The 54,773-nt window shown below is 63.1% G+C and carries 57 protein-coding genes and 1 pseudogene (1 of these 58 running past the window's edge); 19 read left to right on the top strand and 39 right to left on the bottom strand.

Annotation, left to right across the window (positions count from 1 at the left end; all coding sequences use genetic code 11):
* Both APH28_RS14425 and hrpA read right to left on the bottom strand, forming a co-directional pair.
* Nucleotides 1-526, bottom strand: partial view of a beta-ketoacyl-ACP synthase III gene (locus APH28_RS14425; RefSeq protein WP_060510414.1) — the 5' end (the start) only. Its footprint begins 596 nt before the window's first position; the window shows 526 of its 1,122 coding nt (coding positions 1-526); its start codon is at nt 524-526; its stop codon lies beyond the left edge, outside the window.
* A gap of 176 nt (nt 527-702) precedes the next feature.
* Entirely contained in the window at nt 703-4,608 is a 3,906-nt protein-coding gene (gene hrpA, locus APH28_RS14420) for an ATP-dependent RNA helicase HrpA (protein WP_060510412.1), read from the bottom strand.
* Between the two features lie 433 nt (nt 4,609-5,041).
* On the opposite strand from hrpA, the gene APH28_RS14415 reads away from it, so the two are divergent.
* Nucleotides 5,042-6,406, top strand: a complete 1,365-nt coding sequence (locus tag APH28_RS14415) for a glutamine synthetase family protein (RefSeq protein WP_060510410.1) — start codon at nt 5,042-5,044, stop codon at nt 6,404-6,406.
* A gap of 30 nt (nt 6,407-6,436) precedes the next feature.
* Entirely contained in the window at nt 6,437-7,744 is a 1,308-nt protein-coding gene (locus APH28_RS14410) for an FAD-binding oxidoreductase (RefSeq protein ID WP_060510408.1), read from the top strand.
* A gap of 51 nt (nt 7,745-7,795) precedes the next feature.
* On the opposite strand, the gene fadD1 is transcribed toward APH28_RS14410, so the two are convergent.
* Complete coding sequence (fadD1, locus tag APH28_RS14405; protein WP_060510407.1) at nt 7,796-9,493, bottom strand: long-chain-fatty-acid--CoA ligase FadD1; 1,698 nt, start codon at nt 9,491-9,493, stop codon at nt 7,796-7,798.
* Nucleotides 9,494-9,762: 269 nt separating this feature from the next.
* Complete coding sequence (gene fadD2, locus APH28_RS14400) at nt 9,763-11,451, bottom strand: long-chain-fatty-acid--CoA ligase FadD2 (RefSeq protein ID WP_060510405.1); 1,689 nt, start codon at nt 11,449-11,451, stop codon at nt 9,763-9,765.
* A 210-nt stretch (nt 11,452-11,661) separates the two neighbouring features.
* Here fadD2 and APH28_RS14395 point away from each other — a divergent pair, with 210 nt between their 5' ends.
* Together APH28_RS14395 and APH28_RS14390 are read left to right on the top strand one after the other, a co-directional pair.
* The gene (locus APH28_RS14395; RefSeq protein WP_060510403.1) at nt 11,662-12,606 is read left to right on the top strand and encodes an alpha/beta hydrolase; all 945 of its coding nucleotides are present in this window, start codon (nt 11,662-11,664) and stop codon (nt 12,604-12,606) included.
* 33 nt (nt 12,607-12,639) lie between these two features.
* The gene (locus tag APH28_RS14390; protein ID WP_060510401.1) at nt 12,640-13,110 is read left to right on the top strand and encodes a MaoC family dehydratase; all 471 of its coding nucleotides are present in this window, start codon (nt 12,640-12,642) and stop codon (nt 13,108-13,110) included.
* A gap of 115 nt (nt 13,111-13,225) precedes the next feature.
* Here the strand turns inward: APH28_RS14390 and APH28_RS14385 are convergent, their stop codons facing one another.
* From APH28_RS14385 to APH28_RS14340, 10 genes are all read right to left on the bottom strand, one after another.
* A complete protein-coding gene (locus tag APH28_RS14385; RefSeq protein WP_060510399.1) occupies nt 13,226-14,464 on the bottom strand; it encodes an RNA polymerase sigma factor in 1,239 nt (412 codons plus the stop codon).
* Entirely contained in the window at nt 14,464-14,949 is a 486-nt protein-coding gene (locus tag APH28_RS14380; protein ID WP_060510397.1) for an SRPBCC family protein, read from the bottom strand. The genes APH28_RS14385 and APH28_RS14380 overlap by 1 nt, the downstream gene beginning before the upstream one ends.
* Nucleotides 14,950-14,969: 20 nt before the next feature.
* Nucleotides 14,970-15,314: a YciI family protein gene (locus APH28_RS14375; RefSeq protein WP_060510395.1), complete on the bottom strand. Its 345-nt coding sequence runs from the start codon at nt 15,312-15,314 to the stop codon at nt 14,970-14,972.
* Between the two features lie 43 nt (nt 15,315-15,357).
* Nucleotides 15,358-15,783: a nuclear transport factor 2 family protein gene (locus tag APH28_RS14370; RefSeq protein WP_060510393.1), complete on the bottom strand. Its 426-nt coding sequence runs from the start codon at nt 15,781-15,783 to the stop codon at nt 15,358-15,360.
* A 102-nt stretch (nt 15,784-15,885) separates the two neighbouring features.
* On the bottom strand, nt 15,886-16,362 hold the full coding sequence (locus tag APH28_RS14365; RefSeq protein WP_082432302.1) for a GyrI-like domain-containing protein: 477 nt from the start codon (nt 16,360-16,362) through the stop codon (nt 15,886-15,888).
* A gap of 10 nt (nt 16,363-16,372) precedes the next feature.
* Complete coding sequence (locus APH28_RS14360; RefSeq protein WP_060510389.1) at nt 16,373-17,020, bottom strand: LysE family translocator; 648 nt, start codon at nt 17,018-17,020, stop codon at nt 16,373-16,375.
* Nucleotides 17,021-17,094: 74 nt separating this feature from the next.
* Nucleotides 17,095-17,427 carry a type II toxin-antitoxin system HicB family antitoxin gene (locus APH28_RS14355; protein WP_060510387.1) on the bottom strand — a complete coding sequence of 111 codons (333 nt, stop codon included), beginning with the start codon at nt 17,425-17,427 and terminating at the stop codon, nt 17,095-17,097.
* Nucleotides 17,424-17,678 (bottom strand): type II toxin-antitoxin system HicA family toxin, encoded by a 255-nt coding sequence (locus tag APH28_RS14350; protein ID WP_060510385.1) that lies wholly within the window; start codon nt 17,676-17,678, stop codon nt 17,424-17,426. Before APH28_RS14350 ends, APH28_RS14355 begins: the two co-directional genes overlap by 4 nt.
* A gap of 47 nt (nt 17,679-17,725) precedes the next feature.
* On the bottom strand, nt 17,726-18,691 hold the full coding sequence (locus APH28_RS14345; RefSeq protein ID WP_060510383.1) for a threonine dehydratase: 966 nt from the start codon (nt 18,689-18,691) through the stop codon (nt 17,726-17,728).
* Nucleotides 18,692-18,803: 112 nt separating this feature from the next.
* Nucleotides 18,804-19,061: a DUF2790 domain-containing protein gene (locus tag APH28_RS14340; protein WP_054885703.1), complete on the bottom strand. Its 258-nt coding sequence runs from the start codon at nt 19,059-19,061 to the stop codon at nt 18,804-18,806.
* Between the two features lie 273 nt (nt 19,062-19,334).
* On the opposite strand from APH28_RS14340, the gene APH28_RS14335 reads away from it, so the two are divergent.
* Nucleotides 19,335-19,784: a GNAT family N-acetyltransferase gene (locus APH28_RS14335; protein WP_177334268.1), complete on the top strand. Its 450-nt coding sequence runs from the start codon at nt 19,335-19,337 to the stop codon at nt 19,782-19,784.
* Here APH28_RS14335 and def read toward each other — a convergent pair.
* The 3 genes from def to APH28_RS14320 all read right to left on the bottom strand — a co-directional run bounded on the left by def (nt 19,739) and on the right by APH28_RS14320 (nt 21,540).
* Nucleotides 19,739-20,275 (bottom strand): peptide deformylase, encoded by a 537-nt coding sequence (def, locus tag APH28_RS14330; protein WP_060510381.1) that lies wholly within the window; start codon nt 20,273-20,275, stop codon nt 19,739-19,741. The two genes, APH28_RS14335 and def, sit on opposite strands and share 46 nt — an antisense overlap.
* On the bottom strand, nt 20,272-21,222 hold the full coding sequence (locus APH28_RS14325) for a YihY/virulence factor BrkB family protein (protein ID WP_060510379.1): 951 nt from the start codon (nt 21,220-21,222) through the stop codon (nt 20,272-20,274). The genes def and APH28_RS14325 overlap by 4 nt, the downstream gene beginning before the upstream one ends.
* A gap of 138 nt (nt 21,223-21,360) precedes the next feature.
* Nucleotides 21,361-21,540 (bottom strand): CsbD family protein, encoded by a 180-nt coding sequence (locus APH28_RS14320; RefSeq protein ID WP_060510377.1) that lies wholly within the window; start codon nt 21,538-21,540, stop codon nt 21,361-21,363.
* A gap of 274 nt (nt 21,541-21,814) precedes the next feature.
* On the opposite strand from APH28_RS14320, the gene APH28_RS14315 reads away from it, so the two are divergent.
* A complete protein-coding gene (locus tag APH28_RS14315) occupies nt 21,815-22,195 on the top strand; it encodes a hypothetical protein (RefSeq protein ID WP_060510375.1) in 381 nt (126 codons plus the stop codon).
* Here APH28_RS14315 and APH28_RS14310 read toward each other — a convergent pair whose 3' ends face one another.
* Nucleotides 22,196-23,032 (bottom strand): S1 RNA-binding domain-containing protein, encoded by an 837-nt coding sequence (locus APH28_RS14310; RefSeq protein WP_060510372.1) that lies wholly within the window; start codon nt 23,030-23,032, stop codon nt 22,196-22,198.
* A 131-nt stretch (nt 23,033-23,163) separates the two neighbouring features.
* Between APH28_RS14310 and APH28_RS14305 the strand changes: the two genes are divergently transcribed.
* Nucleotides 23,164-24,024, top strand: a complete 861-nt coding sequence (locus APH28_RS14305; RefSeq protein WP_060510370.1) for a DUF6279 family lipoprotein — start codon at nt 23,164-23,166, stop codon at nt 24,022-24,024.
* Between the two features lies 1 nt (nt 24,025).
* Here the strand turns inward: APH28_RS14305 and aceK are convergent, their stop codons facing one another.
* Nucleotides 24,026-25,741, bottom strand: a complete 1,716-nt coding sequence (gene aceK / locus APH28_RS14300) for a bifunctional isocitrate dehydrogenase kinase/phosphatase (RefSeq protein ID WP_060510368.1) — start codon at nt 25,739-25,741, stop codon at nt 24,026-24,028.
* Nucleotides 25,742-25,888: 147 nt separating this feature from the next.
* On the opposite strand from aceK, the gene APH28_RS14295 reads away from it, so the two are divergent.
* Nucleotides 25,889-26,764: a DMT family transporter gene (locus APH28_RS14295; RefSeq protein WP_060510366.1), complete on the top strand. Its 876-nt coding sequence runs from the start codon at nt 25,889-25,891 to the stop codon at nt 26,762-26,764.
* Nucleotides 26,765-26,777: 13 nt separating this feature from the next.
* Nucleotides 26,778-27,236, top strand: a complete 459-nt coding sequence (locus APH28_RS14290; RefSeq protein WP_060510364.1) for a DUF4265 domain-containing protein — start codon at nt 26,778-26,780, stop codon at nt 27,234-27,236.
* 3 nt (nt 27,237-27,239) lie between these two features.
* On the opposite strand, the gene APH28_RS14285 is transcribed toward APH28_RS14290, so the two are convergent.
* From APH28_RS14285 to cysK, 4 genes are all read right to left on the bottom strand, one after another.
* A complete protein-coding gene (locus tag APH28_RS14285) occupies nt 27,240-28,121 on the bottom strand; it encodes a DMT family transporter (protein WP_060510362.1) in 882 nt (293 codons plus the stop codon).
* 116 nt (nt 28,122-28,237) lie between these two features.
* Nucleotides 28,238-28,399, bottom strand: coding sequence for a hypothetical protein (locus APH28_RS28625; RefSeq protein WP_156340890.1), 162 nt, complete (start codon nt 28,397-28,399; stop codon nt 28,238-28,240).
* A gap of 160 nt (nt 28,400-28,559) precedes the next feature.
* Entirely contained in the window at nt 28,560-29,495 is a 936-nt protein-coding gene (locus tag APH28_RS14280) for an aspartyl/asparaginyl beta-hydroxylase domain-containing protein (RefSeq protein ID WP_060510360.1), read from the bottom strand.
* A gap of 172 nt (nt 29,496-29,667) precedes the next feature.
* Nucleotides 29,668-30,642, bottom strand: a complete 975-nt coding sequence (cysK, locus tag APH28_RS14275; RefSeq protein WP_060510358.1) for a cysteine synthase A — start codon at nt 30,640-30,642, stop codon at nt 29,668-29,670.
* Nucleotides 30,643-30,775: 133 nt separating this feature from the next.
* On the opposite strand from cysK, the gene APH28_RS14270 reads away from it, so the two are divergent.
* From APH28_RS14270 to APH28_RS14260, 3 genes are all read left to right on the top strand, one after another.
* On the top strand, nt 30,776-31,849 hold the full coding sequence (locus APH28_RS14270) for a DUF748 domain-containing protein (protein ID WP_060510356.1): 1,074 nt from the start codon (nt 30,776-30,778) through the stop codon (nt 31,847-31,849).
* Nucleotides 31,850-31,958: 109 nt separating this feature from the next.
* Nucleotides 31,959-32,804: a MoxR family ATPase gene (locus APH28_RS14265; protein ID WP_060510353.1), complete on the top strand. Its 846-nt coding sequence runs from the start codon at nt 31,959-31,961 to the stop codon at nt 32,802-32,804.
* Between the two features lie 13 nt (nt 32,805-32,817).
* The gene (locus APH28_RS14260) at nt 32,818-33,996 is read left to right on the top strand and encodes a VWA domain-containing protein (protein ID WP_060510351.1); all 1,179 of its coding nucleotides are present in this window, start codon (nt 32,818-32,820) and stop codon (nt 33,994-33,996) included.
* A 122-nt stretch (nt 33,997-34,118) separates the two neighbouring features.
* Here APH28_RS14260 and APH28_RS14255 read toward each other — a convergent pair whose 3' ends face one another.
* The 4 genes from APH28_RS14255 to APH28_RS14240 are packed head-to-tail and all read right to left on the bottom strand — an operon-like array spanning nt 34,119 to nt 37,791.
* The gene (locus tag APH28_RS14255) at nt 34,119-35,036 is read right to left on the bottom strand and encodes a biotin-dependent carboxyltransferase family protein (RefSeq protein ID WP_060510349.1); all 918 of its coding nucleotides are present in this window, start codon (nt 35,034-35,036) and stop codon (nt 34,119-34,121) included.
* Nucleotides 35,033-35,719, bottom strand: coding sequence for a 5-oxoprolinase subunit PxpB (pxpB, locus tag APH28_RS14250; RefSeq protein ID WP_060510347.1), 687 nt, complete (start codon nt 35,717-35,719; stop codon nt 35,033-35,035). The genes APH28_RS14255 and pxpB overlap by 4 nt, the downstream gene beginning before the upstream one ends.
* A complete protein-coding gene (locus APH28_RS14245; protein ID WP_060510345.1) occupies nt 35,716-36,495 on the bottom strand; it encodes a 5-oxoprolinase subunit PxpA in 780 nt (259 codons plus the stop codon). The genes pxpB and APH28_RS14245 overlap by 4 nt, the downstream gene beginning before the upstream one ends.
* Before the next feature lie 9 nt (nt 36,496-36,504).
* Nucleotides 36,505-37,791 carry an MFS transporter gene (locus APH28_RS14240; RefSeq protein WP_060510343.1) on the bottom strand — a complete coding sequence of 429 codons (1,287 nt, stop codon included), beginning with the start codon at nt 37,789-37,791 and terminating at the stop codon, nt 36,505-36,507.
* 129 nt (nt 37,792-37,920) lie between these two features.
* On the opposite strand from APH28_RS14240, the gene APH28_RS14235 reads away from it, so the two are divergent.
* On the top strand, nt 37,921-38,832 hold the full coding sequence (locus APH28_RS14235) for a LysR family transcriptional regulator (protein ID WP_060510341.1): 912 nt from the start codon (nt 37,921-37,923) through the stop codon (nt 38,830-38,832).
* A gap of 134 nt (nt 38,833-38,966) precedes the next feature.
* On the opposite strand, the gene APH28_RS14230 is transcribed toward APH28_RS14235, so the two are convergent.
* Genes APH28_RS14230 through APH28_RS14220 form a run of 3 tightly spaced genes read right to left on the bottom strand, consistent with a single transcriptional unit; the run spans nt 38,967 to nt 40,786 of the window.
* Nucleotides 38,967-39,488 (bottom strand): DUF2937 family protein, encoded by a 522-nt coding sequence (locus tag APH28_RS14230; RefSeq protein ID WP_060510339.1) that lies wholly within the window; start codon nt 39,486-39,488, stop codon nt 38,967-38,969.
* A 9-nt stretch (nt 39,489-39,497) separates the two neighbouring features.
* Nucleotides 39,498-40,271, bottom strand: a complete 774-nt coding sequence (locus APH28_RS14225; protein ID WP_060510337.1) for a class II glutamine amidotransferase — start codon at nt 40,269-40,271, stop codon at nt 39,498-39,500.
* A 14-nt stretch (nt 40,272-40,285) separates the two neighbouring features.
* Complete coding sequence (locus tag APH28_RS14220; protein ID WP_060510335.1) at nt 40,286-40,786, bottom strand: hypothetical protein; 501 nt, start codon at nt 40,784-40,786, stop codon at nt 40,286-40,288.
* Nucleotides 40,787-40,877: 91 nt separating this feature from the next.
* Between APH28_RS14220 and APH28_RS14215 the strand changes: the two genes are divergently transcribed.
* Nucleotides 40,878-42,920 (top strand): S9 family peptidase, encoded by a 2,043-nt coding sequence (locus tag APH28_RS14215; protein ID WP_060510333.1) that lies wholly within the window; start codon nt 40,878-40,880, stop codon nt 42,918-42,920.
* A gap of 86 nt (nt 42,921-43,006) precedes the next feature.
* Nucleotides 43,007-43,474, top strand: coding sequence for a cyclic nucleotide-binding domain-containing protein (locus APH28_RS14210; RefSeq protein WP_060510331.1), 468 nt, complete (start codon nt 43,007-43,009; stop codon nt 43,472-43,474).
* On the opposite strand, the gene APH28_RS14205 is transcribed toward APH28_RS14210, so the two are convergent.
* On the bottom strand, nt 43,471-43,749 hold the full coding sequence (locus APH28_RS14205; RefSeq protein ID WP_060510329.1) for a hypothetical protein: 279 nt from the start codon (nt 43,747-43,749) through the stop codon (nt 43,471-43,473). The genes APH28_RS14210 and APH28_RS14205 overlap by 4 nt on opposite strands.
* A 132-nt stretch (nt 43,750-43,881) precedes the next feature.
* Here APH28_RS14205 and APH28_RS14200 point away from each other — a divergent pair, with 132 nt between their 5' ends.
* On the top strand, nt 43,882-44,253 hold the full coding sequence (locus APH28_RS14200; RefSeq protein WP_060510327.1) for a YajD family HNH nuclease: 372 nt from the start codon (nt 43,882-43,884) through the stop codon (nt 44,251-44,253).
* Nucleotides 44,254-44,327: 74 nt separating this feature from the next.
* Nucleotides 44,328-44,798, top strand: coding sequence for an RNA methyltransferase (locus tag APH28_RS14195; RefSeq protein ID WP_060510325.1), 471 nt, complete (start codon nt 44,328-44,330; stop codon nt 44,796-44,798).
* A 75-nt stretch (nt 44,799-44,873) separates the two neighbouring features.
* Here the strand turns inward: APH28_RS14195 and APH28_RS14190 are convergent, their stop codons facing one another.
* The 5 genes from APH28_RS14190 to APH28_RS14170 all read right to left on the bottom strand — a co-directional run bounded on the left by APH28_RS14190 (nt 44,874) and on the right by APH28_RS14170 (nt 50,951).
* Nucleotides 44,874-46,364, bottom strand: a complete 1,491-nt coding sequence (locus APH28_RS14190) for an aldehyde dehydrogenase (protein WP_060510323.1) — start codon at nt 46,362-46,364, stop codon at nt 44,874-44,876.
* Between the two features lie 12 nt (nt 46,365-46,376).
* Nucleotides 46,377-47,270, bottom strand: coding sequence for a dihydrodipicolinate synthase family protein (locus APH28_RS14185; protein WP_060510321.1), 894 nt, complete (start codon nt 47,268-47,270; stop codon nt 46,377-46,379).
* Nucleotides 47,271-47,344: 74 nt separating this feature from the next.
* Nucleotides 47,345-48,670, bottom strand: a complete 1,326-nt coding sequence (locus APH28_RS14180) for an MFS transporter (protein ID WP_060510319.1) — start codon at nt 48,668-48,670, stop codon at nt 47,345-47,347.
* A gap of 183 nt (nt 48,671-48,853) precedes the next feature.
* Nucleotides 48,854-50,173: an FAD-binding oxidoreductase gene (locus APH28_RS14175; RefSeq protein ID WP_060510317.1), complete on the bottom strand. Its 1,320-nt coding sequence runs from the start codon at nt 50,171-50,173 to the stop codon at nt 48,854-48,856.
* Nucleotides 50,174-50,234: 61 nt separating this feature from the next.
* Nucleotides 50,235-50,951: a GntR family transcriptional regulator gene (locus APH28_RS14170; protein WP_060510315.1), complete on the bottom strand. Its 717-nt coding sequence runs from the start codon at nt 50,949-50,951 to the stop codon at nt 50,235-50,237.
* A 310-nt stretch (nt 50,952-51,261) separates the two neighbouring features.
* On the opposite strand from APH28_RS14170, the gene APH28_RS14165 reads away from it, so the two are divergent.
* Nucleotides 51,262-51,603 (top strand): DUF2892 domain-containing protein, encoded by a 342-nt coding sequence (locus APH28_RS14165; protein ID WP_060510313.1) that lies wholly within the window; start codon nt 51,262-51,264, stop codon nt 51,601-51,603.
* A gap of 109 nt (nt 51,604-51,712) precedes the next feature.
* On the opposite strand, the gene APH28_RS14160 is transcribed toward APH28_RS14165, so the two are convergent.
* Both APH28_RS14160 and APH28_RS14155 read right to left on the bottom strand, forming a co-directional pair.
* A complete protein-coding gene (locus APH28_RS14160; protein ID WP_060510311.1) occupies nt 51,713-52,921 on the bottom strand; it encodes a hypothetical protein in 1,209 nt (402 codons plus the stop codon).
* 41 nt (nt 52,922-52,962) lie between these two features.
* The gene (locus APH28_RS14155; protein WP_060510309.1) at nt 52,963-53,412 is read right to left on the bottom strand and encodes a YcgN family cysteine cluster protein; all 450 of its coding nucleotides are present in this window, start codon (nt 53,410-53,412) and stop codon (nt 52,963-52,965) included.
* A 145-nt stretch (nt 53,413-53,557) separates the two neighbouring features.
* On the opposite strand from APH28_RS14155, the gene APH28_RS14150 reads away from it, so the two are divergent.
* Nucleotides 53,558-54,151 carry a nitroreductase family protein gene (locus APH28_RS14150; RefSeq protein ID WP_060510306.1) on the top strand — a complete coding sequence of 198 codons (594 nt, stop codon included), beginning with the start codon at nt 53,558-53,560 and terminating at the stop codon, nt 54,149-54,151.
* A gap of 98 nt (nt 54,152-54,249) precedes the next feature.
* Here the strand turns inward: APH28_RS14150 and APH28_RS14145 are convergent.
* Nucleotides 54,250-54,699 (bottom strand): annotated as a pseudogene (locus APH28_RS14145) (IS3 family transposase); the annotation flags it as partial.
* Nucleotides 54,700-54,773: the final 74 nt, after the last annotated feature.

Genomic DNA, 54,773 nt, shown 5'->3' with positions numbered 1-54,773 from the left:
GGGCCTGGCCAAGTTGCACGCTGTTGGCAGCGGTCTGGATACCGAAGGTGGCCGACGAGCAGGCCACGTTCATGTCGAAGGCGAAGCCCTCGATACCCAGCGCCTGCTGCACTTCAATGGCGATGGCCGGGTACGGGCGCTGCAGGTTGGAGCAGGCGACGATCACCCCGTCGACATCCGCCGGAGTACGCCCTGCGCGTTCCAGCGCCTGGCGCGCAGCGGCCACGCCCATTTCGCAGAGGATCGACTGCTCGTCGTTGGAACGCTCGGGCAGGCGCGGCTTCATGCGTTGCGGGTCGAGGATGCCGGCCTTGTCCATGACGAAACGGCTCTTGATGCCCGAGGCCTTTTCGATGAAGGCGGCGTCGGACACCGGCGCTGCTTCGATTTCGCCACGCTCGATGGCGGCGGCGTTGTCCTGGTTGTATTGCTGCGACCAGGCATTGAAGGAGGCCACCAGTTCTTCGTTGGAAATGCTCTGGGCCGGGGTGTACAGGCCGGTGCCGCTGATCACGACGTTATGCACGATCGATCCTCTGCTCAAAGGCCATCGCCACGGGGCGCTGGCTGGGAATATGGCAACTTAATGGCACTTTCGTGCCAATTAAAAGACGTACGCTGACACTGTGGGAGCGGGCGTGCCCGCGAAAGGGCCGCAAAGCGGCCCTCAAATTCCCTGAAGTGTGCCACAAATCAAGGCAGTTAGCCTTCCACCTGGCTCCACTGCTTGCTCAATCTCTTGTCGGAAATGGGCAGTTTGGTACCCAACTGCTGGGCAAACAGCGACACCCGATACTCCTCCAGCAGCCAGCGGTACAAAGTCAGCTGCTCATCGCGCTTACCTTCCTGGGCATGCTTGTCGGCCCGTGCCTTGTACTGCGCCCACAGGTTGCTCAGCTCGCCGCTCCAGACCCGGTCCTTCTGCACTTGGGCGCCGAGCTTCTCGAGGCGCAACTCCACCGCCTTGAGGTAGCGCGGCAACTCCTTGAACCAGACTGCCGGGGTCTCGCGCACGAAACCCGGATAGACCAGGTTGGCCAGCTGCTGCTTGATGTCGTTCAGCGCCACCGCCTGGCTCAGGTCGATCTTGCCCTTGAAGCGCTTCTGCAAGCCATGCCACAACTTGAGTACTTCCAGGGTCAGGCGGGCCAGGCGCTCGGCGTGCTCGGCCCAGCTGCCGCGCTTGCGCTCGGCCAGCGCGGCCAGGGCTGCGCCGTCACGCGGCAAAGTGGCTTCTCCCTCGAGGATGCAGCTGTCCAGGCTGGCCAGCAGAATGTCCTCGACCAGCGCCTCGACGCGGCCCAGTTCGCGGTACAGCAGGCCCAGCTCGGTCAGCCCCGGCAGCTTGCCGCGCAGAAACTTGGCAGGCTCCGCCAGCTGCTGCAGCAACAGGCGCTGCAAGGCGCGACGGTGCTGGAACTCGGCTTCAGCCTGGGTTGAGAAACGCCCCTCTCGCACCGTGCCGTTTTCTTCCACCAGGGCCGGGTACACGGTCATCGAAAGGCCGGCGATCTTCTGCTGGGCGGTCTGTTTGACTTCGCTGAAGGCCTTGGCCTGCACCGGTTGCTCGCTCTTCTCGGTACGCGGCACGGCCAGTGCCGCCTGGCTGGCGGCAGCAAAGCGCGCGGTCAGCTCAGCCAGGTCGCGACCTTCGCCAAGGAACTTGCCCTCGCCATCGACCACTTCGATGTTCATGCGCAGGTGGCCTTCGACCAGGTTGACCGATTCGGCCCAGGCTTCATCGGAAACCCGCGCACCGGTCATGCGCAACAGCTCTTGGCCCAACGCCTGGGGCAGCGCGCCCTGGCCGAAGGTCATGCGCGCCAGCGATGCCTTGACGAAGTCGGGCACCGGCACGAAGTTCTTGCGCAGGGCCTTGGGCAGGTTGCGCACCAGCGCCACGCACTTGGCTTCGAGCAGGCCTGGCACCAGCCACTCCAGGCGCTCGCCCGGCAGGCTTGGCAGCAGCGGTGCCGGCACCCGCACGGTTACGCCGTCACGCGGGTGGCCCGGCTCGAAGTGGTAGGTCAGCGGCAGGCGCAGTTCGCCCACCTGCAGGCTGTCAGGGTACTGCGCGGCGGTGACTTCGCTGGCTTCGCGGGCCAGCACGTCTTCCTCGCGCATGATCAGCAGGTTCGGGTCCTTCTGGCTGGTCATGCGGTACCAGGCATCAAAGGTCGCGGTCTGATGGATCTCCGCCGGCAAGCGTGCTTCGTAGAAGGCGTAGAGGGTTTCTTCATCGGCCAGAATGTCGCGCCGACGGGCTTTGGCCTCCAGTTCGTCGAGCGCTTCGAGCAGGCGCTTGTTCGCCGCCAGGCATTTGGCCTTCGACTGGATTTCACCGCCGACCAAACCCTCGCGAATGAACAGTTCACGCGAGGTGACCGGGTCGATCGGGCCAAAATGCACCGGGCGACGGCCGACCAGGATCAAGCCGTACAAGGTGATCTGCTCATAAGCCACCACTTGCCCGCGCTTCTTTTCCCAGTGCGGCTCGAAGTGGTTCTTCTTGATCAGGTGGGTCGCCAGCGGCTCGATCCAGTCCGGCTCGATCTTGGCAACCATGCGCGCATACAGCTTGGTGGTTTCCACCAGTTCGGCGGCCATCACCCACTGCGGGCGCTTACGACCGATGCCCGATGACGGATGCACCCAGAAGCGCCGCTGGCGGGCCCCCTGGTAATCGCCTTCCTCGGTCTTCTGGCCGATCTGGCTGAGCAGGCCGCTGAGGATTGCCTTGTGCACCTTCTGATAATCAGACGGTTCCTTGTTGACTGCCAACTGCAGCTCGCGGCAGATCAGCGACAACTGGCGATGAGCATCTCGCCATTCACGCAGGCGCAGGTAATTCAGGAAGTTCTTGCGGCACCAGTTACGCAGCGGGCTGGCCGTCAGCGCCTGGCGTTGCTCTTCGAAACCTCGCCACAAGTTGACCAGCGCGGCGAAGTCGGTATCGGCGTCCTTCCACTGCGCATGGGCCTGGTCGGCCGCCTGCTGGCGCTCCGGCGGGCGCTCGCGCGGGTCTTGCACCGACAGCGCACTGGTGACGATCAACACCTCCTGCAGGCTGCCCTGACGCGCGCCTTCAAGCAGCATGCGGCCCAACCGTGGGTCGATCGGCAGGCGCGCCAGCTGGCGGCCAATCGGCGTCAGCTGGTTCTCGCGGTTGACCGCCGACAGCTCCTGCAGCAGGTTGAAGCCGTCGCTGATGGCCTTGCCATCCGGCGGCTCGATGAACGGGAAGGCGTCAATCGCGCCCAGGCGCAAGTGCAGCATCTGCAGGATCACCGCCGCCAGGTTGGTGCGCAGGATTTCGGGATCGGTGAAGGCCGGCCGGCCGTTGAAGTCTTCTTCGCTATACAGCCGAATGCAGATGCCCGGCTCGACCCGGCCGCAACGGCCCTTGCGTTGGTTGGCACTGGCCTGGGAAACCGCCTCGATCGGCAGGCGCTGGACCTTGGCGCGGTAGCTGTAGCGGCTGATGCGCGCGGTGCCGGTGTCGATCACGTAACGGATGCCGGGCACGGTCAGCGAGGTTTCCGCGACGTTGGTGGCGAGCACCACACGGCGCCCGGTGTGCGACTGGAAAATGCGCTGCTGCTCGGCCGGCGACAGGCGCGCATACAGCGGCAGGATCTCGGTGTGGCGCAACTGCGCCTTGCGCAGGATCTCTGCGGCGTCGCGGATTTCCCGCTCGCCCGGGAGGAACACCAGTACATCGCCGGGGCCTTTGCCCACGCTGCGCTCATGCTGGGCGATCTCGTCGAGGGTGGCGAGAATCGCCTGGTCGACGGTGAGGTCGTCCTCGACCTGGTTGCCCTCCTCGTCCTGCTCGCTGGTCAGCGGGCGATACCAGGTTTCTACCGGGAAGGTTCGGCCGGACACCTCGATGATCGGCGCATCGTCGAAGTGCTTGGAGAAGCGCTCCAGGTCGATGGTTGCCGAAGTGATGATCAGCTTCAGGTCCGGGCGGCGGTGCAGCAGGGTTTTCAGGTAGCCGAGCAGGAAGTCGATGTTGAGGCTGCGCTCGTGGGCTTCGTCGACGATGATCGTGTCGTAGCGCTCGAGAAAACGGTCGTGCTGGGTTTCGGCCAGGAGAATGCCGTCGGTCATCAGCTTGACCAGGGTGTTTGCATCGCTCTGGTCTTCGAAACGCACCTGGTAACCGACCAGCCCGCCCAGCGGCGTGCCCAGCTCTTCGGCCACCCGGGCGGCGACGCTGCGCGCGGCGATTCGCCGTGGCTGGGTATGGGCGATCAGGCCATGGCTGCCGCGGCCCAGTTCCAGGCAGATCTTTGGCAGCTGGGTGGTCTTGCCCGAACCGGTTTCACCGGCGATCACCAGTACCTGGTTTTCCGCCAGGGCTTTTTTGATCTCGTCGCGCTTGGCGGCGATCGGCAGGCTGTCGTCGTAGCGGATCTGCGGCACGCTGTTCTGGCGAGCGGTGACCTGGGCGCAGGATGCCTGGACCTTTTCCACCCACTGCGCCAGCTTTGCCTCATCCGGGCGCTTGCGCAGTTCATGCAGCTGCCGGCGCAGGCGATGGCGCTCGGCGATCATGGCGTGGTCGAGGTTTTGCAGCAGTTTGTCGATGGCGTGGTCAGTCATGGGGCTTTTTAATGATGCAGGTGAGCCTGCTTTTTCATGATCGGCATTCGAAGGATGCGCGATTGTCGCAGATTTGCCGTTTCTCTGCTGCCTGTACCGGCAATGGCAATGTTTAGCCAAGTCCAATGTGAACGTTGCCATTCACTGCTTTAATCAACCTTACGCCGCATGTGAGTATCAAAGGCATGACTCCCGTCCAGACCATCGCCCCACCGTCGTCCCGCCCTTCGCTCCCGAAGGCCCGGTCCCGCGCCGGTGAAAATCCGCTGGTCCACATCATTCTCGCCTTCTGGGCCCTGTGGCACTGCCGCCACGCACGCCCACCAGATTTCTCGCTCACGCCATTGTGACCCGACTCGGCCGCAACCCGGCCGTCTGACTCAAGTGGACCGCGCCTGCGCGCCGGTCCCGTGCGCCTGTGAGCGAATCCATCATGCACTTTGCACCTGTAGAGCACGCCGCCCGTTTCCTGGCAGAAAACCCCGATATCGAACTGTTCGAACTGTTCATCCTCGACGCCAACGGCGTGCCCCGCGGCAAGCTGCTGCACCGCGAAGAACTGCTGGCGGTGTACCAGAGCGGCCGCCCGCTCCCCAGCACCATCCTCGGCCTGACCCTCAATGGCGACGACGTGGAAAACTCCGGCCTGGTCTGGGATGTCGGCGACATCGACTGCCGCGCCTACCCACTGGAGGGCAGCCTGGTACGCCTGCCCTGGCGCCGAGTGCCGACGGCGGCGGTGCAGGTCAGCATGCACCCGAGCGAAGGCCTGCCAGCCAGCGTCGCCGACCCACGCCATGTGCTGCTGCGTACCATCGACGCGCTCAAGGCTGACGGTTACCACCCGATAATGGCCTGCGAGCTGGAGTTCTACCTGCTCGACCAGAAGCGCGACGCCCAGGGCCGCCCGCAGCCGGCGCTGGACACCGACGGCGGGCGCCCACGCAGCACCCAGGTCTATGGCCTGCGCGAGCTGGAGCAGATCGAGCCGTTCCTTGCCGACCTCTACGCTGCCTGCAAGGCCGAGGGCATCCCTGCCCGCACGGCGATCTCCGAGTACGCTCCGGGCCAGGTGGAAATTACCCTCGAACATGGCGATGCCCTGGAGGCAATGGACCAGGCCGTGCGCTACAAACGCCTGGTCAAGGGCGTGGCCCATGCCCATGGCATGCAGGCCTGCTTCATGGCCAAGCCGTTCGCGCAGCTGGCCGGCACCGGCATGCACATGCACCTGAGCCTGGCCGACAGCACCGGCAACAACCTGTTCGCCAGCGAAGACAAAGCCGGCACCCCGCTGCTGCGCCAGGCGGTGGCTGGCATGCTCCGCCACCTACGTGACTCGCTGCTGCTGTTCTGCCCCAACGCCAACTCGTTCCGCCGCTTCCAGGCCAACAGCTATGCGCCACTGGCGCCGACCTGGGGCGTGGACAACCGCACCGTCAGCCTGCGCGTACCCGGCGGCCCGGCCAACAGCCGGCATGTCGAACACCGCATCTGTGGCGCCGATGCCAACCCGTACCTGGCTGCCGCCGCCATCCTGGCCGCCAGCCATCGCGGCATCCGCGAGCAGCTGGACCCAGGCGCTCCAGTCGAAGGTAACGGCTATGCCCAGGCTACCGAACACCTGCCCACCGACTGGCTGACCGCTCTGGATGCACTGGAGCGCTCGCACTGGGCGCGAGAAGCGCTCGGCGAGGCGTTTCTAAGCGTCTACCTGAAGGTCAAGCGCGCCGAGTACCGCCAGTTCATGGCCGAAGTCAGCGAACAGGACTGGCGCTGGTACCTGCACCAGGCCTGAGCCTTACCCAATCAAGAACAAGGAACACCCATGAACGCAGCATTGAACAACGGCCCGGCCCAGCGCGCGCCGTCCTATTACAGCGCCTCGCTGAACGACCACACCGAGTACCCGCAGCTCAGGGGCACGGTACAGGTCGACGTCGCCATTATCGGCGGCGGCTTTACCGGTGTGGCCACTGCAGTGGAACTGGCCGAACGCGGCCTGAAGGTGGCGATCGTCGAGACCCACCGGATTGGCTGGGGTGCCAGCGGGCGCAACGGCGGCCAGGTCACCGGCAGCCTGTCGGGTGACGAGGCCATGCGTACGCAGATGCGCAACCACCTGGGCGCCGAGGTCGATGATTTCATCTGGCACCTGCGCTGGCGCGGGCACCAGATTATCGAGCAGCGGGTCGAGCGCTATGGCATCGACTGCGACCTCAAGCGTGGCCACCTGCATGCCGCGATGAAACCTTCGCACATGGAGGAGCTGCGCAGCTTCCAGGCCGAGGCCGAACGCCGCGGCATGGGCGACCAGGTGCAACTGCTCGACCGCAACGGCGTCGCCGGGCACCTGCAGAGCCCGCTGTACCTGGGCGCACTGAAAAACCTGCGCAACCTGCACCTACACCCGCTCAACCTGTGCCTGGGCGAAGCCCGCGCGGCCCACAGCCTGGGTGCGCTGATCTTCGAGAACTCCGAAGTGCTGGACATCGTCCACGGCCCGCGCCCGGCGGTTGTCACCGCCCACGGCCGGGTCGAGGCGCGCCAGGTGATGCTGGCCGGTGACGTCTACCACAAACTGGAAAAACGCCAGCTCAAGGGCAAGATCTTCCCAGCCATGGGTGGCATCGTCACCACCGCCCCGCTGGGTGAACTGGCGCAGCAGATCAACCCGCAGGACCTGGCGGTGTACGACTGCCGCTTCGTCCTCGACTACTACCGCCTGACAGCCGACAAGCGCTTGCTGTTCGGCGGCGGCGCCAACTATTCGGGCAAGGACTCGCGCGACATCGAAGGCGAGCTGCGCCCGTGCATCGAGCGCACCTTCCCGGCGCTCAAGGGCGTGCCAATCGAGTTCCAGTGGAGCTGCGCGATGGGCATCGTGGTCAACCGCATTCCGCAGCTGGGCAAGCTGTCGGACAACGTCTGGTACTGCCAGGGCTATTCCGGGCACGGCATCGCCACCAGCCATATCATGGGCGAGATCATGGCCGAGGCACTGACGGGAACACTGGAGAAGTTCGACACCTTCGCGCAGTGCAAGCACGTGCGGGTACCGATGGGGGACTTGCTGGGCAATCCGTTGCTGGCGGCGGGGATGTGGTACTACCAGATGCTGGAAAAACTGCGCTGATCTCATTGGCTGCTTCGCGGGACAAGCCCGCGAAGCAGCCAATGAGAGGGATCAGGCGATCTTCTTCAAGCCTTGCTTCTTCAGCTCTTCATCGCGCAGCTCGCGACGCAGGATCTTGCCAACGTTGGTAGTCGGCAGCGCATCGCGGAACTCGATGTGACGCGGCACCTTGTAGCCGGTGACGTTGGCACGCATGTGTTCCATCACCTGCTCCTTGGTCACGGTCATGCCCGGCTTGACCACGATGAACACCTTGATCACTTCACCCGACTTCTCGTCCGGCACACCAATGGCTGCGCACTGCAGCACGCCCGGCAAGGCGGCGAGGACGTCTTCGAGTTCGTTGGGGTACACGTTGAAGCCCGAGACCAGGATCATGTCCTTCTTGCGGTCGACGATGCGCATGTAGCCATCGGGCTGGATCAGCGCAATGTCGCCGGTCTTCAGCCAGCCGTCGCTGTCGAGGATCTCGGTGGTGGCATCTTCACGCTGCCAGTAACCCTTCATCACCTGCGGGCCCTTGACGCACAGCTCGCCGGTTGCACCCAGCGGCAGCTCGTTGCCGGCGTCGTCGATGACCTTGCACAGTGTCGAGGGCACCGGGATGCCGATGGTACCCACCTGGTTGGCCTCGGCAGGGTTCACCGCCGCCACCGGGCTGGTCTCGGTCATGCCGTAACCTTCGCAGATCGCGCAGCCGGTAACGCTCTTCCAGCGCTCGGCGACACTCAACTGCAGGGCCATGCCCCCGGAAAGGGTGATTTTCAGCGCCGAGAAGTCCAAGGCGCGGAATGCCTCGTTGTTGCACAGCGCAACGAACAGCGTGTTAAGGCCGACAAAACCACTGAACTTCCATTTGCCCAGTTCCTTGACCATGGCCGACAGGTCGCGTGGGTTGCTGATCAGCACGTTGTGGTTGCCGATCAGCATCATCGCCATGCAATGGAAGGTAAAGGCATAGATGTGGTACAGCGGCAGCGGGGTAATGAGGATCTCGCAGCCTTCCTGCAGGTTGGCGCCCATCAGCGCCCGGCACTGCAGCATGTTGGCCACCAGGTTGCGGTGGGTCAGCATCGCGCCCTTGGCCACGCCGGTGGTACCGCCGGTGTACTGCAGCACCGCCACGTCGTTGGCTTGCGGGTTGGCTTCGGTGACCGGCTGGCCCTTGCCCAGCGCCAGGGTATCGTTGAAGCGCACGGCGTTCGGCAGGTTGTAGGCCGGCACCATCTTCTTCACGTACTTGATCACGCTGTTGATCAGCAGGCGCTTGAGCGGTGGCAGGAGGTCGGCCACTTCGGTGACGATGACGTGCTTGACCTGGGTCTTGGGCACTACCTTTTCGGCCAGGTGCGCCATATTGGCCAGGCACACCAGGGCCTTTGCGCCGGAGTCGTTGAACTGGTGTTCCATTTCCCGCACGGTGTACAGCGGGTTGGTGTTGACTACAATCAGGCCGGCGCGCATGGCACCGAATACGGCTACCGGGTATTGCAGGACATTGGGCAGCTGGACGGCAATGCGGTCACCCGGCTTGAGGTCGGTGTGCTGCTGCAGCCACGCTGCAAAAGCGCCTGACAGCGTGTAGAGCTCGCCGTAGGTGATGGTCTTGCCCAGGTTGCTAAAGGCCGGTTTATTGGCAAAGCGTTGGCAGGATTGCTTGAGTACCGCCTGGATATTGGGGAATTCGTCAGGATTGATTTCCGCCGTAATCCCGGCTGGGTACTTATCCTTCCAAAAATTTTCGATCATGGAAGCCCACTCCTTCAGCAACAGCGAAGTTCGATTCACGCGTCTATGCGTTTATTATTGATATGAGATGGCGGTTCGTTGCAAACCGAATCATCTGAAAGCGCGCCGAGAGTAACAGCTTTGATAGGGGTCGCCTAGGGGCCAAGACCGGCCTTACAGTCACGAAAATGACTCAACGAACGATACAGGTCATTTTTAGAGTAATTAACCAAAATGTCGCAAATCGGGCTGTAAGCTGCCAGTTAGAGCAGCTTGCAGCCTTCTCGGTATCACGCGATGTCGCGCAACTCCCGCCGCAGGATCTTGCCCACCGGCGTCATCGGCAGCGACTCGCGCACCACGATGTGCTTGGGCACCTTGTAGCCGGTGAAGTTGGCCTTGCAATAGGCCTTGAGGTCATCGACGCTCACACCGCCCTCACGCGCCACCACGAACAGCTTCACCGCCTCCCCCGAACGTTCGTCCGGCACGCCGATGGCCGCGCAGCTGGCGACCTGCGGATGGCCCATCACCACGTCCTCGATTTCGTTGGGGTACACATTGAAACCGGAGACGATGATCATGTCCTTCTTGCGGTCGACGATGCGGGTGAAACCGTCCGGGTCGATCACTGCGATATCGCCCGTCTTGAACCAGCCCTCGGCATCCAGGGCCTGCGCCGTGGCCTCAGGTTGCTGCCAGTAGCCTTTCATCACCTGCGGGCCCTTGATGCACAACTCGCCGCGCTCACCCAACGACTGTTCGTTGCCATCATCGTCGATGACCTTGAATGCCGTGCCCGGCACCGGAATGCCCACGGTCCCCAGCCGCGCCAGCTGGCCATAGGGGTTGGTGCTGGCGACCGGTGAAGTCTCGGTCAGGCCATAGCCCTCGACGATGCGACAGCCGGTGAGCGCTTCCCAGCGTTCGGCAGTGGCCTTGACCAGCGCGGTGCCGCCGGAGTTGGTGACTTTCAGTGCAGAGAAATCCAGCTGGCGGAACCCGGGATGGTCCATCAGCGCGACGAACAGGGTGTTCAACCCCAGCAGCGCCGAGAAACGCCACTTGCCCAGCTCCTTGATGAAGCCCGGAATGTCGCGCGGGTTGGTGATCAACACGTTGTGGTTGCCGGTGACCATCATGCACATGCAGTTCGCGGTGAAGGCATAGATGTGGTACAGCGGCAGCGGCGCAATCATCACCTCCTGGCCTTCCTTGATCAGCTGCTGCCCGTCCGGGCCGTGCTGGGAGAAGCAGGCCAGCACTTGCAGCATGTTGGCCACCAGGTTGCCGTGGGTGAGCATGGCCCCCTTGGCCAGGCCCGTGGTGCCGCCGGTGTACTGCAGCACGGCAATGTCGTCGAGGCGCAGTGGCACCGGCGTGTGCGACAGGCTGCGGCCTTCGCGCAAGACCTGCTTGAACGGGATGGCCTGGGGCAGATGATAGGCCGGGACCATCTTCTTGACCTTGTCGACCACGGTATTGACCAGCCAGCCCTTGGCGGCAGGCAGCAGGTCGCCCATCTTTGCCTCGATCAGGTACTCGATGCCGGTATCGGGCAGCACCTCCTGCACGCGCTTGCCGAACATGTTCAAGTACACTAGGGCGCGGGCACCGGCATCCTTGAACTGATGACGCATCTCGCGCTCGGTGTACAGCGGGTTGGTGTTGACCACGATCAGCCCGGCGCGCAGGGCGCCGAACACTGCAATCGGGTACTGCAGGACGTTGGGCATCTGCACCGCGATGCGGTCACCCGGCTTGAGGTTGGTGTGCTGCTGCAGCCAGGCCGCGAAGGCTGCCGAATGGCGCTCGAGCTCGGCGTAGCTCAGGGTCACGCCGAGGTTGCTGAACGCCGGGCGCTCGGCGAAGCGTTTGCAGGAGCGCTCGAACACCTCGACGACCGATGCGTACGCGTGGATGTCGATGGTGGAAGGCACGCCCTCGGGGCGTTTGTCATTCCAGAAGTCGGCTTGCATTTATTATTGTTCCTCTGCCTGAGCTCGCGCGGATTCCCTGCCCCGTTTGCCTGGTGGCAAAAAGGCGTTGGACCGACGTTAGCAGGTAAGCCCGAGGCGGCATATACGCCAAGTGCCGCCATTAACATTGTGAATCTTATTTGTGCCCTTCCTGCAATTCGGCCGGTTGTGCATACACTGTGCGGGTAACCTCCGCGCAAAGGATTCGCCATGCCCCATGATGCATTCTGGCTGCCTGCCAGCGAGCACTGTCAGCTCTACGTGCACCAATGGCTGCCGGCTACACCGGTCAAGGCCGTGGTGCTGCTGGCGCATGGCATGGCCGAGCATGCCGGCCGCTACCAGCGCCTGGGCCAGGCCCTCTGCGATGCCGGCTACGCCCTTGTGGCGCCAGACCTGCGCGGCCACGGGCGCACTGCCGAACAGGGCAGCCTCGGCCTGTTCGCCCGGCAACATGGCTGGAATGCCGTGGTCAACGACCTGGGCCTGCTGGCCCAGCACATCGGCCAGCAGTTCCCTTGTACTCCGCTGTTTCTGTTCGGCCACAGCATGGGCAGCTACATCGCCCAGGCCTATCTCACGCACCACAGTGGCAGCCTGCACGGGGCGATTCTCAGTGGTTCCAACTTCCAGCCCGCTGCGCTGTATCGGGCAGCACGCCTGATTGCACGCCTGGAAGCCTGGCGCCAGGGGCCACTAGGCAAGAGCGCATTGATCGAGTGGCTGTCGTTCGGCTCGTTCAACAACGCTTTCAAGCCCACCCGCACGGCGTTCGACTGGCTCAGCCGTGACCCGGCGCAAGTGGACAAGTACGTCAACGATCCGCTGTGCGGCTTTCGCTGCAGCAACCAGCTGTGGCTCGACCTGCTGCACGGGCTGGCGCAGATCAGCCAGGCGCACAACCTTGCGCAGATCGACCCGAACCTGCCCATGCTGGTGATTGGCGGCGAATGTGATCCGGTGAGCGCCGGCAGGCGTCTCACCCTTCTGGCCGACGCGCTGCGTGCGACCGGCAATAGACATGTACAGCTGCGCGTCTATCCTGAGGCGCGGCATGAAGTACTCAACGAACTCAACCGCGACGAGGTCACCGCTGATATCCTCGCTTGGTTGGAGCAGGCGATGGCCCTAGGCCGCCCTGCTCGCAGTGAATGACAGGCGCCCTCGCCCGCCCCTTAAGGAAACCCAATGACCCAGGTCACCAACACGCCTTACGAAGCCCTTGAAGTCGGCCAGACGGCCACCTACGAGAAATCCGTCGAAGAACGCGACATCCAGCTGTTCGCCGCCATGTCCGGTGACCACAACCCGGTGCACCTGGATGCGGAATTCGCCGCCAAGAGCATGTTCAAGGAACGCATCGCCCACGGCATGTTCAGCGGCGCCCTGATCAGCGCCGCAGTGGCCTGCACCCTGCCTGGCCCTGGCACCATCTACCTGGGCCAGCAGATGAGCTTCCAGAAGCCGGTGAAGATCGGCGACACCCTGACCGTGCGCCTGGAAATCCTCGAGAAACTGCCAAAGTTCAAGGTGCGTATCGCCACCAACGTGTACAACCAGAACGATGAGCTGGTGGTCGAGGGCGTGGCCGAGATCCTGGCACCGCGCAAGCAACAGACCGTCGAACTGGTATCGCCGCCGAACTTCGTCGCCAGCTGATATCAGTGTTGGATTCTTCGCGGGCACGCCCGCTCCCACAGGTGATGCACTGCCTACCAGGCCTTCACTAAACCTTGTGGGAGCGGGTTCACCCGCGAATGGACCGGTAAAGCCACTACATCAATTCGCGCAATCGCCTTTCGATATGCCGCCGCTCCGGCTCCTGCCTGGTCAGCTCCAGCGCCTGTTGCCAAGCCGCCCGCGCCTCATCCACATTGCCCAGCTGCTGATGCATCTCCGCCCGCGCCGCATGCGCCAGGTGATAGTCGCGCAACTCCCCAGCCGCCAGAATCGCCTCCACCGCGTCCAGCCCCGCCTGCGCCCCGTCGCGCTTGGCCAGCGCCACCGCCCGGTTGAGCGCCACAACGGCTGATGGCCAGTGCCGTTGCAGCACATCGTAAAGCCCGACAATTTCTGCCCAGTCGGTCTCTTGCGCCGTCACTGCCTCGGCATGCACGGCCGCGATCGCGGCCTGCACGGTGTAGGCACCAAAGGCCCGGCTGGCCAAGGCCAGGCGCACCAGCTCGCAACCTTCGGCAATCAGTTCGCGGTCCCACAGGCTGCGGTCCTGCTGGCCAAGCAGTACCAGGTTACCTTCGGCATCGCTGCGGGCCCGCTGCCGTGATGCCTGCAGCAACATCAGCGCCAGCAAACCCACGGCTTCGGCGTGCGGCAACAATTGAACCAGCAGGCGCCCAAGGCGGATCGCTTCGTCGCTCAGCTCCTGCTGCAGCAATACCTCGCCCGACGACGCCGAGTAACCCTCGTTGAACACCAGATAGATGACCCGCAATACACTTTCCAGGCGTTCGGGCAACTCATGCAGTTCCGGGACCTGATAAGGAATGCCGGCATCACGAATCTTGGCTTTGGCGCGGACGATGCGCTGGGCGATGGTCGCAGGGCTCTGCAAGAAGGCCCGCGCGATCTGCTCGGTGGTCAGGTCGCAGACTTCACGCAGGGTCAGCGGTACCTGGGCATCAGCCGCCAGGGCCGGGTGGCAGCAGGTGAAGATCAACCGCAAGCGGTCATCGGCGAGCAACGCCTCTTCACTGGGGTCCAGCCCCTGGCCTTCGATCAGCATGATCAGGTCGGCCTGGGAGCGGTCGAAGCGGGCACGTCGGCGCAATGCGTCAATGGCCTTGAAGCGCCCGGTCGAGACCAGCCAGGCCCGCGGATTGTCGGGGATGCCATCGCGCTGCCAGCGCTCGACGGCAATGAAGAAGGCATCGTGCATGGCCTCCTCGGCCAGGTCGAAATCCCCCAGCAGGCGAATCAGCGTGGCCAGGATGCGCCGCGAATCACGCCGGTATACCGCTTCGACTTCGCCACGTACCTGCAGCAGCTGTGCCATCAGTCAGGCATCCGCTGGGTCACGACCTCCACCAGGCGGTCCAGGCTCTCTCCCCAGCCCTGGTGGAAACCCATTTCTTCATGGGCACGGCTGTCGGCTGCATTCCAGTGCCAGGCACGGGCGGTGTAGCGGGTCTTGCCGTTTTCTTCGTCAAAGCTGATCACTGCTGTCATGAACGCCTTGTCCGACGGTACCCAACCCGGCCCGAAGGCATCGGTGAACACCAGCCGACGTGGTGCGGCAATTTCCAGGAACACCCCCTGGGTCGGGTACTCGGAGCCATCCGGGGCACGCATCAGCGTACGAAAAAGCCCCCCGACCCACAGTTGCATCTCGCACTCCGGGGTGGTCATACCATGGGGCCCCCACCACTGCATCAGCCATTCAGGCTCGGTCCAGGCACGAAATACCTTGGCAGGCGGGGCATCGATCAAGCGGCTGATGGCCAGCTCGTGCTGCGCTGGCGCGGGTTGGACAAGGGTCATTCTTGTTGTTCTCCTTGCTGTCAGGGTTGCAGTTCGCGCACTGGCCGCACTTCCACGCTACCAACCCGTGCTGCTGGAATGCCCTTGGCGATGTTCAGCGCCTCGTTGAGGTCACGGGCATCGACCAGGTAAAAGCCAGCGAGCTGCTCCTTGGTTTCGGCGAACGGGCCATCGGTGATGCTCATTCGCCCTGCGCGCATGCGCACGGTGGTGGCGGTCTGTACGGTTTTCAGCGCTTCGGCGGCGATGATGCGCCCGGCGCTCTGCAGCGATTCGGCGTAGGCCATGCATTCGGCATCTTCCGGGCTCTCGGGCAGGCTGTGCAGCAGCCCTTCGTCACAATAGACCAGGCACAGGTATTTCATGGTCGTCTCCAGGCGTTGGCAAGGTGCATTTGGCGATAGCCGATCAAGGCTTGAGATCGAACAGTGCTTTCTGGGTTTGCATGTCGAAAGGTGCCGACCAGTGTTCGTGGATCACCTGCCACTGGCCGCCGACCTTGCGGTAGCCGACGGTGGCACGCATGAAGCCGCACTGGCTCTCGTCATCGCCCGGGCCACAGCGGTTCAGCCAGTGCGCCAAGGCCAGCTCGCCCTCGGCGTGTACAGTCAGTTGAGCGAGCTCGAAGACCATGGGCCCAGGGCACAGGTTCATGCACATTTCCCAGTGCGCCGTGTAGGTGGCTTTGCCCACGAATTGCAATGACTGGATGGCATCGAAGGCGACGATGTCGTCGGCGTAGGGCGCGGTAATGGCGGGGATGTCTCGGTCACGCACGGCCTGCATCCAGCGCTCGATAAGCTGACGGATTTCGTTTTCCGCGGCTGTGTTCATCGTGCATTCCTCCGATCGTTCATGAGCGTTTCGGCACAAGCATCTGTTGTACCTTCAGCTCATGGTCGAACGGTAATCGCAAAGATCGACAGGCTGCCGGAATTATTTGCGCAGCAGGGGAATCCAGATTTCCATGACCGCATGAGGGTCGGCAGGGTCGAAACCGGCTGGGTAGCGCTCGAACAGTGGCGCATCGGCCTGCTGTTCACCCGATTGCGGCAGCCACTGGAAAATGCCATCGAAGGTCGCTTTCAGGCACTGCAAGCTGCCATGGTGCTCGAACACTGCGTAATGCTGCGGCGCCAGCGCCAAAGTGCTGAACCCGTCGGGCAGGGGTTGGTCCGCATTGACTGCCACAGCTGCCAGGTAATCGAAGTCGCCTTGCGCGTCGGGGTTGTAGCAGACCCCATAACTGTCATGATCCCGCTGCCCAGGCACATGCCCAAGGTGCGGCGCGAAGCGATGCCAGAGCAATGGCAACCCGCTCAGGTCGCTCATGCCGAATCGCTCGGCAAAACCGGCCAGGTGCAGCGAGCGACCGTCTTCGTAACGCGCAGGGGAAATTGCTTGCGGGGTCATGAGCATTGCCTCAGGTAAGCGGTGGGCTGGCGAGAATGAATTCACGGTAGCCTGAGATGATCACGTATACCGCGAAATAGCAGAAAATCGCCGCCGACAGCAGGTAAGACCAGGTCAGCAGGCGATCCCCCAGCAATCGCCCGCCATGGCTGGCGATGCCACACAGGCTCAAGCACCAGACCAGCCCAGCGGCGAAGAAGCCGCCCAGGAACAGCCCGGCATCCAGCGCGCCGCCCCCACCGGAGCGAGCTATCAGTACGCCGCCGACCGCAGCAAACCAGAGGATGGCGCTGGGCGACGACATGGCCAGGAAGATGCCCCGCAGAAACTCGCGCCAGCCCGACTCCACCACCACGTCCACATTGGCCGCCAAATGCCCGCCACGCCAGGCGGCCAACAGCATCTTGATGGCGAACCACACCAGCAACGCCGAACCGCCAAGCCACAAGGCCCAACGCACGCTTTCGAACTGCAGCAACACGGTCATGCCGGCCAGCGCCGCTATGGCGTAGATCAGGTCGCCCACACAGGTCCCCAGACCGAGCCAGAAGCCCTGCAGGAAGCCACGCTGCATGGCCAGGGTGATCATGGCGATGTTGGCCACCCCGATGTCGAGGCACAGGGACAGGCTGAGGAGAAAACCGTTGGAAAAAGGCATCGAGCACTCAAAGACGGGGTAATCAGGCGCCGTAGAGCCTGCCACGAGTGGTAAAGGGATGGAAAGTTGTGCGATCAGGCCAGAGCCGCCTGCTCGAACACCTCGTCCGCCCACTGGTTCAGGCTTTTGCCTGCAGCGCGGGCGGCAACGCTGGCCGCCGCATGTACCTCTGGACGGATGCGCAGCATGACCTTGCCTGACGCGGGCTTCTCCGGGGCGATGCCCTGCTCCTCGCAGTCGGCCAGGTAATCCTCCAGCGCCTCCCGGAAGGCTTCATGAAGCTCGGGCACCGAGCTTGCGTGGAAACTGATGATGTCGCGCATGCCCAGCACACGGCCAACAAAAATGTCATCACGCTCATCGTATTCGATACGGGCGGCATAGCCCTTGTAGCGCATGCAACTCATAGGCTGACTCCTGCCCGCAGCAAGAATTCGCGGGCTTCTTCAATCTGATACCGTTTGGCTTCCTTGCCGGGATGGGGGCGATGGTACCTCCAGCTTTGGCCGCCAAGCACCAGCTTGACCCTGGAGCCTTGCCGCTCCAGCACCTGCCCGCCAAGGTGAAGCACCAGGGCTTCGACCTCAGCAAACGCCAACGAGGCCGTGGTGGGCGTCCTGAAGATAGCGTCGTAGATTTTTCGGTATCGAGTGTTCATCGGAAAATGCTATCAAAATAAGATAGCACTTTTTCCCCGATTTTCATTCAGGATCTTTCAGTACCCGCCAGCACCTGCGCATAACGCTCGCGATCCACGTTGGCGCCGCTCAGCACCACTGCCACGCGTTTGCCGGCCTGGCGCTTGCGCTCTTGCAGCAACGCCGCCAATGCAGCGGCACCCGCGCCTTCGGCAGTGTTATGGGTGGTTTCGTGATAGATGCGCATGGCTTCTGCCACTTCGCTGTCGGTGACCCGCACGATGCGTGCGGCATGCTCGCGAACGAGGGCGAAAGCATCCGGGTGCGGTACCCGGCAGGCCATACCATCAGCAAAGGTATCGGCAGTGGCGGTGGTGACGATGCGGCCCCGCTCGAAACTCTGCGCATAGGCATCGGCCGCACTGGAGACCACGCCGACGATCTCGGTCTTCAGCCCCAGCAGGTTGCGCGCCTGGATCAGCCCGCAGATACCCGAGCCCATGCCAATCGGCACGTACACGCAATCCAGCTCGCTAACCGCGTCGAACAGCTCCAGGGCATAGGTGGCCACCCCACGCACCAGCTCAGGGTGGAACGACGGCACCATGTCATAACCCAGCTCGTCCGCCAGGCGGGCCGCCTCTTCGCGGGCCACGTCGAAGTCGACACCGTGCTCCACCAGCTCGGCGCCCAGTGCACGCATGGCTGCGTTTTTCTCTTTCGAGTTGCCCTCGGGCACCACGATCACCAGCGGCACACCGGCCTGGCTCGCGGCCAGTGCCATGCTCTGGCCGTGGTTGCCACGGGTGGCGGTGACCAGGCCCCGCGGGGGCTTGCCGGCAGCCAGCAGCGAACGCACATAGACCAACCCGCCGCGCACCTTGAAAGCGCCGGTGGGGGCATGGTTTTCGTGCTTGACCCACAGCTTGCAGCCCACCCGCTCGGCCAGCAGCGGCCAGACGCGCTGTGGCGTTGGCGGAACGTGCTGGTGAACGAAAACGGCGGCTTCGCGCAGGGCGGCGAGGTCGAACATGGCGATCATCCTTATCGGTACGTGTGTCTACCGATCCTAATCGCCTTGGGTGGGTCAGGTAAATTGCAGATGGCCTTGTCGCCGTTTGACCGGTGACAAGGCCATCGACGCATCAGCCTTGCTGGCAACCTTCACCCATCGCCCGGTACTGAATGGTATGCACCTGGCCATGATGGTCTTCATAGGTCATGGTCGCCGGTACTACTTCACAGACATTGGGGATGGTCGACAGGTTGATCACCCGTTTGATGTCGAGGTTCATGGAATAGTCGTACTGCTGAGCCACAGGCTCGCTGGAGACCGGCTTGGCCTCATCGGCGAGGGCGAACGAGGACATACCGACCAGTGCAAGAATCAGTAATGGTTTCATAGGGTTTGGCCTTTAAGGCAATCCAGCTGATCGAGTGACTTCTTAAGCCGTCAATGGCCCGGAGAAGTTGTCATCAACTGCGAAGATGACACGAAGTACCGATCCCGCTTCGTCTACTACCAGGGGGAATGGTTAAAATTCTACTCCTGGTCGGGAATAGTTGAACCCTGAACTCGGACATTCACCCTTGCACGATTTGCAACAATCTGCGACAAAGCGAAACGGCTCGAGGGCTGATCCACCGAGCCAGAGCCAACCGTTCCAGGTAACCCCATGACTGCCCTGCACTGCGCCCTGCTCGTTGGCCCCGAGCGTCGACTGCTCGAACACTTCTACAAACAGCAGGGTTCGCGCATGCGTGCAGCCAATGATGGTGAATCCTGGGTGGCGCGCACTGATGCTATTGTTGCCGGCCTCTGCCTCAGCGCCATTGCCGATGGCCACTGGCTCACCGGCCTGTTCGTCGCCCCACTTCAACGCAAGCGTGGGGTGGCCGCGCAATTGGTCGAGGCGGCCCTGGCCGGGCACAGCGGCCCGACCTGGCTGTTCTGCCACCCCGACCTCACAGCCTACTACCAGCGCCTTGGCTTCAGCATCACTGAGCAACTGCCGGAAGCCCTGGCTTCGCGCCTGCAACGTTACCAGCGCAGAAAAAGCCTGCTGGCCATGGTGCGCGCTCAGTCGTCGTTGTCATCCAGCCCCGGGAACAGCACATCGGTGTAGCCGAACCGGGCAAAGTCCTGGATGCGCGAAGGGTACAGGCGGCCGATCAGGTGGTCGCACTCATGCTGCACCACACGCGCATGAAAACCATCGGCAAAGCGGTTGATCGGGTTGCCCTGCGGGTCGATGCCTTCATAGCTGATGTGCTTGAAGCGCGGCACCACCCCACGCAGACCGGGCACCGACAGGCAGCCCTCCCAACCGTCCTCGATCTCAGTGGTCAGCGGCGTGATCACCGGGTTGAGCAGGATGGTCTGCGGGACCGGCTCGGCATCCGGGTAACGCTCGCTGCGCTCGAAACCAAAGATCACCAGCTGCAGGTCGATACCGATCTGCGGTGCCGCCAGGCCCACGCCACCGACATGGCGCATGGTTTCGAACATGTCGTCGATCAACTGCTGCAGTTCGGCGCTGCCAATCAGATGCTCAGGCACCGGTGGGGCGATACGCAGCAGGCGCTCGTCGCCCATCTTGAGAATGTCACGGATCATCGCGGGCTCGGCTCGGTCGGTTCTGGCTCGACCGGGCGTTCATGGCCGAGCACGGTAATGGTTTCCTCGGGTTCGCCCGTGAAATCCTTCTCGCCCGGGTTCTTGCCCTCGCTCGACATGTGCTCGATCACCGCATTCATTTCCGCCCCCAGCAACAGCACCGCGGCAGAGATGTAGAAGTACAGCAACAGCACGATGATCGCACCGATGCTGCCGTACATGGCGTTGTAGTCGGCAAAGGTCTTGACGTAGTAAGCAAAGCCCAGGGAGGCGATGATCCATACTACTACTGCCAGCACCGACCCGGGCGTGATGAAGCGAAACTTCTGCTTCACGTCCGGCATCACGTAATAAATCAATGCCACGGCGACCATCATCAGGATGACGATTGCTGGCCAGCGCAGCACTGTCCAGACGGTGACGATCATTTCCTGCAGGCCGACCTGGGAGGCGATCCACTCCATCACCTGCGGCCCCAATACCATCAGTGCAGCCGCCGCCAGCAGCATGCCGGCGATGCCGACGGTGTAGACGATCGACAAAGGAATGCGCTTCCACACCGGGCGCCCCTCGGGCACGTCATAGGCGGCATTCATGGCGCTCATCATCAGGCGCACACCGGCCGAGGCGGTCCACAGCGCGATGACGATACCCACCGACAGCAGCCCGCCCTTGGACTGCTGCAACTGGTCTATAACTGGGTTCACCTGTTCCAGAGCCTGCGGGGGAAGCACCAGCTCCGATTGCAGGCGCAACCAGGAGAAAAAGTCGGGCAGGTGCAGAAAACCGATCAGGGCTACCAGGAACAGGATGAAGGGAAACAGCGAAAACAGCATCTGATAGGCCAGTGCTGACGCATACGTGGACATCTCGTCGTCGAGGAATTCCTTGACGGTGCATACCAGCACGCGGTGCAGGGGCAGACCGCGCAGGTCGGGGAAAATCATAGCGTCTCCTTTCGCCGCTTGATTCTTGAGTACACGGTTAAGTCTAATAGACCACGCAGGTGATGTACCGCTCCCGGACATGCTTGAAGAAAATACCTGCTCCTGCCCGGAAAAGAGGCAGGAACAGGCTGTTTCACATCAAGGCTTTTTCACCGCATCCTTCACATTACCCTTGATCTGCTGTGCTTCGCCCTTGAGCTCCTGAGCCTTGCCTTCCGCCCGCAGCTTGTCGTTATCCGTCACCTTGCCGACGCCCTGCTTGACGTTGCCGACTGCTTCGTTGGCCAGACCTTTCGCTTTGTCTTTGGTGCCGCTCATGGCAAATCTCCTGCAAATGGAGACACGGGGAACGTGTCGACAGACGATGGACCGGGCACCTTCTGCAAGAGTTTCAATCAATTTGCCTGCCGCAAGCCGAACGGCGAACAAGCGGGCGACTGCTGCAGGATGACAAGGGGCAGGCGCGCTTTGTCCAGGGTGCTACGAACAGTCAGAATCGGCCCTGATCGCGAAGAGGCCGGCAAACCTTGCTAGGCCCGGTGCCACCCCTCACAATGCAGCCCTAATCAAGCGTCAACCCGCAGGAACCTGCATGAAACTCGACAAACCCGCCGCCATCGCCCGCCGCAACCAGGCCCTGGCCAACCCGGTGCTGACCAGCGCCAACACCCTGTTCGCCATCCTCGACCGCAAACGCAACCTGTGGTGGTTCGAGGTGCCGGTGGCACTGCTTCGCAAGGGCCAGCCCGACTGGGTCAACCTGTTGCTGCACACCCCGGAAAGCGACGAGCTGCAGCACCTGAAGGTGCCGGTCAACTTCCTGCGTGCTCACCAGGAGCAGATGGAAGTGCGTAACCCCGGCAAGCGCCGCTCGACCATCAGCCTGGCCCTGAGCGCCGACCGCGACTCGCTGCTGCGCGACACCCGCCCCGGTGGCGAGCAGCTGGACTTCCGGACCTTCGTACAGGCCTGATCAGGCCTTTTCGATGCGCTCGTCATGGATGACGATGCGGCCTTGCTTGAACAACCCGCCAATGGCCTTCTTGAAATTGCCCTTGCTGACGTTGAACAGCTGGCTGATCACTTCCGGGGCGCTCTTGTCGCTCACCGCCAGCACCCCGCCCTCGGCCTCCAGGCGCGCCATGATGCGCTCCTGCAGGTCGTCGCCCAGCGCCTTGCCAACTGGCTGCAGGCTCAGGGCGATCTTGCCGTCATGGCGCACTTCCTTGATGAAGCCTTCCACATGCATACCCGAACGCAGGAACTTGAACACCTCGTTCTTGTGGATCAGGCCCCAGTGGCGGTTGTTGATGATGGCCTTGAAGCCCATTGGCGTTTCGCCGGCCACCAGCAACTCGACCGGCTGGCCAACCTGGTATTGAGCCGGGGTGATGTCCAGGTAGCGGTCCAGGCGTGAAGTGGCAGTGATGCGGCGGGTGCGTTTGTCGAGGTAGGCATGCACCACGCAGTAATCGCCGATCTTCAGTTGCCGGGTTTCTTCGGAATACGGCATCAGCAAGTCTTTGGGCAGCCCCCAGTCCAGGAAGATACCGGCCCCATTGATGTCCTTGACCTTGAGGCTGGCGAACTCGCCGACCTGCACCTTGGGCTTTTCCGTGGTGGCAATGAGCTTGTCATCGCTATCCAGGTAAAGGAACACGTTCAGCCAGTCGTCGACCTCGGTTTCGGCGTTCTTCGGGATGTAACGCCCTGGCAGCAGGATCTCACCGTCGGAGCCGCCATCCAGGTACAGGCCGAATTCCACGTGTTTCACGATTTGCAAACTGTTGTAACGCCCAAGTAGAGCCATTTCCGATGTTCCTCAAGACAAGGCGGCTATTCTACACCTGAAGCCACCGCACTGCCCGATCACTGATTCGGTGGAACCGCACCCGCTACCCTTGCGTCTACCGAGTGGCCAGCCACTGCAAGGACCTGCACATGCCTGTACGCCTGTCCAAAGCCCTGCTCATCGTCATCGCCTGCGCCATGGCACTGACGGCCTGCAGCCGCATCGACCTGGCGTATCGCAACCTCGACCGCCTGGTGCCCTGGTCGCTGGGCGACTACCTGGCGATGAACCGTGAGCAGAAGGCATTGCTCGACGAACGGCTCAAGAAGCACCTGGCCTGGCACTGCCAGACCCAGCTGCCGAGCTACCTTGACTGGCTTGATCGGGTACGCGACATGGTCGCCAAGGACCAGGTAACCGACCAGGCGCTGCAGCAACGCACGGTCGAAGCCCGCCAGGCGATCGGCCGGGTAGCCGAAGAAATCACCCCTTCGGCCACCGAGCTGCTGCGCGGCATGAGCGATAAGCAAGTGGCGCAAATGCGCGATGCCTTGCGCAACGACATCAGCGAGCGGCAAAAGGAATATGTCGACACGCCCTTGGCCAAGCAGATCGCCAGGCGCAGCGAACGCATGGAAAAACGCCTGAACAACTGGTTTGGCGAGCTCAATGCTGCCCAGCACCAGCGTGTGCAGGCTTGGTCGCAGGCGCTGGGTGACCAGAACCGCCAATGGATCGCCAACCGCCAGCACTGGCAGCAACAGCTGATGCTGGCCATGGACCAGCGCAACGACGCCAGCTTCGAGCCACGCCTGGCCACCTTGCTGCAACACAAGGAAAGCCTGTGGACCCCGGAATATCGCGCCGCCTTTGAGAATACCGAACAGCAGGCACGCAGCCTGTTGATTGACTTGCTGCACCTGAGTACACCGGTGCAGCGCCAGTACCTGCAAGAGCGGCTGACCAAGGTGCGTACCGACTTCAGTGAAATGAAATGCCTGAAGGGATAAGTCACCGCCCCTTGCGCCGGTACGGAAACACATCAATTACCTTGCCCTCGCGGATCGCCGCCTGCAGCCGCTTCCAGTAGTCCGCGTCATACAAATCCCCATGCAACCGGCTGAACAGCCGGCGCTGGCCGATATCGGCAAACAGGAACGGCGGAAACTCTTCGGGAAACACATCGTGCGGCCCGATCGAATACCACGGCTCGCCGGACATCTCATCCTCCGGGTAGCGCGGCGGCGGAATGTGCCTGAAGTTCACCTCGGTCAGAAAGCTGATCTCGTCATAGTCGTAGAACACCACCCGCCCATGCCGGGTAACCCCGAAGTTCTTCAGCAGCATGTCACCCGGGAAGATGTTGGCCGCCGCCAGCTGCTTGATGGCCAGCCCGTAATCTTCCAGCGCTTCGAGCACTTGCCCTTGGCTGGCGTGCTCCAGATACAGGTTGAGCGGAGTCATGCGCCGCTCGGTCCAGCAGTGCCGCACCAGCACCGTGTCGCCCTCCAGTGCCACCGTCGAGGGGGCCACCTCCAGAAGCTCTGCCAGGCACTCGGGCTCGAACTTGCTGCGCGGGAAGCGGAAATCGGCAAACTCCTGGGTATCGGCCATGCGCCCCACCCGGTCGACGCTTTTTACCAGCCGGTATTTGTCGATTACCGTGGCGCGGTCGACCGTCTTGGACGGCGCGAAGCGGTCCTTGATGATCTTGAACACCGTATTGAAGCCCGGCAGGGTGAACACGCTCATGACCATGCCGCGCACCCCAGGGGCCATGACGAAGCGGTCGTCGCTGCTGGCCAGGTGGTTGATCAGGGCGCGGTAGAATTCAGACTTGCCCTGCTTGTAGAAGCCGATCGAGGTGTACAGCTCGGCGATGTGCTTGCCCGGCAGAATGCGCTTGAGGAAGTTGACGAACTCCCCTGGCACCGGCACGTCGGCCATGAAGTACGAACGGGTGAACGAGAAGATGATCGACACCTCGGCCTCGTCGGTGATCAACGCATCGGCCTCGATCCCATGGCCTTCACGGTGCAGCAGCGCGATCACCAGCGGCCATTGCTCGTCGCTGTTGTAAAGGCGGCCGACCAGGTAGGCGCCCTTGTTGCGGTACAACACCGGCACGAACAGCTCCACGGCCAGGGCCGGGTCCTTGCACACCCAGTCCGGCAGGCATTCGCGCAGTTGCTCCTCGAGGCGCGCAAGGTCGCTTTCCAGGTCGCCATAGGGTGCATCGAACGGGTAATCGGCGAAGATCGCCCGCAGCAGGCTTTTCAGACCCGCGCCTAGCGTATAGGTGCGGGTCTGCGCAGCGCGCTCGTGGGCGCGGATCGAAGGCCGAGTGGTGTGGATGAACATGCAGCCGTCGCTGATCTGGTCATGGCTGAACAGGCTGCAGAACAGCGAGTTGTACCAGGTCTCCGCCAGCTCGTCGTCCAGGCGCGGGTCAATCAGGCGAATGTAGGCGTTTTTCACCAGCGGCCACTGTTCCACATCGAGCAACACGTCCTGCGCAAAGGCCTGGCGCAGGTTGCCGTTGACCTCGGCGACTTTCTCTTCATAGAGGTTGATGCGCGCAGCCGAAGCGCGCTGGATGTCCTGCCAGCGCGCCTGCTCGAAGCGTTCGCGGGCGCCCAGGGTTATCTGCTGGAAGTGTTCACGGTAATTGTCGAAGCCGTCGAGGATTGTCCGGGCGATGTCGGCTGCGGGCCAAGGTTGGGGCATGCTAAGGACCTCGGGGCTGGATGAGCTTATGAGATTAGCCTGTACCCGCGAAGAGGCCGGTGCAGGTTTACAGCGCAAGAAAGCACAAGAATCACCCAAGCCAGTCACGTACACTCGCGCCCTGCCCTGTAGTACCCGGAGACCGTTGTGAGCCCCATCGCCCTAACCCGCCTGCTGACCCTTGCCGCTGTCTGGGGGGCGAGTTTCCTGTTCATGCGCATCATCGCCCCTGAGCTGGGTACCATCCCCACCGCGTTCTTTCGCGTTTCCATCGCCTGCCTGGGCCTGATCGCCATCCTCGCCGCCAGCCGAGTGCGCTGGCACTTCGACGGCAAGCTGGGCGCCTGCCTGGTACTGGGCATGATCAACTCCGGCATCCCGGCCACCTTCTATTCGGTGGCCGCGCAAGTGCTGCCCGCCGGCTATTCGGCCATTTTCAATGCCACCACACCGCTGATGGGCGTGCTGATCGGCGCGCTGTTTTTCCGCGAGGCCATGACCTTGCCCAAGCTCGGCGGCATCTTCCTCGGCCTGTTTGGTGTCGGCATCCTCAGCGGCGCAGGCCCGGTAGCGCTGGACATGGCCCTGGTGCAGGGCGCCCTGGCCTGCTTGGCGGCCACCACCTGCTACGGTTTTGCCGGCTTCCTCGCGCGGCGCTGGATCAGCGGGCTGGACAGCCGCCTGTCGGCCTTGGGCAGCATGCTAGGCGCCACCTTGCTGATGAGCCCGCTGTTCGCCTGGAGCGCACTCAGCCAGCCGCCCGCGAGCTGGGGCGGCTGGCAGGTGTGGCTGTCGCTGCTGGGCCTGGGCCTGCTGTGCACCGCCTTCGCCTACATCCTGTATTTCCGTCTGCTGGCCGAAATCGGCCCGGTCAGGGCCAGTACCGTGACCTTCCTGATCCCGGTGTTCGGTGTATTGTGGGGGGCATGGCTGCTCGACGAGCCGTTGTCGATGGCCCATGTGTATGGTGGTGTACTGATTGCCCTGGCGCTGTGGCTGGTGCTGCGCCCGGCGCGTACGTGAGGCGATGCGGAGCATGAGCGACACGGTCAGGAAGGTGCTGTTCCGCCTGGAGCAGGACGCGAGCGGCTACCCGCCAGCCTCGGTGGAAGGTTTGTGGACACACGCGGTCGCAGGCGGCCATCGAGTCGACAGCATCCCCTTCCACGTCTACGGCATCGCGCCCGGCGACATCATCAGCATCCGCCACGAGGGCGACCAGGCCTGGTTCGATGCCTTGCAGCAGAGCGCTGGAGTGTCGGTGTTCCGCGTCGTCGTCAAACCACCGGAAACCGTGGAGCAAGTACTCGAGGCCCTGACCGAGTTCGGCTGCACCTGCGAGGTGGAAAAAGCGGTCAGGATGCTGGCGGTCGAGGTGCCGGCAACGCAATCCGCCGACACCCTGCTCTACTACCTGCTGACCCAGCGCGAAGCCGGCATCCTGGACTTCGAGGAGGGCGTGTTGCGTCATGCCATCCCCGAAGAATTCCGCTAGGCCTTACGCCTCGGCCAGCCGGGCTGCCGGCTTGCGGAATACGAACAGCAGGCCGACCACGATCAGCCCCATGCCCAGCAGGCTCAACGGCGCCAGGCGGTTGCCGAAGATCAGCAAGTCCATCACCGCGGTCACTGCCGGCACCAGGTAGAACAGGCTGGTCACGTTGACCAGGTTACCCTTGGCGATCAGCCGGTACAGCAGCAAGGTCGCCAACAGCGAAACGACCAGCCCCATCCACAGCAGCGCACCGACGAAACCACCGGTCCAGTCGACGTGCAGCGGTTGCAGCGGCGCGAACACGGCACACATGGCGAAACCGGCGATGTACTGCAACGGCAGTGTACCCATGGGGTTGTCGGTAATGCGCTTCTGCAGGATCGAGCCGACGGTCATGCTGGCCAGCGCCAGCAACGCGAACAGCATGCCGAGCAGCGACACCCCACCGAGGTTGATGCCCTGGTAGACCACCATCACCAGCCCGCCCAGCCCAAGCCCCAGGCCGAACAGCCGGCTCCAGGAGCGCTGGCGCTCGATCAGTACCACGGTAAGGATCGGTTGCACCCCCATCACCGTAGCCATCACCCCAGGGGTGACATGGGTGTTGAGCGCCAGCAGGTAAAAGATCTGGTAAGCGCCGAGCAGCACGCAGCCGGTGCCCAGGGCACGCAGCATCGCCCCCCGTGTACGCGGCCAGCGCAGGCCGAGCAGCGGGCCGACCAGCAGCAGCCCGGCCAGGGCCAGCGCCGAACGCAGCAGCAGGAAGGCGAAGGGGCTGGCATGGGCCAGGCCAAGTTTGGAAACGATCGCGCCGCTGCTCCAGAGCAGGACGAACAGGCTGGTAGTGGCCGCCGAGGCCACGGATGCTTTATTGAAGACAGACATGTATTGCCACCTGATATGAGGCGAATAAGCCAGACGGCGGGCATGAACTTCAGCGAGGGAAGGTGCCGACCGTGTTCAGTAGGTTGCGGGGGCGAAGGGGTGCGGCCAGAAGCCGATCAGCCCAGTACGACCACGCAAGGAGGCGGAGCTACGCCGCCTACGACGCCACTGACAGGTGGTGGGTAGTGACTGATCATGGCCGGCTGCTGGCTGCCACGCACGACCATGCCCGCGACTGGCGCGATGGCAAAGCTAGTGGTGGAAGGGATGGCTGGCATGATCGGGGCTTCAGGGAAGAGAAGTGTTTCGGAATATAGCGGTGAATCAGAGGATGAGCAATAGCCTGACCGGGCCTCTTCGCGGGACAAGCCCGCTCCTACAGGAATCGCATATCCCCTGTAGGAGCGGGCTTGCCCCGCGAAGAGGCCGACCCTGCTATCAGAACAACCAGCGATACAGGAAATAAGCCACCACCACCGCCAGCACCGGCCGCAGGATGCGGTAGGCCTTTGGGTTGGCGCGTTTGAACTGCTTCATGCGGGTGCTGATCTTGTTGCTGAAGCGCTTGCTCCAGGCATACGCCTGGTTGATCCCGCCGACACGCTCGTCATCGGTGTTCTGCGGCGCGGTGGCGCGGCCGAGGAAGGCACTGACCTTGCGGTTGAGGCGGGTCATCAGCGGGCTGCTCAGCGGGCGCTCGATGTCGCAGAACAGAATCACCCGGGTCACGTCGGTTTCGTTCTTGACCCAGTGCACGTAAGTCTCGTCGAACATCACGTCCTCGCCGTCACGCCAGGCGTATTCCTCGCCATCGACGTAGATGCGGCAGGCATCGGAGTTGGGCGTCGACAGGCCCAGGTGGTAGCGCAAGGAGCCGGCAAAGGGGTCGCGGTGCGGGTTCAGGTGGCTGCCACCAGGCAGCAGGGCGAACATTGCACCCTTGACGTTCGGTATGCTGCTGACCAGCTCGACGGTTTTCGGGCAGAGGGCTTCGGCAGACGGCAGCGGCTTGTCGTACCACTTCAGGTAAAAACGCTTCCAGCCTTTTTTGAAGAACGAACCGAAGCCGGCGTCGTTGTCCTTTTCGGCCGCGCGGATGTAGCCCTCGTCGAACAAGCGCATGGCCTCTTCGCGAATCACCTGCCAGTTGTCCTTGAGCACGTCCAGTTCGGGGAAGCGTTGGCGGTCCAGGTAGGGCTTGGAGGGCACGCCGGAGAACAGGTACATCAGGCTGTTATAAGGTGCAAACAGCGCCGAATGGTTGACGAACTGGCGCAGTACCGGCAGGCGGGCCTTGCCGCGCAGGTGCACGTAAAGCACGCTGCCGAAAAACACCAGCAGGACACCTGCCTTGGCGAGAAAGGAAAAGGTCATGCAACACTCCTTGGAGTGGAAGCAGGCCAGCGCTGCCTGCTCCCAGAAAAATCATCCGGCCATCATAAACCCATCCCGCCCCGGTAAAAACAACCAGATCAGGATCTCACTCATGAAGATTTTGCAATAAACCAAGCCGCCGAACATTGCGCCGGATCAGCGGCAAGGCGGACTACTGCTGGTTTTCCTGCTCGCTGAACAGGTCGCTGAACAGCATGCTGGACAGGTAACGCTCGCCCGAGTCGGGCAGGATTACGACGATGGTCTTACCCTGCATTTCCGGCTTCTCGGCCAGCCGCACCGCCGCTGCCATGGCCGCGCCACAGGAAATGCCGCAGAGGATGCCTTCCTCCTGCATCAGGCGGATGGCCATGGCCTTGGATTCTTCGTCAGTCACGGTCTCGACCTGGTCGACGATCGACAGGTCGAGGTTTTTCGGCACGAAGCCGGCGCCGATGCCCTGGATCTTGTGCGGGCTGGGCTTGAGTTCTTCACCGGCCAGGGTTTGGCTGATCAGCGGCGAAGCCACCGGCTCGACCGCCACCGACAGGATCGACTTGCCCTGGGTGTGCTTGATGTAGCGCGACACGCCGGTAATGGTGCCGCCGGTGCCAACGCCCGCAACCAGCACATCGACCGCACCGTCGGTGTCGTTCCAGATTTCCGGGCCGGTGGTCTTTTCGTGGATCGCCGGGTTGGCCGGGTTCTCGAACTGGCCCGGCTGGAAGTACTGGGCAGGGTCGGAAGCCACGATTTCGTTGGCTTTCTCGATGGCGCCTTTCATGCCCTTGGCCGGTTCGGTCAGCACCAGCTCTGCGCCCAGCGCCTTGAGCACCTTGCGTCGCTCCAGGCTCATCGAAGCCGGCATGGTCAGGATCAGCTTGTAGCCTCGGGCGGCGGCAACGAACGCCAGGCCGATGCCGGTATTGCCCGAGGTCGGCTCGACGATGGTCATGCCCGGCTTGAGCTTGCCGCTGCTTTCAGCGTCCCAGACCATGTTCGCGCCGATCCGGCACTTGACCGAGTAGCCCGGGTTGCGCCCCTCGATCTTGGCCAGGATAGTCACCCCACGCGGGGCGATGCGGTTGATCTGCACCAGCGGCGTGTTGCCGATGGAGTGGGCGTTGTCTGCGTAGATACGGCTCATGGCAGGGTCCTTGACATGAAAAGAGCAGGGAAAGACCTCAAGGGTAAGCCTGCCCCGGCACCCCGTAAAGCCCGTTCGAACCAAGCCAGGCGCGTCGTGGTCAACCGCTCGACCGGCTTTGGAGAACCCCGCGATGAAAGCTCGCTATCGCTGGCCGTTGATCGGCCTGGCAAGCCTGATCGTGCTATTGGTAGCGCTGCATGTGGCCCTGCCCTACCTGGTGCGCGATTACCTGAATGGCAAACTGGCCGACATGGGCGAATACCGTGGCCAGGTCACGGATGTCGATCTGGCCTGGTGGCGTGGCGCCTACCAGATCAACGGCCTGAAGATCGTCAAGACCACCGGCAAGGTGCCGGTTCCGCTCCTTGATGCGCCGTTGATTGACTTGTCGGTCAGCTGGCATTCGCTGATCTACGACAAGGCCGTGGTGGCCAAGGTGACCTTCGAACGCCCCGAGCTGAACTTCGTCGACGGCGGCAGCAAGCAGGCCTCGCAGACCGGTCGTGGTACCGACTGGCGCCAACAGCTGGAAAAACTGCTGCCGATCACCCTCAACGAAGTGAACATCGATAACGGCACACTGACGTTTCGTAATTTCAACTCCAAGCCACCCGTGAACCTCAAGGCCACCCGCCTGCAGGCCAGCATTCGCAACCTGACCAATGTGCGCGACGAGAAAGGCCGCCGTGATGCGAGTTTCGAGGGTACCGCGCTGATAGCGGGAGATGCCAAGGTAGAAAGCCGCGCCACGTTTGACCCGTTCAGTGATTTCGACGACTTTGAATTCCGCCTGCGCGCGACGGGTATCGAACTGCGCAAGCTCAATGACTTCGCCAGCGCCTATGGAAAATTCGATTTCAATGCCGGGCACGGCGATGTGGTCATCGAGGCCCAGGCGGAGAATGGCCGGCTCAAGGGCTACATTAAACCGCTACTGCGGGATGTGGATGTATTCGACTGGCAGCAGGACGTGGAAGAGAAGGACAAAGGGTTTTTCCGTTCTATCTGGGAGGCGGTCGTCGGTACCACCGAGACCGTGCTGAAGAACCAGCCGAAAAACCAGTTCGCCACCCGCGTCGAGCTCAGTGGCAGCGTGCACAAGCAGAACATCAGCGCCTTCGAGGCGTTCTTGCAGATCCTGCGCAACGGTTTCATCCAGGCATTCAATGCACGCTATGAACAGCCACCACCCAAGTCTGACTGAAACTTTGTGACGAGCCATTCAGGGACTGAATACCCGGTCTGCGTTTTCAGCTGCTGGGGCCCGCGTTATAGTCGTTGGCAAACTATGGCACCCCGCAGAGGACAAACTCATGAAGTTCGAAGGCACCCGCGACTACGTCGCCACAGACGACCTGAAACTGGCGGTCAACGCGGCCATCACCCTCGAACGCCCGCTGCTGGTCAAGGGCGAGCCTGGCACCGGCAAGACCATGCTCGCCGAGCAGCTGGCCGCCTCGTTCGGCGCGCGCCTGATCACCTGGCACATCAAGTCCACCACCAAGGCCCACCAAGGCCTCTACGAGTACGACGCGGTCAGCCGCCTGCGCGACTCGCAGCTGGGCGTGGACAAGGTCCACGACGTGCGCAACTACTTGAAGAAAGGCAAGCTGTGGGAGGCCTTCGAGGCTGACGAGCGGGTGATCCTGCTGATCGACGAGATCGACAAGGCCGACATCGAGTTCCCCAACGACCTGCTGCAGGAACTCGACAAGATGGAGTTCTACGTCTACGAAATCGACGAGACCATCAAGGCCAGGCAGCGCCCGATCATCATCATCACCTCCAACAACGAAAAGGAGCTGCCCGACGCCTTCCTGCGCCGCTGCTTCTTCCATTACATCGCCTTCCCAGACCGCAGCACCCTGCAGCAGATCGTCGACGTACATTACCCAAACATCAGCCAGTCGCTGGTCAGCGAGGCGCTGGACGTGTTCTTCGACGTGCGCAAGGTGCCGGGCCTGAAGAAAAAGCCGTCCACCTCCGAGCTGGTCGACTGGCTCAAGCTGCTGATGGCCGACAACATCGGCGAAGCCGTGCTGCGCGAACGCGACCCGACCAAGGCCATCCCGCCGCTGGCTGGCGCCCTGGTGAAGAACGAGCAGGACGTACAACTGCTCGAGCGCCTGGCCTTCATGAGCCGGCGCGGCAACCGCTGACAGGAGCCGGGCCATGCTGCTCAACCTGTTCAATGAAATGCGCGCGGCCAAGGTGCCGGTATCGGTACGCGAACTGCTCGACCTGCACCACGCCCTGCAAAAAGGCGTGGTGTTCGCCGACATGGACGCCTTCTACTACCTTGCCCGCGCCATCCTGGTGAAGGACGAGCGTCACTTCGACAAGTTCGACCGCGCCTTCGCCGCGTACTTCAAGGGCCTTGAAAACCTCGACCAGCACATCGAGGCACTGATCCCCGATGAATGGCTGCGCAAGGAGTTCGAACGCTCGTTGACCGACGAGGAACGCGCACAGATCCAGTCGCTGGGCGGCCTGGACAAGCTGATCGAGGAATTCAAGAAGCGCCTTGAAGAGCAGAAGGAACGCCACGCCGGTGGCAACAAATGGATCGGCACCGGCGGCACCAGTCCGTTCGGCTCGGGCGGTTTCAACCCCGAAGGCATCCGCGTCGGCGAGGCCGGCAAGCGGCAGGGCAAGGCGGTCAAGGTCTGGGACCAGCGCGAGTACAAGAACCTCGACGACCAGGTTGAACTGGGCACCCGCAACATCAAGCTGGCCCTGCGCCGTCTGCGCAAGTTTGCCCGCGAAGGCGCCGCTGAAGAGCTCGACATCGACGGCACCATCGACCACACCGCCCGTGACGCCGGCCTGCTGAACATTCAGATGCGCCCGGAACGGCGCAACACGGTGAAGCTGCTGTTGCTGTTCGACATCGGCGGCTCGATGGATGCCCACGTCAAGGTCTGCGAAGAGCTGTTCTCGGCCTGCAAGACCGAGTTCAAGCACCTGGAGTACTACTACTTCCACAACTTCGTGTACGAATCGGTATGGAAGAACAACCTGCGCCGCACCTCAGAGCGTTACTCCACCTTCGACCTGCTGCACAAGTACGGCGATGACTACAAAGTGGTGTTCGTCGGTGACGCGGCCATGGCGCCGTACGAAATCACCCAGCCGGGGGGCAGCGTCGAGCACTGGAACGAAGAGGCCGGGTATGTGTGGATGCAGCGCTTCATGGAGAAATTCAAGAAGATCATCTGGATCAACCCGTATCCGAAGCAGGCCTGGGACTATACCGCTTCGACCCATCTGGTGCGGGATCTGATCGAGGACAAGATGTATCCGCTGACCTTGCAGGGGCTGGAGGAAGGGATGCGTTACCTGTCCAAGTAGCTAATGCCCTGGGGGGCCGCTCTGCGGCCCTTTCGCGACACAAGGCCGCTCCTACAGACAATCGCGTTCTCTCTGTAGGAGCGGCCTTGTGTCGCGAAGGGCTGCAGAGCAGCCCCAAAATTTCAAAGCCAACGCCTACCAAAAGCCTGCTGCTCCCGCCAGGCCTCTTCCTGCACCACCGCCCGGAACCTTACAGAAGCCCCCGGCATGCACTGCGCCAGCAGCGCCAGCGCCAATGGCGTCAGCGCCCCCAGCCGCGGATAACCGCCAATGGTCTGCCGATCATTGAGCAGCACGATCGGCTGCCCGTCCGGTGGCACCTGCACCGCACCCAACGGTATCCCTTCGGAAATCATCGGCGCTCCCTGATAGACCAGCTGAGGGCCCAACAGGCGAATGCCCATGCGATCGGCCCGGCTGTCCAGCGTCCAGTCACGGTTGAACGCCTCGAACAGGCTGGTCCCACTGAAATCACCGATCTGCGCGCCCATCACCAGGTCGAGCACAGGCTTTGCCACATAGCTTGGGCACAGTGCCGCAGGGACCTCGCGCAACGCCGGCGAGCTACCAGCAAAGGTAAGCACCTGCCCTTTCCCTAACGCTGATCCTCGCCCATCGACACCCCCAAGTTCCTCGCGCATGACCGTGGCACAGCTGCCCAGCACGTCCTCACCGAGGAACCCACCCGGGGCGGCCAGGTAGGCCCGCACCCCTTGCTTTGGCTGCTTCAGGCTCAAGCGCTGCCCTTTGGCCAGGACGAAGCTGCGCCACGGCAGCAGCGGCTGATCATCCACCCGTGCCTCCAGGTCAGCCCCGGCCAGCGCCAGCACGCAGTCCTGCTCGGCCGACAGCGTAAAACCACCCAGCGCCACCTCGATCACCGGCGCTCCCAACGGGTTGCCCAGCAGCCAGTTGGCCCAGTGCATCGCGACCCAATCCAGCGCCCCACCCTGGGTCACGCCCAGGTGACGCACGCCAACACGCCCAGCATCCTGCAACTGGCACAAGGCAGTACTGGCCTCGATTTTCAACTGCTTCATGCTTGCGCCTCCACATCGCCGCCCAGGGCCAGGAACTCGTCGCGCGATACTGCCACGAAGCGCACCCGGTCACCCGGCTGCAGCAGGCTGTAGCCGTCACGCGTGCGGTCGAACAGGCGCACCGGTGTGCGCCCGATCAGGTTCCAGCCGCCCGGCGACACGGCGGGGTATGCCGCCGTCTGGCGTTCGGCGATACCGACGCTGCCTGCGGCCACGCGCTTGCGCGGCGTGCTCAGCCGCGGGCTGGCGAGGCGTTCGTCGACCAGCCCCATGAAACCGAAGCCGGGGGCGAAGCCAAGGGCGAATACCGGGTATTCACGCTCGCTGTGCAGGCGGATCACCTCGGCCTCGCTTAACCCGCTGCGCGCTGCCAGCACGGGCAATTCCGGGCCGACGCTGGCGTGGTACCACACCGGGATTTCATGGCGCCGGCCACCGCTGCCGGTATCCGGTTGCAAGCCGTCCAGCGCCTGGGCGATCAGCGCCCTCGCCTCGCCTGGCGGCAGGTCGGATTGCAGCATCAACGTGGTGTAGGACGGTACCAGATCCACCAGGTGCACGCCGAACGCCGCGCTCAGGCGCTGGCTGGCGGCAAGCATCCACGGCATGTTGGCTTCATCGATACGGTCGAACAGGCGCACCATCAGGCTATCGATGGCCACCACTTCGAGACGCAGCTTCATTGCGCCTCCAGCGCATCGAGGGCCTGGCGGATTTGCCGCACGGCTGCCACCGAACTGTCGTTGTCGCCATGCACGCAGAGGGTGCTGGCTGCCAGCTGCAACGCGCTGCCATCGTCGGCCACCAGTGTTTCGCCACGGGCCAGGCGCAGGGCCTGCTCGACCACCAGCGTCGGGTCATGGTGCACCGCGCCCGGCAAGCGCCGCGACACCAGGTGGCCACTGGAGGTGTAGGCGCGGTCGGCGAAGGCTTCGAACCACAGCGGCACGCCGACTTCATCGCCCAGCGCCTGGGCCGCGCTGTTGTCGGCAGTGGCCATGAGCATCAGCGGCAGGCCGCTGCCATAGGCCGCCACGGCTTCCAGCACAGTACGCAGCTTGAGCGGGTCGGCCATCATGTCGTTGTACAGCGCGCCGTGGGGCTTCACATAGGCCACGCGGCCGCCGAGCACCTTGCAGATACCGTCCAGGGCGCCGATCTGGTAATGCAGCAGGTCGCGGATTTCTTCAAGGCTGCAGGCCATGGAGCGGCGGCCGAAGCCGACCAGGTCCGGGTAGGCCGGGTGCGCGCCGATGGTCACGCCGTGCTCCAGCGCCATGGCCGCGGTGCGGCGCATGATGCTCGGGTCGCCAGCGTGGTAGCCGCAGGCGATATTGGCGCAGTCGATGTAGGGCATGACCTCGGCATCCAGGCCCATGCGCCAGCTGCCGTAACTCTCGCCCATGTCGCAATTGAGTAGCAGGGGTTTCACCTGACGTGCTCCCGTATCGATGTTCATAGGCCTACCTTAACGCGCCTGAAGCTGTTTGCCGCGTGTTTCCGGCAAGCTCAGCGCCGCCACGATCACCACGCCATAGGACACCGCAGAGAACACGCCGATGCCCAGGCCCAGGGGGATCTTCTCACCAAGCAGGCCGATCAGCAGCGGGAACATCGCGGCGACGACTTTGCCGATGTTGTAGCAGAAACCCTGCCCCGAACCCCGCACCCGAGTCGGGAACAGCTCAGTCAGGAACGCGCCCATGCCGCTGAAGATGCCCGAGGCGAAGAAGCCCAGCGGGAAGCCGAGCCACAGCATTACGCCATCGCTGACCGGCAGCTGCGTGTACAGCAGCACGATGATGAACGAACCGACGGCGAACAGGATGAAGTTCTTCTTGCGCCCCAGCAGGTCGGACAGGTACGCGCTGACCACATAACCGATGTAGGAGCCGACGATGACCATGGCCAGATAACCGCCGGTGCCCAGCACGCTCAGGCCGCGCTCGTTCTTGAGGAAGGTCGGCAGCCACGAGGTAATGGCGTAGTAGCCACCCAGCGCGCCGGTGGTCAGCAACGAGGCGCGCACGGTGGTCCAGAGCATGCCGGGGGCGAAGATCTCGTAGAAATGCGACGGTGCTTCAGCGCTCTCCCCGGCCTTGGTCTGGCGATAGACCTCCGGGTCCTTGACCAGACGGCGGACGAAGATCACGAAGATCGCTGGCACCAGCCCCAACAGGAACAGCGCGCGCCAGGCCTGCTCCGCTGGCAGCCAGGAGAACAACAGCGCATACAGGATCGCCGTCAGGCCCCAACCGATGGCCCAGCCCGACTGCACCATGCCCACTGCCTTGCCGCGGTCCTGAGCACGGATCACCTCGCCGATAAGTACCGCGCCGGCGGTCCACTCACCGCCGAAACCGAAGCCCATCAAGGTGCGGGCGATCAGCAGTTGTTCATAGCTCTGGGCAAAACCGCAAAGGAACGTGAAGAAGGCGAACCACAGTACTGTCAGCTGCAGGGTGCGCACGCGGCCAATGCGGTCGGACAGGATGCCGGCGATCCAGCCACCGATGGCCGACGCAATCAGCGTGCTGGTGTGGATCAGCCCGGCTTCGGCCGTGCTGATGCCCCACAGCATGATCAGCGTTGGGATGACGAAACTGAGCATCTGCGTGTCCATGCCGTCCAGGCCATAGCCGATCTTGCAGCTCCAGAATGTGCGCCGTTGCTGTTGGTCGATGTCGCGGTACCAGGCGAACGGCCCGGTCGAAGGAGGGGATTGCACCTGCTGCTGCACGCCGCTTGGGTTCATGCTTGCCTCGGCTTGTTGGTATTGTTTTATGGGCGACGTCGGGCGTCGCGGCCTGGGCGTCATGTTCAGAGCCCGTGCCGCCTGAGTCCAACGAGAAAAACCGCCGGTCTGGAACAAGAAAAACTGATCATGAACCTTCGCTTCCTCGAAACCTTCGTCTGGGTCGCCCGGCTCAAGAGCTTCCGCCTCACCGCAGAGAAGCTGTTCACCACACAGGCTTCGGTGTCCAGCCGCATTGCCGCGCTGGAGGCCGACCTTGGGGTGAAACTGCTGCTGCGCGACTCCCGCGGCGTCAGCCTGACGCCCGAAGGCAGCAAAGTGCTGGAGTATGCCGAGCGCATGCTCGACACGGCCAAGGCCATGAAGCAGTCGCTGGACAGCGACCGAACCAAGGTCGGGCGCATTCGCGTCGGGGTGATGGACACGGTGATCCACACCTGGATGAGCGCGCTGGTGGCGGAGCTGACCGAGCGCTACCCGCAGGTGGAGATCGAACTGGTCGCCGACACCGCGCTGAACCTGCGCGAGCAGCTGCAAAAAGGCTTTCTCGACGTGATCCTGCAGACCGACCTGCTGCGTGAACAGTCGATCCGCAGCCAGGACCTGGCGCGCTACCCGATGGGTTGGGTGGTGGCGGCCGGCTCCGTGTACCACCGCGACTTCGCCTCGCTGGCCGAACTGGGCCGCGAGCGGATTGTGACCTTTTCGAAGAACTCACGGCCACACCAGGAGGTGCTCAGCCTGCTGCAGGGTGCCGGGGCCGAGACGCCGCGGTTGAACTGCGTGAATTCGGTGGCGGCGATTACCCGGTTGCTGCGTGATGGTTTCGGCATTGGCGCTTTGCCGCCGGCGTTGGTGGATGCCGAGTTGAGCCGGGGTGAGTTGGTGCTCTTGGAAGGCTTGCAGCCACCGCCGAGCCTGGAGCTGGTGGTGGCCTGGCAGACCGGGGTGGCGTTGGTGGATGAGGTAGTCGGCGTGTGCCGGCAGGTGTTGGAGCGCTATGCGGGGGATGTGGGCGGGCAGAGGATTGTGCTGGTCTGACAGCTTTGTTCAGCCTGTACCGGCTTCTTCGCGGGCATGCCCGCTCCCACAGGTACCGCACAGGTCTCAAAGGCAGTGATATCCCTGTGGGAGCGGGCGTGCCCGCGAAAGGGCCGGTACAGGAGATAGGGAAATCAGCGCCAGCTCTCTTTCACCGCCCCACGCCGTCCACCGAGGATCACCCAGCCAATCCCCAGCAACAGGCTCTCGATCACGAAGGCCAGCACAAACCCGGCCCCGACACCCCAGCCGATCGCCTCGGGTACCAGCAGAATCTGGTAGCTGTAGCCCTTGAGCGTCTCTTCACGCAGCTGCGGATCCGGCTGCACCAGCACATGCCAGGTGCGGCTCAGCCACGAACCCTGCAGCGCCTGCCATTCGTCTTCCAGCAACTGATTGCGAATCAGCAGGCTCTCGATACTGTTGGCATCACTCAAAAACACCGGGTCGTCACTGGTCCGGTAATGCCGCACCAGCGCCTGCAGGTCACCGTTGAAGAAGCGCTCGGCGGTCTGTTTGAAGCCATCCAGCGCCTGACGCGATTCGAACAGGTGCGCCTCGGCCCGCTGGCTGTAGTCCTTGACCAGCCCAGGTACCTGGATACCGGCCAACAGGCCGAACGTGAACAGCAGCAACCGCAGGTAACTTCTGAACATGCAGCATCCTTAGCTCTGGCCTTGCGAAACGCACTCGCCGTGCCGCCACAGGCCCCATTGGCCGGGCTCGTAGCGCCGCCAGGTTTCGTTCTCGGTCAAGGCCTCGGTGGCAATGACCGTGACCACGTCATTGGGTGTGGTTTCGGTGTGAAAGTCGACGATCAGGTCGACATCCTTCAAGCGTGCAGCACCAAACGGCGCACGCCGGGTAATGTGTACCAGCTTGGTAGAGCAGAAGCAGAACAGCCAGTCGCCGTCGCTGAGCAGGCAGTTGAACACGCCCTTGCCGCGATACTCGGCACAGGCTTCGACCAGCACCGGCAGTAGCTGTTCCACTTCGACCGGCTCGGGGAAGGCCGCGCGGATGCGGTTGAGCAGGTCGCAGAAGGCTGCCTCGCTGTCGGTATCGCCCACCGGGCGATAGAAGGTCGCTTCGCCCTTGAACTCGCCCAGCTGGCCGTTGTGCGCGAAGCACCAGTTGCGGCCCCACATTTCACGCACGAAGGGGTGCGTGTTGGACAAGCACACGCGGCCGACGTTGGCTTGGCGGATATGGCCGATCACCACTTCGCTCTTGATCGGGTAGCGCTGCACCAGGTTGGCGACTTCCGATTCACTGCTTGCGGCCGGGTCCTGGAACAGGCGCAGGCCGCGCCCTTCGTAGAAGCCGATGCCCCAGCCGTCGCGGTGCGGGCCGGTACGCCCGCCACGCTGCATCAGGCCGGTGAAGCTGAAGACGATGTCGGTGGGGACGTTGGCACTCATGCCCAGCAGTTCGCACATGGGGGTGTCTCCGCTTACAGGCGTGGCTCGACCCGACCGCGTCCGCCGGTTGGGGCGGCCGGTGGCGGGTCGTTGCGGTAACGGTCTTGGCGCTCGGCAGCGATTGGCGCGCCAACCATGGCTGCATTGTCCTCGGCTGCACGGCGCTGGGCGGCGGCTTCAGCCTGCGCACGGCGCTCGCGGGCGCGCTTTTCCAGCGGCCAGCGGATCAGCACGAAGACGATGTACAGGGCGAAGGCGATCATGCCGTACATGGCGAAATCAGAAATCGCCCGCCAAGCGTTGTTACCGACCTTGAAGGCCAGGTCCAGCGCGGTGATGGCGATCGCTGGAGCGAAGCTGTCCTTGACCGGGTCGACGATGGTCGGCGTCAGCAGCAGCACCGCCAGGATCACCCGCAAGGGTTCACGCAGCCAGCGCCACATCCAGCCGGTGAGTTTGAAGCCCACCAGCAGGCAGCCCACTGCGGCGACAGCGTAGAGGCCCCAGGCGAAGGTGTAGTCGTTCTCGATCATGGTGTTCGTGCAAGCCAGGCAAAGAGATGCCTATGATAAACACTTTTCAGGGCGCAGACAGCGTCTCCCTGTCCCGGTCAAGAGATCCCCGATGCCAACCAAGCCCCAGCCCCCCATTGCCCGCCAGGACCAGGCCGCCGATCCCTATGCCTGGCTGCAACAGCGCGACACCCAGGAAGTGCTCGATTACCTGCAGGCGGAAAACGCCTACCAGGAGGCCTGCCTGGCCGACCAGGCACCGCTGCGCGAGCAACTGTTCGAAGAGATCAAGGGCCGCATCCTCGAAACCGACCTGTCACTGCCCTCGCCCTGGGGCCCGTACCTTTACTACACCCGCACCACCGCAGGTGACGAATACCCGCGCCACTACCGCTGCCCGCGCCCGGCAGACGATTCCAACACGGTCGATGAAAGCCAGGAGCAGCTGCTGCTCGACCCCAATGCCCTGGCCAACGGCGGCTTCCTGTCGCTGGGCACGTTCAATGTCAGCCCCGACCACCGGCTGCTGGCCTACAGCCTCGACACCAGCGGCGACGAGATCTACACCCTGTACGTCAAGGACCTGAACAGCGGCAAGCTGACCACCCTGCCCTTCGACGACTGCGACGGCAGCATGACCTGGGCCAACGACAACCAGACGCTGTTCTTCGCCGAGCTGGACGATACCCACCGCCCCTGGCGCCTGCGCCGCCACACCCTTGGCGAGGCTGACGCGAGCACGGTGTTCGAGGAGGCCGACGGCCGTTTCTTCCTGCACTGCTACCGCACCAGTTCCGAGCGCCAACTGGTGCTGCTGCTCAACAGCAAGACCACCAGCGAAGCCTGGGTGCTCGATGCCGAAACGCCACAGGCGGCATTCACCTGCCTGGCACCACGGGTCGAAGGCCATGAGTACTTCCCTGACCACGGCCAGCTCGACGGCCAGTGGCGCTGGTTCATCCGGACCAATCAGGACGGTATCAACTTCGCCCTTTGCCACGCCCCGGCCAACCCGATCCCCAGCCGCGACCAGTGGCAGGTGCTGGTGCCACACCGCGACGACATCATGCTCGAAAGCCTGAGCCTGAATGCCGAAGCGCTGACCCTGAGCCTGCGTGAAGGCGGCCTGCCCATCATCGAAGTGCGCCCGCAGGGGCTGGCCCCCTACCGGGTCGAATTGCCCGATGCGGCCTACAGCCTCTACGTGCAGGACAGCCTGGAGTTCGCCAGCCACCGCGTGCGCCTGCGCTATGAAGCGCTCAACCGCCCGGCCCAGGTGCGCCAGCTGGAACTGGCCACGGGGGCCCAGCAAGTACTCAAGCAAACCCCGGTGCTCGGCCAGTTCGACGCCGACGACTACGTCAGCCAGCGCCTGTGGGCCACCGCACCGGACGGCACCCAGGTACCGATCAGCCTGGTGCGCCGTCGCGAAGACCTGGACAAGACCGTGCCGCTCTACCTGTATGGCTATGGCGCCTACGGCGAGAGCCTCGACCCGTGGTTCTCCCACGCCCGCCTGAGCCTGCTGCAGCGCGGCGTGGCCTTCGCCATCGCCCACGTGCGCGGCGGCGGCGAGCTAGGTGAAGCCTGGTACCGCGCCGGCAAGCAGGAACACAAGCACAACACCTTCAGTGATTTCATCGCCTGCGCCGAACACCTGATCGCCGAAGGCGTGACCTCGCCAGAGCGCCTGGCCATCAGCGGTGGCAGCGCCGGCGGCCTGCTGATGGGCGCAGTGCTCAACCTGCGCCCTGAGCTGTTCCGCTGCGCCATCGCCGAGGTGCCGTTCGTCGATGTGCTCAATACCATGCTCGACCCTGAGCTGCCGTTGACCGTTACCGAGTACGACGAATGGGGTAATCCCGAGGAACCCGAGGTGTACGCGCGCATCAAGGCTTATGCGCCTTACGAGAACGTCAGCGCCCAGGCCTACCCGGCGATGCTGGTGGTGGCCGGCTACAACGACAGCCGCGTGCAGTACTGGGAAGCGGCCAAGTGGGTCGCGCGCCTGCGTACCCGCAAGACCGACGACAGCCTGCTGCTGCTCAAGACCGAGATGGGGGCCGGGCATGGCGGGATGAGCGGGCGGTACCAGGGGCTGCGTGATGTGGCGCTGGAGTACGCGTTCGTCTTCAATGAGCTGGGCGTGGTGTAAATCGCGTTTTCCGTTGTCATAGCAAGCGCGCCATCGCTGATGGCGCACTTAAGCTCTCGGACAACACCGGCCAAGAAGAACAAGACATGCCCGACCCGACTCACCTCAGCGCCGAAATCCGCGACATGCTCATGGACTGCGGCCTGTTCGACACCCTGCACCTCGCCGACTTCCATACTGCCGCTGGCTATTTCAGCCTGACCGCCATGGCTGAAGGCGAAACCATCTTCAACGAAGGCGATGCCGGCACTTTCATGTGCATCCTGCACCGGGGCATGGTTTCAGTGCGCAAGGCCGACAGCAACGGCCATCCAGTGGAAATCGCAACCCTGCGCAGTGGCCGGGCCTTCGGTGAAATGGCCGTGCTCGATGGCGAGCGCCGCTCGGCCAGCTGCGTGGCCGCCAGTGAGTGCCAGCTGCTGACGCTGGGCAAGGACTCACTGGAAAAGATGCTCAACGAAGCCCCACGCATCGCCGCGCGGATCATTCGAGCGCTGGCGGTGGCGTTGTCGAAGCGCCTGCGCATGCAGGATGGCCAGCGCCTGGCGCTCTAGTCATCCTGCATCGGCGGTTTCGCTGGCTCCTGGCGCAGCCCGGGCAAATCCTGGTCCTTGGGCGGCCCCGGCACCGGCATCGGCGGCAGCAGCGGCGCGCCCGGCGTGCTGTCGTAGGCCTTGGGCGGCGTGCTCGGGGTGATCTGCGGGTAAGGCGTGGGCGTCGGCGTGCCGGGCGCACCGGGCACCGGGGTGTTCAGCCGGGGTGGCGTGCCTGCCGCTTCGGCCAGGGGCATGGCGGCTACGAGCAGCGCGGCGAGGATCGCGTGGTACATCAGCAACCTCCTGTCGGGAACCTCTCTACAGGCTACGCCGATATTCGAGTTTTCGCCTGTCCGCCTGCCCTGCAAGCGCGCTAGACTCAAGGGCATAACCGTCACCTGCCTGATCAGAACAAAGGAAACACCATGAGTTCGGCTTCCACCTCCGCCGCCACCGCCCGCCTCGACCGCATCCTCGCCGACGCCAAGCGCGACAAGGAGATGGGCTACCGCGACAAAGCCCTGAAAATGTACCCGCACGTGTGCGGCCGCTGCGCCCGCGAGTTCGCCGGCAAGCGCCTGAGCGAGCTGACCGTGCACCACCGCGACCACAACCACGACAACAACCCGCAGGACGGCTCCAACTGGGAGCTGCTGTGCCTGTACTGCCACGACAACGAGCACTCGCGCTACACTGACCAGCAGTACTTCAGCGAAGGCTCGACCAGCACCCCAAGCATCGCCAAGGCCACCCACAACCCGTTCGCCGGGCTGGCGGGCATGCTGAAAAAAGACTGACCGTCAGCGCAATCCCCCTCGGTGCCGGCAAGCCCGTATAATCGCGCTCTTTTTTTCGCGAAGGGCCCCGGCACGTGGCAAACAAACGGTACAGCTGCATCGGCCTGTTCAACCCCAAGTCTGCGGAGAACGTCGGTTCAGTGATGCGCGCAGCGGGTTGCTACGGCGTCAACTCGGTGTTCTACACCGGCAAGCGCTATGAGCGCGCACGTGACTTCGTCACCGACACCAAGCGGGTGCACTACGACATTCCGCTGATCGGTATCGACGACCTGCAACGCATCATCCCTCTGGGTTGCACGCCGGTGGCGGTGGAGCTGGTGGACGGCGCACGGCCGCTGCCTGAGTACACCCACCCGGACCGGGCGATCTATATCTTCGGGCCTGAGGATGGCTCGTTGAGCGAGGAAGTGCGCGGGTGGTGCGAGGAGACCATCTACATCCCCACCGAAGGCTGCATGAACTTGGCGGCGACGGTGAATGTGGTGCTGTATGACCGCCTGGCCAAGGGGCTGAATACCCGTTCGGGGCCCAAATTCAAATAAAAAGGCCGCCACTGCGACTGCAGGGCGGCCGGGTTTGTGCTGAGCTCCGTCAGAACAGCACCGGTCTTGCTCAGATCACGAAGCGTTGATCCAGATGGTCTTCAACTCCGTGTATTGGTCATGGGCCCAGATGGACTTGTCACGCCCACCAAAGCCAGACTCCTTGTAGCCACCGAACGGCGTGGTCACATCGCCCTCGCCGAAGCAGTTGACGGTCACCACGCCGGCGCGGATTTCCCGCGAGAGGCGCAGCGCATTGCGCAGGCTACCGGTGTAGGCCGACGCGGCCAGGCCGTAAACGGTATCGTTGGCCAGCTCGATGGCCTCGTCGAGGGTCTCGAAGCTGGTCACGCTCAGCACTGGGCCGAAGATTTCCTCGACAAACAGTTTGTTGTCGCGGCCAACGTTGTCGACGATGGTCGGCTGCACGAACACGCCGTTCTCGGTCTCGCCACCCTGAACAATGCTGAGTTTCTGCTCGGCAGCGTATTCCAGGTACGACTTCACCTTCTCGAAGTGCGACTTGCTGACCATCGCGCCCAGGCGGTTGTCCGGGTCGAGCGGGTCGCCCAGCTTCCAGTCCTTCAGGTGCTTGGCGATCAGGCCCAGCAGCTCATCCTTGACGTCCTTGTGGACGATCAGGCGCGAGGATGCCGAGCAGTTCTCGCCCATGTTCCAGAACGCACCCGCGGTGACGAACTGGGCCACTTCGTCCAGATCCTCGCAGTCGTTCATGACCACGGCCGGGTTCTTGCCACCCAGCTCCAGGACGATGCGCTTGAGGTTGGACTCGGCCGCGTATTTCAGGAACAGGCGGCCAGTGTCAGTGGAGCCGGTGAAGCTGACCATCGGGATGTCCATGTGGCGGCCGATGGCCTCGCCCACTTCGCGGCCACCGCCAGGCACCAGGTTGAACACACCGGCGGGAATGCCTGCTTCATGGGCCAGTTCGGCCACGCGCAGGGCGCTGAGGGTGGTTTCCTTGGCTGGCTTGACCACGATCGAGCAACCGGCGGCCAACGATGGGGCGATCTTCCAGGCCAGCATCAGCAGCGGGAAGTTCCACGGCAGCACCAGGCCGACCACGCCGATGGCTTCACGCACCACCATGGTCACGGCAGCGTTGCCGGTCGGCGCGGTGGCGTCGTAGATCTTGTCGATCAGTTCAGCGTGCCAGCGAAGGGTGTGGATGGTTTCCGGCACGTCGACGGTCTCGCATTCGCTGACCGGCTTGCCGCTGTCCAGCGCCTCAAGCACCGCCAGCTCGTGGGCGTTGTCTTCGAGCAGTTGGGCAAACTTCTGCAGCACGTGCTTGCGGTCGTTCGGCTGCATCTTCGACCAGGTGCCCTCTTCGAACACGCGCTTGGCCGCAGCCACCGCGACGTTGACGTCGTTGACGTCGCAGGCGGCGACTTCTGCCAGCTGCTTGCCGGTGGCCGGGTTGGTGGTGACGAAGGTGCGACCGGAGATGGCATCACGGAATTCACCGTCGATGAACGCCTGGGTGCGCAGCTGCAGGTCGGCGGCGATGGCCGCGTAGTGTTCCTTGCTCAGCAATTCAGCCATTTTCCAGTCTCCTTATTTGATCTGGGCGATGGTGGCCTTCAGTTCGGTGACTACACGCTTGAGTTCTTGCTTCTCGGCGTCATCCAGGTCGTACAGCGGCTTGCGCACGCCGCCGGTCTTCAGACCGTTCAGGGCAACGCCGTTCTTGATGGCCTGGACGAACTTGCCACCTTCGAGGAAGTCCATCAGCGGCATCATGGCGGCCATGATCTTGCGGCCCTTGTCGAAGTTCTTTTCGATCACGCAGGCTTCAAACAGGGCCACATGCTCGCGCGGGATGAAGTTGGAACCGGCGCAGACCCAGCTCTTGGCGCCCCAGGCGAAGAATTCCAGAGCCTGGTCGTCCCAGCCGCACGACAGCTGGATGTTCGGGCGCTTGATGGCCAGGCGGTGCAGCTGGGCCATGTCACCGGAGCTTTCCTTGATGGCGACGATGTTCTTCACGTCGGCCACGGCGTCGAAGAATTCGTCGCCCATGCTCACGCTCATGCGGCCTGGGTAGTTGTAGAGCATGATCGGCAGCCCGGCGGCGGCGTCGACCGCTTTGACGTGCAGGGCGATTTCCTGCTGGGTCGGCAGCGCGTACGGCGGGGTGCCGACCAGCAGCGCGTCGGCCTTGATTTCCTTGGCGTGCTGGGCGAAAGCCACGGCGTCTTCAGTGCGGATGCCGCCGGTACCGACGATCAGTGGCAGGCGGCCATTGAGCACGTCCTTGGCCTGGGCAGCCAGCTCGATGCGCTCCTGGGGGGTGTGGGCGTAGTACTCGCCGGTGGAACCGCCGATGATGACGCCGTGTATCTTCGACTCGACCAGGTATTCGAGCACTTCGGCGAACGCCGCCTTGTCGATCGAGCCGTCCGCAGCCAGCGGAGTGATTGCCGGGGTGTAGATGCCTTCGAATTTCACGGTAGGTTCTCCAGTGCGTTGATCAGTGTTGTAAAGGCCGCGGCGGATCGATGCCGTGGCAGGTTGTCATGGGTTCAGGCCAGCGAGGCCGCTTCCTGCAGGTTCAATGAGCGGGTTTCCGGGGCCAGCGCCAGCGAGAAGGCCAGGCCGATGAAGGTCACGGCGGCGGCGTACATGGTTGCGCCAATGCCGTAGTTATCCAGGGCCATAGGCACCAGCCAGGTGCCGACCGCGGCACCGATGCGCGACATCGAGGTGCCTACGCCCACGGCGCCAGCGCGGATTTCGGTCGGGAAGATCTCGTTCGGATAGACCAGTTGCAGCACCTGGGCACCGCCAATGAACAACGCGTAGGCACCAAACAACGTGAGAATGAGCATTTCGTTGCCGCTGCTGAAAGCGCCCAGGCCGAGCAGCGCCAGCCCTGACCAGAAAAAGCTGTGCAGCAGCGTGGTACGCCGGCCCACGGTGTTCAGCAAGCGGGTGCCGATGATGCAACCGACCACGAACAGGCAGGTGATGGCCACCGAGCCGATGGCGGCCCAGTCGCCTTTCAGGTTCAACGCACCGAGTACTTTTGGCGCGAACGCGTAGACGGCGAACACCGGGATCACCGAGCAGGTCCAGAACATGGTGACGAACAACATGCGCTTGCCATAGCCGGAGTGCAGCAGGCTGAAGAACGACAGCTTGCGGGTCTTGGATTCCTCGGGCAGATTCTTCAGGCTGAAGCCGTTGCCGTAGACCTGCTTGATCACCTGCTCGGCTTCGGCCGAACGGCCCTTGCTGATGAGCCAGCGTGGCGATTCCGGGGTGCCCAGGCGGATGACGAACAGCAGTCCGCCAATCACTGCCGCACTGGCCAGCACCAGGCGCCAGGCGTCGCCGCCGCCGTGACGCAGGATCGCTTCACCGGCCATGTAGGCCGTGGCGGCACCGGCAAACCACAACACCGTCAGGGTGGCCAGGCGTGGTCCGCGGTTCTTCTTGGGCAGGAACTCGACCAGCAGCGAAGTTGCCACCGGGTACTCGATGCCTACCGCGATGCCGATGGCGAAGCGCAGCAGGAACAGGCCCAGCGCCGACTCCACCCAGAACTGCGCGACCGAAGCCAGCATGAACAGCACCGGGCCAACGAAGAACACACGCTTGCGGCCCAGACGATCGGTCAGCCAGCCGCCGAAGAAGCCACCGAAGAAGATGCCTATCAACGCCGAGGCGGCGATCATGCCCTGCCAGAAGCTGGTCAGGTTGAGGCCGGCGGACATCTGCACCATGGCAACGCCGATGATGCTCAGCACATAGCCATCCACGAACGAACCGCCACCGGAACGCAAGGTCAGCAGCTGGTGAAAGTTGTTGATCGGTACATCTTCAATCGAAATATTCGGACTTGTCATTATTAGTTCCTACCACTTCTTTGCTTGCATATATTCAAGGCGAGCGCGTCCGCGAAACTGAAAACAGCATTCAGCCCCGGGTGACCGGACTGCGCATCTCGATCATCAAATTCGGGCAAAGGGCGCCCTTGCCGGCAAATGACCACCGGCATCAAGTGACGTGTTTTCTACCTCAAAGAACGATCAGCTTTCCTTGCCAGCGCGGAACTGCCCCCACATCAGGTTGGCGTTCAAACCCAGGGAAACCAGGGGCTGCGGCGGGTTCGCACAAGGCCCGGGGGCATTGAGCAGAAACTCGATCAATTCGTTCTTGTCACCGGCTAGCCAATCGGCCAGCAACTTGCCGGTGACGGTGCCACGGGTAACGCCCAGGCCGTTGCAGCACAATGCGCCCACTACATTCGGCGCCAACTTGCCGAAGAAGCCCATGTGGTTGCGCGACAACGCCAGTGCACCCCCCCAGGTATATTCAAAGTTCACATCTGGCAACATCGGGAAACGCCGGGCAAAGGATTCGCGGTGGCGCTCGACGAAACGTTCCAGATGCTTGCGGTTGCTGCGTCCGTCCGGGTTGTAGCTGAAGCTGTTGCGGATCAGCAGGCGGTTGTCGACGGTGCGGCGCAGGGTGGTGCCAAACGGGTCGGCCGGGATCACGCCCCAGAAAGGTTTACCCCCCAGGCGAGCCTGTTCGTCCTCGGTCAGCGGGCGTGTGATGCTGCCGTAGGTGAACACCGGCAGCATGCGGCCCTTGAGGAAGCCGAAGCTCATGCCGAAGGCGTTGGTGGTGAGCACCAGCTTGTCGGCGGTAATCGAGCCGCTGGCATGGCGCAGCACCACCTTGTCGCCGTACTCGACGTCGGTGATTGGTGTGCGTTCGTAGAGAGAAACGTTGCTTGGCAGGCTATCGGCCAGGCCCTTGACCAGTGCCGAAGGCTGCAGCAGTGCGGTGCCAGGCGTGAACAGGCCCTTGCGGTAGAAGTGCGTGCCGATGTGTTCGGGCAGGTCGCGACCTTCGATCACTTCATAAGGCTGTCCGAGCTTGTCCAGGCCACGGCGGTAGGCATCCAGCACGGCGATGCCACGGTCTTCGATGGCGGCCTGGTACTTGCCACAATGGCGGAACTGGCACTCGATGTCGTAGCGCTCGATCAGCGCCTTGAGGTAAGCCTGGCCACCGATGTTGAGCTTGAGCACAGTCTTGGCGATGTCGATATCGCCGATGTAGTCCTCGGCGCCAATGTCGTGGGGCAGGTCGATGGCGAAACCGGCGTTGCGCCCGGAGGTGCCGAAACCGACTTCCTGTGCCTCGACCAGCACGATTTCGTCGTTCGGGAAGTTCGTTGCCAGCTGGCGCGCGGCCGCCAGGCCTGTGAAGCCGGCGCCGACCACTACCCAGCGCGCCTGGCTATGGCCACTGTGAGCCGGCCTTGGCGCGCGGGGCTTGCTCAGGTGATACCAGCCACAGGTGGCATCATCTGCAGGTAACGAACTTATTCTTGTCATGTCACTAACCTGGTTCTTGTCTTCAACTGAGGGTCAACGCCGCTGGCGACGACCGGGTAATTCATATCTGAATCGGTACATCCAGCCCTTGCGGTGCGGCGTATTCGGCCATGCGTCGACGCGACAGCTCCATGTGCTCGCGGGCCAGCTGGCCAGCGGTCTGGGCATCACGGCGCTCGATGGCCTCGATCATCTGGTCGTGCTGCTCACAGGCGATTTCGAGGTCCCGCTGCATGTCGTCGGTAGTCGGGTGGCGGTAGAAGATCTTGCCCAGGCGGGTATGGTCGATGAGCAGGCGGCGCAGGCTTGGCATCAGGTAATCGTTGTGCGCCATCTTGCCGATTTCCAGGTGGAAGGCGTCGTTGTAGAGCACACGGTTTTCCACGTCGCGCTCTTCGATGGCCCGGCGGAACTTGGCCTGAATGGCCTTGAGCACTTCGATTTCATCGGCGCCGGCATAGGTTGCGGCCAGCTGGGTGGTGGCAACGTAGATAAGCGGCGCGGCGACGTAGAAGCTGTGCAGCGACTCGTGGTTCATGGCAGCAACGCGCGGCGCGCGGTTGGCTTCCAGCTCGATGTAGCCTTCGGCCGCAATCTGGCGCAGCAGCTCACGAACCGGGGGGCGCGACAGGCCGAACTCGTCGCACAGGGCCAGTTCGTCCACCACGGCGCCCGGGGCCAGTTCCATGCTGAGGATCCGGCGACGCAGGGCGTCGGCAAGGACAGCTTTGCGGTCCTGCGGCACGTCTGCAGCGAGTGGTTGGACGGTGGCTTTCATGGCGGCCTTCTTTATTGTCATAGCGCTATGTCTACTATTTGTATAACGACTATATGGCACTGTTAGACAATGTGTCTACAGCATTTTCGATGAACGGCGGAATCTCCCTGGGCCTTGGTTTTCAAGGGGTTCAGGGGTATTCAGAGGTGAGATTAAACACCCTGTAGGCTGCATTGCCAAACCGGACAGGTAATTGTCCACACCAGACAAATGCGCGATCGCACAGCCCTCTGTAACCGCCCGGCACAGCAAATGAACGTTGGCCGCGCTGGGTGGGTCAGCTGCTTACATTCCACAAGGAGGGCTTGCCATGCTCGATATCCATTCAACTCCGGGGTCCCGGGAGCACAATGTTCATGGCCTGGAACGCGCCGGCTCACTGGCCGGCGGAGCGCTGATGTTCAGCAAGGGGCTGCGCCACGGCGGCCTGATCGGGCTGTTGCAGATGGTGGTGGGCGGCCTGGCGGTGGCCCGCGGGGTCAGTGGGCATTGCTCGACCAAGGCCTGGTGGCAAAAGCATCGGCAGGAGTATCACCGGCTGCGTTCGGATATTGAGCGCAGTGCAGCGGAGCTTGAGGTGCTCAGGGCCAGTGCCGAGGCGGCTACCCGGGGGGTGACGGTGACTGGCAAGGATCCTTTGACTGGCAGTTAAACCTGCTTTGCCTGTTCCGGCCTCTTCGCGGGCGCGCCCGCTCCCACAGGTCCTGAGAATTGTGCGGTACCTGTGGGAGCGGGCATGCCCGCGAAGAGGCAGTAACAGGCTAGCGCAGGGCCTTGCTCTGCAGCACCTCGGACCGGCGCCCGAGCACGTTCTCGCTGATCTGAATGAATGCTTCGGTGCTCACGCTGGGCAGGCGCATCAGTGCCCGGGTCACATCGTCCAGCGAACGCTTGGCCTGGGTATGAATGCGGATTTCCTTGTCCAGCGCCTGCAACAGCATCACCCCTCGGGCCACCTGCGCCGGGCTGGCATGCTCGGCACTCAGCTGCGTAACCTTGCCGCCCAGCTTCTGCAAGCGTGCCTGCCAAACCTCGTAGCGGTCGTCGCTCATGCCGCCCGCGCGGCGCAACAGTTCGGTGGCGTAGTACTCGGTCAGGCCCTGGCCCAGCCAGTCACTGTTGTCACGCACATGAATCTGCGCAAACAGCTGCACCAGCTCGCGCAGCAGCGGGCTGCTGCCATTCTCGCTGATCATCGGCCGACTGCTGTGCAGGTAGATCGAACCGTCGGCCGCCGTCGCCCCGCGCCACATGCCATCACGGGCACCCACCAGCAGCAGCTTGGCCGGGTTGCGCGGGAAAACTGCCTGCAGCTGCGGCCAGACAAAGGTCAGCAGGGTCAGGCTGTCCATCCGCCGCATGCCCTGCCCTACCGGCGCAGCCACGGTAACGTCGGTCTCGCCGAGGCGGGCGCGGCGGCTGCCAAGGTCGCCCGCCAGCATCCAGCCGGTCGGGCGATCGAACAGGCGGGACACGTTGTCGATGCGAAACTTGTCTTTGCCGATGCGTGGCCAGGACGTTTCGATGCTCTTCCAGCCTTCAGGCAAATCGACCGTCAGGCGCGCCACCAGCTCGGTACCGTCCTGTTGGTCGAGACGTGCAGGCGGCACCAGCTGGTCGCCGAGGAACAACGCCCAATGCGGGGTGATGCGTGAGGAGAAGGCGCCGCTGCGCAGTTTCTGGTCCAGCTTCACCCGGTAGCTGAGGCTGGTCTTGCCCGCCGCCGGGTGCCACACGCCGCGCTCGCCCTGCTGCTGCCACTGGCCATCGGCCTGGAAGCCATTGTAGGCGTCGGCCTTGCCCAGGTCGAAATCCAGGCTGCGCACAGCACTGCCTTCGGCCAAGGTCAGGCGTACCTCGGCCTGGCCGTTGGCAGGCAACAGGCGTACCTGGTAATCGAGGTCGACTTTTTTCGCCCAGGCCGGCGAACTGGCCACAAGGCCGAGGAGCAACAACCACTGGCAACGCATAGCGAAACTCCTTGTTCCTCAGAGGCGACGGGGTGCGCCGTTCAGCTGGCGCGGAAAATCAGATGGTCTTCCCAGTCGTCTTCGTCCACATCATGTTCACTCAGCATACGCCCCGATTGCGAAATACGTTGTTCATGCACCTGCTTGCGGTCACCGCACACCAGGTGGTGCCATTCAGGCAGGTCCTTGCCCTCGCTGACCAGGCGGTAACCACAGGTGCTCGGCAGCCATTTGAACTGGTCGGCCTTGCCCGGGGTGAGCTGGATGCAATCTGGCACGTGGGCGAAGCGGTTGGGGTAGTCGCTGCACTGGCAGGTATCGAGGTCGAGCAGCTTGCAGGCGATGCGCGTGTAATAAACGCTGTTGTCGTCTTCGTCCTCGAGCTTTTGCAGGCAGCACAGGCCGCAGCCATCACACAGCGACTCCCACTCTTGCGGGCTGAGTTGTTCGAGGGTCTTGCGCCGCCAGAACGGCGCGCTGTCAGCGATCATCACACGGGTTTCCTGCAGTCATCTTTGGGCCGCGGCGCGCGGCGGCGCCAGTCTAGAGCCTGGCCTTCGCCAACGCCAGACCGCTTGTCAGTGCCAGGCGGACGCAGTAGCGTGCATGTTTTGCCATCCACTTGCAGGAGCCGCCATGAGCGCTACCCCCCGCATTGCCGATTACGCCATCAACGAGCAGTTCATCAACCGCTGGTCGCCGCGCGCCTTCACCGCCGAACCGATCAGCGAAGAAACGCTGCTGAGCTTCCTTGAGGCGGCACGCTGGGCGCCGTCGGCCTATAACTCGCAGCCATGGCGCTTCCTCTATGCGCGCCGCGACACGCCGAGCTGGGAGCGTTACCTGAGCCTGCTGGTGCCGTTCAACCGCAGCTGGGCGCAGCAGGCGTCGGCGCTGGTGCTGATCATTTCCAAGACCACCTTCGCCGCGCCAGGCGCCAGCGAAGAAAAGCCGGCACTGTGGCACACCTTCGACACCGGTTCCGCCTGGGGCCACCTGGCGCTGCAGGCCAGCATCAGCGGCTGGCACACCCACGGCATGGCCGGGTTCGACCAGGCACTGGCGCGCCAGGAGCTGAAAATTCCAGAGGGTTACGAGCTGCATGCCATGGTGGCGATCGGCAAGCTGGGCGACAAGGCCAGCCTGGATGAGGCGCTGCAGGCCCGAGAAGTGCCGAGCCCGCGCCGGCCGTTGAGCGAGCTGGCGGCTGAGGGTGATTTCAGCCTGTAAGGCTTGTAGTGCCTGTGCCGGCCTCTTCGCGGGGCAAGCCCGCTCCTACAAAGATCGCGCATCCCTGAGGTGCGCCCCATTTGTTGGACAATCTTTGATTAAGCGGCTGCGGCCTGATTCCTGTCTGCCACGGGACTCAGGCCGGTCAGCCCCATCTTGATTCGATCATGGTTGTAGTAATCGATGTATTCATCGATTGCAGCGCTCAACTCCACGATGCTGGCGAAGCGCTGACCATGATACATCTCGGTCTTCAGTGTGCCGAAGAAACTCTCCATTCGCGCATTGTCCAGGCAGTTGCCCTTGCGTGACATGCTCTGCTCCAGTCCCTTCTCCTCAAGTCGATTCCGGTAGCGGTAGTACTGATACTGCCAGCCTTGGTCGGAGTGCAGCATAGGCTTGGCACCTTCCGGTAGCCGTGATAGCGCCTGCTCTAGCATCTGACCGACCAATGGATAGTGCGGCGAGGTGTCGATCTGATGCGCTACGATCTCGCCATTGAACAGGTCCAACACCGGAGAGAGATACAGCTTTTCACCCGCCACATTTGAGGTCGAGTTCGGCCATTAGTCGCCGCACGACCTTACTGTTAACTACATGGCCAACGCTGCGCAGCGTCGCC

Source organism: Pseudomonas sp. NBRC 111124, from assembly GCF_001320245.1.
Taxonomy (GTDB): domain Bacteria; phylum Pseudomonadota; class Gammaproteobacteria; order Pseudomonadales; family Pseudomonadaceae; genus Aquipseudomonas.
Note: the sequence above shows the minus strand (reverse complement) of the source record. Positions and strands in the feature narration are given on the sequence as shown.

Excerpts from the sequence above, each read along its gene's own strand:
- APH28_RS14310 (WP_060510372.1), bottom strand. The coding sequence starts at position 23,032 with ATGGCTCTACTTGGGCGTTACAACAGTTTGCAAATCGTGAAACACGTG.
- APH28_RS14215 (WP_060510333.1), top strand. The coding sequence starts at position 40,878 with ATGCCAACCAAGCCCCAGCCCCCCATTGCCCGCCAGGACCAGGCCGCC.
- APH28_RS14255 (WP_060510349.1), bottom strand. The coding sequence starts at position 35,036 with ATGAAGCAGTTGAAAATCGAGGCCAGTACTGCCTTGTGCCAGTTGCAG.
- cysK (WP_060510358.1), bottom strand. The coding sequence starts at position 30,642 with ATGAGCCGTATCTACGCAGACAACGCCCACTCCATCGGCAACACGCCG.
- APH28_RS14270 (WP_060510356.1), top strand. The coding sequence starts at position 30,776 with ATGAAAGCTCGCTATCGCTGGCCGTTGATCGGCCTGGCAAGCCTGATC.
- APH28_RS28625 (WP_156340890.1), bottom strand. The coding sequence starts at position 28,399 with ATGCCAGCCATCCCTTCCACCACTAGCTTTGCCATCGCGCCAGTCGCG.
- APH28_RS14415 (WP_060510410.1), top strand. The coding sequence starts at position 5,042 with ATGCACTTTGCACCTGTAGAGCACGCCGCCCGTTTCCTGGCAGAAAAC.
- APH28_RS14245 (WP_060510345.1), bottom strand. The coding sequence starts at position 36,495 with ATGAACATCGATACGGGAGCACGTCAGGTGAAACCCCTGCTACTCAAT.
- APH28_RS14170 (WP_060510315.1), bottom strand. The coding sequence starts at position 50,951 with ATGAAAGCCACCGTCCAACCACTCGCTGCAGACGTGCCGCAGGACCGC.
- APH28_RS14240 (WP_060510343.1), bottom strand. The coding sequence starts at position 37,791 with ATGAACCCAAGCGGCGTGCAGCAGCAGGTGCAATCCCCTCCTTCGACC.
- APH28_RS14370 (WP_060510393.1), bottom strand. The coding sequence starts at position 15,783 with ATGAACACAGCCGCGGAAAACGAAATCCGTCAGCTTATCGAGCGCTGG.
- fadD2 (WP_060510405.1), bottom strand. The coding sequence starts at position 11,451 with ATGCAAGCCGACTTCTGGAATGACAAACGCCCCGAGGGCGTGCCTTCC.
- APH28_RS14390 (WP_060510401.1), top strand. The coding sequence starts at position 12,640 with ATGACCCAGGTCACCAACACGCCTTACGAAGCCCTTGAAGTCGGCCAG.
- hrpA (WP_060510412.1), bottom strand. The coding sequence starts at position 4,608 with ATGACTGACCACGCCATCGACAAACTGCTGCAAAACCTCGACCACGCC.
- APH28_RS14175 (WP_060510317.1), bottom strand. The coding sequence starts at position 50,173 with ATGACAAGAATAAGTTCGTTACCTGCAGATGATGCCACCTGTGGCTGG.
- APH28_RS14345 (WP_060510383.1), bottom strand. The coding sequence starts at position 18,691 with ATGTTCGACCTCGCCGCCCTGCGCGAAGCCGCCGTTTTCGTTCACCAG.
- APH28_RS14285 (WP_060510362.1), bottom strand. The coding sequence starts at position 28,121 with ATGTCTGTCTTCAATAAAGCATCCGTGGCCTCGGCGGCCACTACCAGC.
- APH28_RS14235 (WP_060510341.1), top strand. The coding sequence starts at position 37,921 with ATGAACCTTCGCTTCCTCGAAACCTTCGTCTGGGTCGCCCGGCTCAAG.
- APH28_RS14225 (WP_060510337.1), bottom strand. The coding sequence starts at position 40,271 with ATGTGCGAACTGCTGGGCATGAGTGCCAACGTCCCCACCGACATCGTC.
- aceK (WP_060510368.1), bottom strand. The coding sequence starts at position 25,741 with ATGCCCCAACCTTGGCCCGCAGCCGACATCGCCCGGACAATCCTCGAC.
- APH28_RS14205 (WP_060510329.1), bottom strand. The coding sequence starts at position 43,749 with ATGTACCACGCGATCCTCGCCGCGCTGCTCGTAGCCGCCATGCCCCTG.
- APH28_RS14385 (WP_060510399.1), bottom strand. The coding sequence starts at position 14,464 with ATGGCACAGCTGCTGCAGGTACGTGGCGAAGTCGAAGCGGTATACCGG.
- APH28_RS14230 (WP_060510339.1), bottom strand. The coding sequence starts at position 39,488 with ATGTTCAGAAGTTACCTGCGGTTGCTGCTGTTCACGTTCGGCCTGTTG.
- fadD1 (WP_060510407.1), bottom strand. The coding sequence starts at position 9,493 with ATGATCGAAAATTTTTGGAAGGATAAGTACCCAGCCGGGATTACGGCG.
- APH28_RS14375 (WP_060510395.1), bottom strand. The coding sequence starts at position 15,314 with ATGAAATACCTGTGCCTGGTCTATTGTGACGAAGGGCTGCTGCACAGC.
- APH28_RS14305 (WP_060510370.1), top strand. The coding sequence starts at position 23,164 with ATGCCTGTACGCCTGTCCAAAGCCCTGCTCATCGTCATCGCCTGCGCC.
- pxpB (WP_060510347.1), bottom strand. The coding sequence starts at position 35,719 with ATGAAGCTGCGTCTCGAAGTGGTGGCCATCGATAGCCTGATGGTGCGC.
- APH28_RS14320 (WP_060510377.1), bottom strand. The coding sequence starts at position 21,540 with ATGAGCGGCACCAAAGACAAAGCGAAAGGTCTGGCCAACGAAGCAGTC.
- APH28_RS14210 (WP_060510331.1), top strand. The coding sequence starts at position 43,007 with ATGCCCGACCCGACTCACCTCAGCGCCGAAATCCGCGACATGCTCATG.
- APH28_RS14355 (WP_060510387.1), bottom strand. The coding sequence starts at position 17,427 with ATGAGTTGCATGCGCTACAAGGGCTATGCCGCCCGTATCGAATACGAT.
- def (WP_060510381.1), bottom strand. The coding sequence starts at position 20,275 with ATGATCCGTGACATTCTCAAGATGGGCGACGAGCGCCTGCTGCGTATC.
- APH28_RS14380 (WP_060510397.1), bottom strand. The coding sequence starts at position 14,949 with ATGACCCTTGTCCAACCCGCGCCAGCGCAGCACGAGCTGGCCATCAGC.
- APH28_RS14325 (WP_060510379.1), bottom strand. The coding sequence starts at position 21,222 with ATGATTTTCCCCGACCTGCGCGGTCTGCCCCTGCACCGCGTGCTGGTA.
- APH28_RS14360 (WP_060510389.1), bottom strand. The coding sequence starts at position 17,020 with ATGCCTTTTTCCAACGGTTTTCTCCTCAGCCTGTCCCTGTGCCTCGAC.
- APH28_RS14200 (WP_060510327.1), top strand. The coding sequence starts at position 43,882 with ATGAGTTCGGCTTCCACCTCCGCCGCCACCGCCCGCCTCGACCGCATC.
- APH28_RS14150 (WP_060510306.1), top strand. The coding sequence starts at position 53,558 with ATGAGCGCTACCCCCCGCATTGCCGATTACGCCATCAACGAGCAGTTC.
- APH28_RS14155 (WP_060510309.1), bottom strand. The coding sequence starts at position 53,412 with ATGATCGCTGACAGCGCGCCGTTCTGGCGGCGCAAGACCCTCGAACAA.
- APH28_RS14165 (WP_060510313.1), top strand. The coding sequence starts at position 51,262 with ATGCTCGATATCCATTCAACTCCGGGGTCCCGGGAGCACAATGTTCAT.
- APH28_RS14190 (WP_060510323.1), bottom strand. The coding sequence starts at position 46,364 with ATGGCTGAATTGCTGAGCAAGGAACACTACGCGGCCATCGCCGCCGAC.
- APH28_RS14280 (WP_060510360.1), bottom strand. The coding sequence starts at position 29,495 with ATGACCTTTTCCTTTCTCGCCAAGGCAGGTGTCCTGCTGGTGTTTTTC.
- APH28_RS14290 (WP_060510364.1), top strand. The coding sequence starts at position 26,778 with ATGAGCGACACGGTCAGGAAGGTGCTGTTCCGCCTGGAGCAGGACGCG.
- APH28_RS14335 (WP_177334268.1), top strand. The coding sequence starts at position 19,335 with ATGACTGCCCTGCACTGCGCCCTGCTCGTTGGCCCCGAGCGTCGACTG.
- APH28_RS14260 (WP_060510351.1), top strand. The coding sequence starts at position 32,818 with ATGCTGCTCAACCTGTTCAATGAAATGCGCGCGGCCAAGGTGCCGGTA.
- APH28_RS14340 (WP_054885703.1), bottom strand. The coding sequence starts at position 19,061 with ATGAAACCATTACTGATTCTTGCACTGGTCGGTATGTCCTCGTTCGCC.
- APH28_RS14220 (WP_060510335.1), bottom strand. The coding sequence starts at position 40,786 with ATGATCGAGAACGACTACACCTTCGCCTGGGGCCTCTACGCTGTCGCC.
- APH28_RS14410 (WP_060510408.1), top strand. The coding sequence starts at position 6,437 with ATGAACGCAGCATTGAACAACGGCCCGGCCCAGCGCGCGCCGTCCTAT.
- APH28_RS14180 (WP_060510319.1), bottom strand. The coding sequence starts at position 48,670 with ATGACAAGTCCGAATATTTCGATTGAAGATGTACCGATCAACAACTTT.
- APH28_RS14365 (WP_082432302.1), bottom strand. The coding sequence starts at position 16,362 with ATGACCCCGCAAGCAATTTCCCCTGCGCGTTACGAAGACGGTCGCTCG.
- APH28_RS14315 (WP_060510375.1), top strand. The coding sequence starts at position 21,815 with ATGAAACTCGACAAACCCGCCGCCATCGCCCGCCGCAACCAGGCCCTG.
- APH28_RS14395 (WP_060510403.1), top strand. The coding sequence starts at position 11,662 with ATGCCCCATGATGCATTCTGGCTGCCTGCCAGCGAGCACTGTCAGCTC.
- APH28_RS14350 (WP_060510385.1), bottom strand. The coding sequence starts at position 17,678 with ATGAACACTCGATACCGAAAAATCTACGACGCTATCTTCAGGACGCCC.
- APH28_RS14160 (WP_060510311.1), bottom strand. The coding sequence starts at position 52,921 with ATGCGTTGCCAGTGGTTGTTGCTCCTCGGCCTTGTGGCCAGTTCGCCG.
- APH28_RS14265 (WP_060510353.1), top strand. The coding sequence starts at position 31,959 with ATGAAGTTCGAAGGCACCCGCGACTACGTCGCCACAGACGACCTGAAA.